The organism is Streptomyces sp. NPDC020299 (genome assembly GCF_044387825.1).
Classification (GTDB): domain Bacteria; phylum Actinomycetota; class Actinomycetes; order Streptomycetales; family Streptomycetaceae; genus Streptomyces.
This window is the reverse complement of the sequence record NZ_JBIRWL010000001.1, coordinates 57,672-115,342: the sequence shown is the minus strand read 5'-3', so window position 1 is coordinate 115,342 and position 57,671 is coordinate 57,672. Positions and strand designations below refer to the sequence as shown.

The 57,671-nt window shown below is 68.0% G+C and carries 44 protein-coding genes and 8 pseudogenes (2 of these 52 cut by a window edge); 38 read left to right on the top strand and 14 right to left on the bottom strand.

Features of this window, described 5'->3' with window-relative positions; genetic code table 11:
- Together ACH45E_RS00510 and ACH45E_RS00505 are read left to right on the top strand one after the other, a co-directional pair.
- Nucleotides 1-177: pseudogene (locus tag ACH45E_RS00510) on the top strand (ISAzo13 family transposase); its annotated part reaches 24 nt to the left of the window's first position; the annotation flags it as partial.
- A pseudogene (locus ACH45E_RS00505) lies at nt 141-425 on the top strand (transposase); the annotation flags it as partial. The pseudogenes ACH45E_RS00510 and ACH45E_RS00505, both read left to right, overlap by 37 nt.
- Nucleotides 426-434: 9 nt before the next feature.
- On the opposite strand, the gene ACH45E_RS00500 reads toward ACH45E_RS00505, so the two are convergent.
- Entirely contained in the window at nt 435-959 is a 525-nt protein-coding gene (locus tag ACH45E_RS00500) for a TetR/AcrR family transcriptional regulator (RefSeq protein WP_361457094.1), read from the bottom strand.
- 227 nt (nt 960-1,186) lie between these two features.
- Between ACH45E_RS00500 and ACH45E_RS00495 the strand changes: the two genes are divergently transcribed.
- The 5 genes and pseudogenes from ACH45E_RS00495 to ACH45E_RS00475 all read left to right on the top strand — a co-directional run.
- Nucleotides 1,187-2,428 carry an acyl-CoA dehydrogenase family protein gene (locus ACH45E_RS00495; protein ID WP_361457091.1) on the top strand — a complete coding sequence of 414 codons (1,242 nt, stop codon included), beginning with the start codon at nt 1,187-1,189 and terminating at the stop codon, nt 2,426-2,428.
- A 618-nt stretch (nt 2,429-3,046) separates the two neighbouring features.
- Complete coding sequence (locus ACH45E_RS00490; protein WP_361457088.1) at nt 3,047-4,855, top strand: protein kinase; 1,809 nt, start codon at nt 3,047-3,049, stop codon at nt 4,853-4,855.
- A 176-nt stretch (nt 4,856-5,031) separates the two neighbouring features.
- On the top strand, nt 5,032-6,966 hold the full coding sequence (locus ACH45E_RS00485) for an FHA domain-containing protein (RefSeq protein WP_361457085.1): 1,935 nt from the start codon (nt 5,032-5,034) through the stop codon (nt 6,964-6,966).
- A gap of 73 nt (nt 6,967-7,039) precedes the next feature.
- Nucleotides 7,040-7,839, top strand: a pseudogene (locus ACH45E_RS00480) (ISAzo13 family transposase); the annotation flags it as partial.
- Nucleotides 7,840-7,924: 85 nt separating this feature from the next.
- A pseudogene (locus tag ACH45E_RS00475) lies at nt 7,925-9,580 on the top strand (IS1182 family transposase); the annotation flags it as partial.
- Nucleotides 9,581-9,691: 111 nt separating this feature from the next.
- On the opposite strand, the pseudogene ACH45E_RS00470 reads toward ACH45E_RS00475, so the two are convergent.
- Nucleotides 9,692-9,745 (bottom strand): annotated as a pseudogene (locus ACH45E_RS00470) (hypothetical protein); the annotation flags it as partial.
- Between the two features lie 218 nt (nt 9,746-9,963).
- Here ACH45E_RS00470 and ACH45E_RS00465 point away from each other — a divergent pair.
- On the top strand, nt 9,964-10,122 hold the full coding sequence (locus tag ACH45E_RS00465; RefSeq protein WP_361457082.1) for a hypothetical protein: 159 nt from the start codon (nt 9,964-9,966) through the stop codon (nt 10,120-10,122).
- 5 nt (nt 10,123-10,127) lie between these two features.
- Here the strand turns inward: ACH45E_RS00465 and ACH45E_RS00460 are convergent, their stop codons facing one another.
- The 6 genes from ACH45E_RS00460 to ACH45E_RS00435 form a co-directional block, all read right to left on the bottom strand.
- Nucleotides 10,128-10,943, bottom strand: a complete 816-nt coding sequence (locus ACH45E_RS00460) for an NAD(P)-dependent oxidoreductase (protein ID WP_361457079.1) — start codon at nt 10,941-10,943, stop codon at nt 10,128-10,130.
- A complete protein-coding gene (locus tag ACH45E_RS00455) occupies nt 10,940-11,341 on the bottom strand; it encodes a MarR family transcriptional regulator (protein WP_361457076.1) in 402 nt (133 codons plus the stop codon). The genes ACH45E_RS00460 and ACH45E_RS00455 overlap by 4 nt, the downstream gene beginning before the upstream one ends.
- 170 nt (nt 11,342-11,511) lie before the next feature.
- Complete coding sequence (locus ACH45E_RS00450; protein ID WP_361457073.1) at nt 11,512-12,780, bottom strand: M24 family metallopeptidase; 1,269 nt, start codon at nt 12,778-12,780, stop codon at nt 11,512-11,514.
- A 31-nt stretch (nt 12,781-12,811) separates the two neighbouring features.
- Nucleotides 12,812-14,299, bottom strand: coding sequence for a benzaldehyde dehydrogenase (locus tag ACH45E_RS00445; RefSeq protein ID WP_361457070.1), 1,488 nt, complete (start codon nt 14,297-14,299; stop codon nt 12,812-12,814).
- A 125-nt stretch (nt 14,300-14,424) separates the two neighbouring features.
- Entirely contained in the window at nt 14,425-14,550 is a 126-nt protein-coding gene (locus ACH45E_RS00440) for a hypothetical protein (protein ID WP_361457152.1), read from the bottom strand.
- Between the two features lie 84 nt (nt 14,551-14,634).
- Nucleotides 14,635-15,330: a transposase gene (locus tag ACH45E_RS00435; RefSeq protein ID WP_399039677.1), complete on the bottom strand. Its 696-nt coding sequence runs from the start codon at nt 15,328-15,330 to the stop codon at nt 14,635-14,637.
- Nucleotides 15,331-15,390: 60 nt separating this feature from the next.
- Between ACH45E_RS00435 and ACH45E_RS00430 the strand changes: the two genes are divergently transcribed.
- On the top strand, nt 15,391-16,434 hold the full coding sequence (locus ACH45E_RS00430; protein WP_361458184.1) for a DUF4158 domain-containing protein: 1,044 nt from the start codon (nt 15,391-15,393) through the stop codon (nt 16,432-16,434).
- Entirely contained in the window at nt 16,431-18,608 is a 2,178-nt protein-coding gene (locus ACH45E_RS00425) for a transposase (RefSeq protein WP_361458187.1), read from the top strand. Before ACH45E_RS00430 ends, ACH45E_RS00425 begins: the two co-directional genes overlap by 4 nt.
- 169 nt (nt 18,609-18,777) lie before the next feature.
- Here ACH45E_RS00425 and ACH45E_RS00420 read toward each other — a convergent pair whose 3' ends face one another.
- Nucleotides 18,778-19,389, bottom strand: a complete 612-nt coding sequence (locus ACH45E_RS00420) for a TetR/AcrR family transcriptional regulator (protein WP_361458190.1) — start codon at nt 19,387-19,389, stop codon at nt 18,778-18,780.
- A 131-nt stretch (nt 19,390-19,520) separates the two neighbouring features.
- On the opposite strand from ACH45E_RS00420, the gene ACH45E_RS00415 reads away from it, so the two are divergent.
- The 3 genes from ACH45E_RS00415 (at nt 19,521) to ACH45E_RS00405 (ending at nt 22,569) form a co-directional block, all read left to right on the top strand.
- The gene (locus tag ACH45E_RS00415) at nt 19,521-20,453 is read left to right on the top strand and encodes a chlorophyllase (RefSeq protein ID WP_361458193.1); all 933 of its coding nucleotides are present in this window, start codon (nt 19,521-19,523) and stop codon (nt 20,451-20,453) included.
- A 41-nt stretch (nt 20,454-20,494) separates the two neighbouring features.
- Nucleotides 20,495-21,346 carry an LLM class flavin-dependent oxidoreductase gene (locus ACH45E_RS00410; protein WP_361458196.1) on the top strand — a complete coding sequence of 284 codons (852 nt, stop codon included), beginning with the start codon at nt 20,495-20,497 and terminating at the stop codon, nt 21,344-21,346.
- 368 nt (nt 21,347-21,714) lie between these two features.
- Nucleotides 21,715-22,569, top strand: coding sequence for a recombinase family protein (locus tag ACH45E_RS00405; RefSeq protein WP_361458199.1), 855 nt, complete (start codon nt 21,715-21,717; stop codon nt 22,567-22,569).
- Nucleotides 22,570-22,941: 372 nt separating this feature from the next.
- On the opposite strand, the gene ACH45E_RS00400 is transcribed toward ACH45E_RS00405, so the two are convergent.
- Nucleotides 22,942-23,961 carry an AraC family transcriptional regulator gene (locus ACH45E_RS00400; RefSeq protein ID WP_361458320.1) on the bottom strand — a complete coding sequence of 340 codons (1,020 nt, stop codon included), beginning with the start codon at nt 23,959-23,961 and terminating at the stop codon, nt 22,942-22,944.
- A gap of 157 nt (nt 23,962-24,118) precedes the next feature.
- Here ACH45E_RS00400 and ACH45E_RS00395 point away from each other — a divergent pair, with 157 nt between their 5' ends.
- The 6 genes and pseudogenes from ACH45E_RS00395 to ACH45E_RS00370 all read left to right on the top strand — a co-directional run bounded on the left by ACH45E_RS00395 (nt 24,119) and on the right by ACH45E_RS00370 (nt 27,008).
- Entirely contained in the window at nt 24,119-24,268 is a 150-nt protein-coding gene (locus ACH45E_RS00395) for a hypothetical protein (RefSeq protein ID WP_361458324.1), read from the top strand.
- Nucleotides 24,217-24,513, top strand: coding sequence for an ester cyclase (locus ACH45E_RS00390; RefSeq protein WP_399039927.1), 297 nt, complete (start codon nt 24,217-24,219; stop codon nt 24,511-24,513). The genes ACH45E_RS00395 and ACH45E_RS00390 overlap by 52 nt, the downstream gene beginning before the upstream one ends.
- Entirely contained in the window at nt 24,506-24,901 is a 396-nt protein-coding gene (locus tag ACH45E_RS00385) for a Gfo/Idh/MocA family oxidoreductase (protein WP_361458327.1), read from the top strand. The genes ACH45E_RS00390 and ACH45E_RS00385 overlap by 8 nt, the downstream gene beginning before the upstream one ends.
- 376 nt (nt 24,902-25,277) lie before the next feature.
- Nucleotides 25,278-26,025 (top strand): annotated as a pseudogene (locus tag ACH45E_RS00380) (SDR family NAD(P)-dependent oxidoreductase).
- 172 nt (nt 26,026-26,197) lie between these two features.
- On the top strand, nt 26,198-26,719 hold the full coding sequence (locus ACH45E_RS00375) for a hypothetical protein (RefSeq protein WP_361458121.1): 522 nt from the start codon (nt 26,198-26,200) through the stop codon (nt 26,717-26,719).
- Complete coding sequence (locus ACH45E_RS00370) at nt 26,700-27,008, top strand: hypothetical protein (RefSeq protein ID WP_361458124.1); 309 nt, start codon at nt 26,700-26,702, stop codon at nt 27,006-27,008. The genes ACH45E_RS00375 and ACH45E_RS00370 overlap by 20 nt, the downstream gene beginning before the upstream one ends.
- 426 nt (nt 27,009-27,434) lie before the next feature.
- On the opposite strand, the gene ACH45E_RS00365 is transcribed toward ACH45E_RS00370, so the two are convergent.
- A complete protein-coding gene (locus ACH45E_RS00365; RefSeq protein ID WP_399039925.1) occupies nt 27,435-27,725 on the bottom strand; it encodes a tyrosine-type recombinase/integrase in 291 nt (96 codons plus the stop codon).
- A gap of 358 nt (nt 27,726-28,083) precedes the next feature.
- Here ACH45E_RS00365 and ACH45E_RS00360 point away from each other — a divergent pair, with 358 nt between their 5' ends.
- Together ACH45E_RS00360 and ACH45E_RS00355 are read left to right on the top strand one after the other, a co-directional pair.
- The gene (locus tag ACH45E_RS00360) at nt 28,084-29,679 is read left to right on the top strand and encodes an MDR family MFS transporter (RefSeq protein WP_361458142.1); all 1,596 of its coding nucleotides are present in this window, start codon (nt 28,084-28,086) and stop codon (nt 29,677-29,679) included.
- A gap of 376 nt (nt 29,680-30,055) precedes the next feature.
- The gene (locus tag ACH45E_RS00355; RefSeq protein ID WP_361458130.1) at nt 30,056-30,715 is read left to right on the top strand and encodes a helix-turn-helix domain-containing protein; all 660 of its coding nucleotides are present in this window, start codon (nt 30,056-30,058) and stop codon (nt 30,713-30,715) included.
- 190 nt (nt 30,716-30,905) lie between these two features.
- On the opposite strand, the gene ACH45E_RS00350 is transcribed toward ACH45E_RS00355, so the two are convergent.
- Nucleotides 30,906-32,678 (bottom strand): CocE/NonD family hydrolase, encoded by a 1,773-nt coding sequence (locus ACH45E_RS00350; protein ID WP_361458133.1) that lies wholly within the window; start codon nt 32,676-32,678, stop codon nt 30,906-30,908.
- A 786-nt stretch (nt 32,679-33,464) separates the two neighbouring features.
- Here ACH45E_RS00350 and ACH45E_RS00345 point away from each other — a divergent pair.
- From ACH45E_RS00345 to ACH45E_RS00330, 4 genes and pseudogenes are all read left to right on the top strand, one after another.
- Nucleotides 33,465-35,354 (top strand): S9 family peptidase, encoded by a 1,890-nt coding sequence (locus tag ACH45E_RS00345; protein WP_361458136.1) that lies wholly within the window; start codon nt 33,465-33,467, stop codon nt 35,352-35,354.
- Between the two features lie 124 nt (nt 35,355-35,478).
- Nucleotides 35,479-36,132: a GPP34 family phosphoprotein gene (locus tag ACH45E_RS00340; protein WP_361458139.1), complete on the top strand. Its 654-nt coding sequence runs from the start codon at nt 35,479-35,481 to the stop codon at nt 36,130-36,132.
- Nucleotides 36,133-36,266: 134 nt separating this feature from the next.
- Nucleotides 36,267-36,437: pseudogene (locus ACH45E_RS00335) on the top strand (DDE endonuclease); the annotation flags it as partial.
- 224 nt (nt 36,438-36,661) lie between these two features.
- A complete protein-coding gene (locus ACH45E_RS00330; protein ID WP_399039670.1) occupies nt 36,662-37,450 on the top strand; it encodes an IS3 family transposase in 789 nt (262 codons plus the stop codon).
- Nucleotides 37,451-37,524: 74 nt separating this feature from the next.
- On the opposite strand, the gene ACH45E_RS00325 is transcribed toward ACH45E_RS00330, so the two are convergent.
- The gene (locus ACH45E_RS00325; RefSeq protein WP_361455905.1) at nt 37,525-37,689 is read right to left on the bottom strand and encodes a hypothetical protein; all 165 of its coding nucleotides are present in this window, start codon (nt 37,687-37,689) and stop codon (nt 37,525-37,527) included.
- A 364-nt stretch (nt 37,690-38,053) separates the two neighbouring features.
- Here ACH45E_RS00325 and ACH45E_RS00320 point away from each other — a divergent pair, with 364 nt between their 5' ends.
- From ACH45E_RS00320 to ACH45E_RS00265, 12 genes and pseudogenes are all read left to right on the top strand, one after another.
- The gene (locus ACH45E_RS00320; protein WP_399039668.1) at nt 38,054-39,097 is read left to right on the top strand and encodes a hypothetical protein; all 1,044 of its coding nucleotides are present in this window, start codon (nt 38,054-38,056) and stop codon (nt 39,095-39,097) included.
- 79 nt (nt 39,098-39,176) lie between these two features.
- Entirely contained in the window at nt 39,177-40,361 is a 1,185-nt protein-coding gene (locus ACH45E_RS00315) for a tyrosine-type recombinase/integrase (RefSeq protein ID WP_399039666.1), read from the top strand.
- On the top strand, nt 40,358-42,976 hold the full coding sequence (locus tag ACH45E_RS00310; RefSeq protein WP_361455896.1) for a site-specific integrase: 2,619 nt from the start codon (nt 40,358-40,360) through the stop codon (nt 42,974-42,976). The genes ACH45E_RS00315 and ACH45E_RS00310 overlap by 4 nt, the downstream gene beginning before the upstream one ends.
- Complete coding sequence (locus tag ACH45E_RS00305) at nt 42,973-43,548, top strand: hypothetical protein (RefSeq protein WP_361455893.1); 576 nt, start codon at nt 42,973-42,975, stop codon at nt 43,546-43,548. The genes ACH45E_RS00310 and ACH45E_RS00305 overlap by 4 nt, the downstream gene beginning before the upstream one ends.
- A gap of 529 nt (nt 43,549-44,077) precedes the next feature.
- Nucleotides 44,078-45,023, top strand: a pseudogene (locus tag ACH45E_RS00300) (AMP-binding protein); the annotation flags it as partial.
- Nucleotides 44,997-45,797, top strand: a complete 801-nt coding sequence (locus ACH45E_RS00295; RefSeq protein ID WP_361455920.1) for a non-ribosomal peptide synthetase — start codon at nt 44,997-44,999, stop codon at nt 45,795-45,797. The pseudogene ACH45E_RS00300 and the gene ACH45E_RS00295, both read left to right, overlap by 27 nt.
- Nucleotides 45,798-45,881: 84 nt before the next feature.
- Nucleotides 45,882-47,486, top strand: coding sequence for a condensation domain-containing protein (locus tag ACH45E_RS00290; protein WP_361455890.1), 1,605 nt, complete (start codon nt 45,882-45,884; stop codon nt 47,484-47,486).
- A gap of 6 nt (nt 47,487-47,492) precedes the next feature.
- Complete coding sequence (locus ACH45E_RS00285) at nt 47,493-52,070, top strand: amino acid adenylation domain-containing protein (RefSeq protein WP_361455887.1); 4,578 nt, start codon at nt 47,493-47,495, stop codon at nt 52,068-52,070.
- A complete protein-coding gene (locus ACH45E_RS00280) occupies nt 52,067-52,456 on the top strand; it encodes a RidA family protein (RefSeq protein ID WP_361455884.1) in 390 nt (129 codons plus the stop codon). Before ACH45E_RS00285 ends, ACH45E_RS00280 begins: the two co-directional genes overlap by 4 nt.
- A 70-nt stretch (nt 52,457-52,526) precedes the next feature.
- Entirely contained in the window at nt 52,527-53,417 is an 891-nt protein-coding gene (locus ACH45E_RS00275; protein WP_361455881.1) for an alpha/beta hydrolase, read from the top strand.
- 8 nt (nt 53,418-53,425) lie between these two features.
- Nucleotides 53,426-54,673 (top strand): MFS transporter, encoded by a 1,248-nt coding sequence (locus tag ACH45E_RS00270; protein ID WP_361455878.1) that lies wholly within the window; start codon nt 53,426-53,428, stop codon nt 54,671-54,673.
- The gene (locus tag ACH45E_RS00265; RefSeq protein ID WP_361455875.1) at nt 54,657-56,087 is read left to right on the top strand and encodes an amidase; all 1,431 of its coding nucleotides are present in this window, start codon (nt 54,657-54,659) and stop codon (nt 56,085-56,087) included. Before ACH45E_RS00270 ends, ACH45E_RS00265 begins: the two co-directional genes overlap by 17 nt.
- A gap of 624 nt (nt 56,088-56,711) precedes the next feature.
- Here ACH45E_RS00265 and ACH45E_RS00260 read toward each other — a convergent pair.
- Nucleotides 56,712-56,879, bottom strand: coding sequence for a hypothetical protein (locus ACH45E_RS00260; protein WP_361455872.1), 168 nt, complete (start codon nt 56,877-56,879; stop codon nt 56,712-56,714).
- A 30-nt stretch (nt 56,880-56,909) separates the two neighbouring features.
- On the opposite strand from ACH45E_RS00260, the gene ACH45E_RS00255 reads away from it, so the two are divergent.
- On the top strand, nt 56,910-57,671 hold the 5' portion of the coding sequence (locus ACH45E_RS00255) for a hypothetical protein (protein ID WP_361455869.1). The gene runs 723 nt beyond the window's last position; the window shows 762 of its 1,485 coding nt (coding positions 1-762); the start codon lies at nt 56,910-56,912; its stop codon lies off the right edge, out of view.

Here is a 57,671-nt window from a genome sequence, read left to right as displayed (position 1 = left end):
CAGAGCATCGCCGCGACCACCAACCGCACCGGGCTCACCGTCCACGCCGAACTGGACCCCGGCCGCTGTCCCACGGGGGTGAAGGTCAGCGACGCTGAACTGAACGCGGTGCCGCTGACCGGCCATGCCTTCCACGGGGAATGGAACTACACCGTGCATCCCCGGCCCACCCAGCCGACGGACAAATCACGAAGCCGCTGATCCTTCCGTCCAGGGTGCGGTCGCACGGCGGCGGAACACAGGACACACCTGATGAGGCCTTGTATGCGGCGATCGTCTACGTCCCGGTGAGCGCGTGTGCCTGGCACCACCTTCCGTCGTGCTTCGGGATATCGAAGTCGACGGCTCACCGCCGGTTCCTGATCTGGTCGAAGCCCGGAGTCTGGAGCCGACTGCAGGGGGCCGTGCTGTACCGACTGAAGGATTACGACGTGTCAGCCGACGGCAGCCATCGCACGGTGGAGGAGTGGCGTCAGTTGGTGTGTGCCATGGCCGGCGATCCAGACTTCGACGGCGGCTTCGAGGCAGGCGTAAGCGGACGCGATCAGAGCGTGGGGCCGGGGGTCGGTTGCGTCGTCCGGATCCGCGCCAAGGCGGCGGGCGACCTCGGGTGCCAGCAGCTGCTGCATTCTCTTCAGCTTGTGCTGATTGAGCGTCGCGAGTGCGGGAACGGTTCTGGCGATCTCGGCCAGTTGCCGCGCGCGTTCGGACTGGGCGGCGTAGTGCGCGATGAGCGGAACCATCGCATGGCCCAGTGCGGTCCACGGAGTCTCGTCGTCGGGCCGTTGCCGCAGGGCATCCAGTAGCTCCTCGGGGGCGGCCGAGGTGGTGCTCGCGAAGACGTCTTCCTTGGACGGGAAGGAGCGGAAGAAGGTGCTGCGCGAGATGCCGGCGACGGCGCAGATGTCATCAATCGTGGTCTGCTCGTAGCCGTTCTCCAGGAACAGGTCTAGTGCCATCTCGCGCACCTGTGCCTTCAGGGCTCGCCGTGCGAGCTCACGCGCCCCGGGCCGGTGCCCGTCCTGTACCGCTGGCCCATCCATATCCCAAAGGTACTACACTCCGTTCACGGAACTGGGTTCCAGAAACGGGATGCAGTTTCGAGATGCCGTCGTTCTGACGCCATCCGGACAGCTGTGCACAGAACATCGTCAGTAGAACGTCACCGTCACTGGAAGGGTTCACCATGGCCGACAGCACGCTCGGGCAAGGGGAGACGGCAGGTCGCTCCGCCGCCCTCAACGATCGGCTGGACCCGCTTGTCTTCGACCTCACGGCCGAGGAGGCGCAACTCGTCTCGGCGGCGGCGTCGCTGGTACCCGCCCTGAGCGCCAACGCGGAGAAGGCGGATGCCACAAGCAGGCTTCCCGAGGACAACATCGATGCCCTGCGCAATGCAGGTCTCCTGCGCCTCGCCACGCCCCAGGCTTACGGAGGCCACCAGGTGGGCGCGCGTGCGGCGACGGCCATCGCCGCGGAAGTGGGCCGAGGCTGCCCGTCGACCTCCTGGGTGCTGGTGGTGTCCTACAGCGCGGCCATTGCCCTGTGGCTTTACCCCGACGAGGTGCGGCACCGCGTCTGGAGCCAGGACCCCGACGCGATCGTGTGCGGCTCGTCCACCGGCGCCGCACCCGTGCGTGAGGCTGACGGCGGGTACGTGCTCACCGGTCGTTGGGGCTGGGCTTCGGGCGCGCACCATGCCACGTGGGCGATCCTCGACGTCGTAGCCCAGGCGGAGGGGCCCGCCCCGGACCGCGGTTTCGCGCTGGTCCCGATGAGTGAGCTGTCGGTTGAGGACACTTGGCACATGACGGGGATGCGCGGCACGGGTAGCGACACGATCCGTGCCGAGGAGGTCTTCGTACCCAAGGAACAGGTTGTGCTGATGTCCCAGGCCGCAGCCGCGGCCCGGGACGACACTCAGGCGCTGGCACCCGTGCCCAGGCCGCAGGGCCTGGCCGGCGCGCTGGCCGCACCGGTGCTGGGGATGGGCATGGCGGTGTACGACCACGTCGTGGCGAAACTGGCTGAGGGCAGGCCTCTGGCCTCTTCGGTGAAACTGCACGCGCGGGCGATCGACGCCCCGGGCGTTCAGGCGAACATCGCCGACGCCGCCCTGCTCATCGACAGCGCGGTCCTCCACGCGGCGCGGTCTGCCCGTGCCGTCGACCTGGCCACCCGCACGGGAGCGCAGATGAGCCCCCTCGCCGTCGCCCGCATCCGTATCGACGCCGGCATCGCCGCACGACACATCCGTCACGCCGTCGACAAACTGCTCGACGTCGGCGGCGCGAGCCGGTTCGCTGAATCCAGCCCGGCCCAGATGATCTGGCGCGATCTGGGCACGGCGACCCGCCACCCCACGTTCATCACAGAGATCGACCGTGAACAGTACGCCCGGATCCTTTTGGGGTTCAACGGGCAGTAGCAGTAGCCGGTTCGCAAGAGGACTCTCAGGCGCCTACGGCTCCCGAAAGGGGGTGCAGGCGCAAGGCGACGGCTCGTGCGCCCGCTGCGCGACCCGAACGCTTCTCAGGAATAGACCCGGGCAGCAGTCGGCTGGTATTCCAGCCGGACTTCTGTATTTCTCTTGGTCAACGGCCTGGCGGTGGGGAGTGTAGCGGGGGTTGGGCATGCGCGGGACGGGCTTGGACAGGTCGTCCCACCAACGTGTGTCCGCGCCGCATGTAGTGACTGCGCGACGAGCAGTCCGTTCTCGTGATCCACGACGTACCAACGAATGCTTGGGACCTGGAACTCGAAGAACTCTTCCTACGGACCGGAGCCCGCTTCTCCCGGGTGGAGTCCCGGCGACGGATGCGGGACTACGTCCGCGGACTGCTCGGCCCGGTCGGCCGTAAGTCTGCTGGGTGCGCCACGAGGCGCCATGTGGCCGAGTGGATGTGTGAAGACCTCCGCCGCCGGTTGCGATCCGGTGGATGGCCAGTGGTTCCGCCGACGGCGGTCGTGCACAGGAATCGATAGTCCAAGGGCGACATCCGCGCTCCGACGCGCCGCTTGCATGACGAGAGGAAGAATCGCCCCGATGACCAGTGAGGACACCGTGTCCGAAGAGTTGGGCCGCGCGCGTGTGATCGCCGACCGCTACACTCTCGTGTCGCCCCTCGGCGAGGGCGGAATGGGCACCGTGTGGCGCGCCCACGACAAGGTGTTGCACCGCGAGGTCGCCATCAAGGAGGTCCGGGCGCCTGCCGGGCTGGCCACGGCCGCCATCGAGCGGATGTACACGCGGCTGGAGCGTGAGGCGTGGGCTGCGGCCCGCGTGTCGCACCGGAACGTGGTGACCGTCTACGACGTGGCCATGGAAGAGGGCCGCCCGTGGATCGTCATGGAGCTGGTACAAGGTCAGTCGCTGGCCGACCTGCTCAAGGCCGAGGGCCCTCTCACCCCACAGCGCGCCGCGTCCATCGGTGGTGAGGTGCTCGCCGCGCTCCGCGCCGCCCACGAGGCCGGCGTGCTGCACCGCGACGTCAAGCCGGCCAACGTGCTGATAGCCAAGGACGGCCGGGTGGTACTCACCGATTTCGGTATCGCCGAGGTCGAGGGCAGCACAGCGCTCACCATGACCGGTGAAGTCGTCGGATCGCCCGAATTCCTGGCCCCGGAGCGTGCGTTGGGCAAGCGGCCCGGGCTCGCGTCGGACCTGTGGTCGCTCGGCGTGCTGCTGTACGCGGCGGTCGAGGGGATCTCGCCCTTCCGCCAGAACACAGCTCTCAGTACGCTGCGGGCCATCGTGGACGCGGAGTTGCCGCCACCTCGCCGGGCCGGCGCCCTCACCCCGGTCATCGAAGGACTGCTGCTCAAGGATCCGGACGAACGCCTCGGCGCCGAACCGGCGGCGCGGGAACTGGGGTTGGTCAGTGAGAGCGACACGCCCGACACGGGAACCGTGCGGCAGGCTCCCCACTCACCGACCGTCGTGGCAGAGCCCGAGACTGAGTTCACGACGCAGGTGTCTCCGGCCCAGGCGGAGACTCAGCACACCACACAGGAACCCCCCGCCCAGGCGGAGAACCAGCCTGCGGCCACGCATCCCTCGGCGCAGCTCACCGCCACGAGTTCCCCGGCGCAGCCAACCGTCGCTCTTCCCCCGGCAAAGCCGACCGCCACACAGCCCGCAGCGCAGCCAACCGTCACGCAACTCTCGGCGCAGCCGACGCCCGCGTATCCCTCGCCGCAGGATTCCACCGCTGTGGGAACGCCCACGTCCCCCCTCCCCCCGGCTCCCTCACGCCGCAACCGGCGCAACACTGCCCTCGTGGCGGCGGGCGCGGCCCTGTGCGCTCTGGCGCTGACCGGGACGGGCTATGCCCTCATGAACGCCGGGGACGACGGCGGAAAGCAGCGGAACACTGCCACCGCAGGCGCTGGTGCGGCCTCCCCGGATGCGAAGGACGCCTCACAGAACGCCGAGGAAACCGCCGCTCCCAGCACAGGGGCCGGCGGGCAGGACACCTCCACTTCCGAGGGGGTGGAGATGCAGGTGACGGGTTCGCAGACGACGTACTCGGGACCGTGCCCGCCCCCGAGCGGGGAGGCGCCCGTCTTCACGGCGTCGTTCACGGTGGACCGGCTCCCGGCGCAGTTCTCCTACCGGTGGGTGTCCAGGGACGGCTCGGTCACCGATGAGGAGTGGAGGACGCTGTCATTCCCGAATGGCGGAAGCCTCACCAAGCAGGTCAGCGTCAGTCTGACCACGTGGGCGAAGGCCGGAACGTTCGAGAGCGAAATCGGCGTGGAGCTCAATGCCCCTCTGACGGGCAAGTCCAACATGGTGCCTCTGTCGTTGACGTGCGAGGCGGGAACGACCGGAGGCGCATCGTCTGGTCAATGACGGCTCGTGAACGCGTGACCGAGTCCAGGCATGCTGCCCTCCGGCCGGTTGGGTCGCCGAAGAGTTGAACCGAACCGGGCCCGCCCACGTGTGAGTGACAATTCCGTCCTCATGCCGGGTCAGCCGCATCACGCGGCCTCTGTTTCCCTGTTGAGTATCATCCGCTAGGAGTAGCCGTGCCATCGGTCATCGTGGGGCAAACGGGTCCCTTCACTGGTCAGAGTGTCGTGCTGAGCGCCACTCCTCTGACGTTCGGCCGCAAGAGCGACAGCGGCGTCGTAATTGTCAGCGTCAGTGCCTCCCGTCTGCACGCCGAAATCGTGGAGGAGGACGCCGGCTTCGTCCTGTACGACCGCAGCCGCAACGGCACCTTCGTCAACGATCAGCGCGTCACACGGCATGTACTGCGTGCCGACGACCGCATCCGGATCGGTGAGGAGACCTTCCTTTTCGAGTCGCAGGACGCCATGGAGACGGTCATGGACCTCTCCCTCCTCGACATGCCCCGGGCCAAGGCATCCGCGGATCCCGGCCTGCTCCGCGTCACGATCACCGGCGGGGGGCCGGTCGGCCTCGCCTTCGCGCTGACGCTGGAGAACATGCTGCGCGGGCGGGTCGCCATCAAGATCTACGAAAGCCGATGGATCAAGAACGGCTCCTCTGTGGTCTGGAAGGACGAGACCCACGGAAACACCCGTCGTCAACAGGTCGTGACCATCCAGAGCCGGCAGTACCTCGCTCTGCCCGAGGAGATGCAGTCGGCACTGTTCGACTCAGGGGACTTCGCGGAGATGTGGCCCGTCGGACCGGACTCCCTGGAGGGCCGGCCTCCCCGCAACATCCGGATCGCCTACATCGAGGACCGCCTGCTGGAGCTGGCGAACAAGAGCACCGCGATCCGGCTGGTACCGGAACGCTTCGACCCGTCGGAGCACCAGGGCCGGCTCTCGCAGGAACACGTCCTGGTGGTCTGCGAGGGCGGACGGTCCCGTACGCGGGAGCACTACAGCGACTTCTTCGGCGCGGCCGACGCCTCGATCTACTCCCTCGAAGGCGACCATCTGCAGGACGTGGTGCTGGGGCTACGGGTGAAGTCCCCGCTGCCCGACCCGATGAGCGTTCTGCTGACCGTTTCGCAGAACAGGTTCCTTCTCAACTCGCTCCGCGGCGAAGGCTTCTTGAACATGCGCCTCACCCGCGAAGAGGCCAAGAACGTCGTCGGCCTCGACCCGGTCCGCCAGGTCTTCGAGGAGTGCATCGCCGCTCGTCCCTGTGTCATGAGCCGTGAGGAGGACAACGAGTTCCGCTGCCCCTCGCACGGAACCCTCTTCCTGCCCGCCCTGCTGCGCAGCTCGCCCCTGTGGAAGCGGATCCGGGAGGGCCTGAAGCTGTACGGCATGACCGAGGACGATCTCACCGCGGTCACGTCGTTCCGACTGGACATGGTGCAGCGCCCGCGGTTCACGGCGCAGCTGACCCGCCCGAGCCCGACGAGCCCCGGCACGTACGGCTTCCTGCTGGGCGACGCGGCCAACGCCATCCACTTCTGGCCGGGCCGCGGCCTCAACAGCGGTCTCGCCTCCGCCATTTCGCTCGCTCGCTCCCTCAGCCGCGCGTGGCAGGGAAAGCCGCTGCGTGACGCCGACTTCATCCGGCACGAGGCGGCGATGTCCATGCTTCAGTACCGGCACAAGAGCCGGGCCTGGAACGCCATGATCACCACCGACGAACAGGGCGCCACCCACGCCATCAAGGACATCATCGCCCGCAGTATGGAATCGGCTCCCGCCGACGGCTCCGAGTCTCAGCAGGCGCACCTCGACGCCCTGTTGGAGAGAATGAGTGCGATACGCGCGCGGCTCGCACCGCGCCTCCCCGGCTTGCCCACCGACGAGGAACTGCGCAGCCACCTCTCGGCCTTGGATCCCGCCACGCTGCGCACGCTCCAGGAAGGCGGTGCGTGGGACACCGTGGTCGTCGGCGGCGAGGAGGCCGACATCGATCTCTTCTACCAGTCGGATGCCCCCGTCTACGTTCCTTGCCCCGCCGACCTGCGAAACAGGCCGTCGGGTCTCGCACCGCAGGAAGCCGCATCCGTGAATCTGGCCTGAGGGTGGGTGCGCAGGGGGCTGTAGAAAAATAACTCCTCGGTTCCTGGCTTCCGTTGGCCCGTAGGATGCGAGGGTGACGGAGGGGACGGCGCCGGGGTTGGCGGAGACGTTGGGGGTGTTGTTGCCGCATCTGGATGAGAGGCAGCGGCGGCTGGTGCTTGGGGCTGCTGCCCGGGGCTACGGGCATGGCGGAATTCGGCTGATGGCCGGTGCCGCGGGCGCCGCGGAGTCGACGGTGGCTCGTGGGCTGCGGGAGCTGGAGCGGGGCGAGGAGAGTGACGGTCGGGTCCGGGCTGTCGGCGCAGGCCGCAAGCGGCTGCGGGATCTCCACCCGTAGTTGCTTCCGGATCTTCTGGCGCTGGTTGGGCCCGACGAGCGCGGCGACCCGGAGTCGCCGTTGCGCTGGACGGTGAAGTCGACCCGCGCGCTGGCTGCAGAACTGACGCAGCAGGGACGGCGGGTCGGACATACACCGTGGCCGCGCTCCTGAAGGCCGAGGGATTCTCCCTGCAGGCCCCTTCGCGCACCACCGAAGGGGCCCACCACCCTGACCGTGACGCCCAGTTCCGCTACATCAACGACCAGGTCACGGCATGCCTCGCGGACGGGCAGCCGGTCATCAGCGTGGATGCGAAGAAGAAGGAGACGCTGGGCCGGTACGCGGTCATCGGGCGGGAATGGCACCGGGCCGGAAACCCCGTCGAGGCCCGGGCGCACGACTTCCCCGAGAAGGGTGCTCTCAAGGCGGTCCCGTACGGGATCTACGACATCGGCGCGGACGCCGGCTGGGTGACCGTGGGCTGCGACGGCGACACCTCCGCGTTCGCCGTGGCCACTCTGCGCCGCTGGTGGAACGAGGAGGGAGTCCACCGCTAACCCGGTGCCTCCCGGCTGCTGATCACCGCCGACACAGCCTTCGTGGGCTCGACAGCCTCGGACTTGGACACGTTCTCACTGAGTGACTCTGTCGGGGATCTTGGAATTCTCAGGCGGAAGGGCACGGCGATCAGGCAGGCTCGGCTTGGTTTCGCAGGTCGTTCGTCTTCTTCGAGGTGAGCCGGTGTCCCTCCGTCCCCGCTGTGGTGAACAAGTGCCCTCCGCGACCGCGCGGGTGGCGCGGGCGAGTAATCCCCGTGGTACGGCGGCGATGTGGGTGCGGGACCGGCTGGACGGTCTGTGGCGCGACGAGGACTTCGACGCCTGGTACCCGCGAGACGGGCGCCCCGGGCTGTCGCCGGCCCAGCTCGCCACGGTGAGCGTGCTGCAGTTCCTGCTGAACCTCTCCGACCGACAGGCGGCCGAGGCAGTGCGCTGCCGGATCGACTTCAAGTACGCCCTCGCGCTGGATCTCGACGATCCCGGCTTCCACCACAGTGTGCTGTCCGACTTCCGAGACCGGCTGGCCCAGGACGACCGCGCCGATGCCCTTCTCGATCTGGCACTGGCCCGGTTGAAGGAAGCCGGGCTGGTCAAGGCGCGGGGCCGGCAGCGCACCGACTCCACCTATTTACGGGCCGCGGTACGCGAACTGACCCGGCTGGAAATGGTGTTGGAAGCAGTTCGCGCCGCTTTGGAGGAGTGCGCCCGCACCGCGCCGGAGATCCTTGACGGCCTGGTGACCGAGGACTGGGCAATGCGCTACGGGCGGCAGGTCCGCCTGGTCAGCCAGCCCAGCCATCCGGCCACCCGGCTCAAACAGGCCGGCGCCGACGCCGCCGACCTCCTCGACCGGATCCGCAGCCGTCGCCCGACAGCGGCTCCGCGGCCCGCGGCGGAGGCACTACGACAGATCATGATCCAGCACTTCCTCGTCGACACCCGGGGCCGACTGCGTCCGCGTGCGGAGAAAGACGGTCTGCCGCCCACCGGGCGCCGCCTTCAGTCCCCTTACGACCTTCAGGCCCGCTACGTCCGCCGCGGGCACCGCACCTGGACCGGCTACCTCGCCCACGTCACGGAAACCTGCGACGCGGAGGGCGTCAACATCATCACGGACGTGGCCACCACCGCCCCGACCGCCGACAGCACCGCTCTGCCCGGCATCCACGCCCGGCTCGAACAGCGCCGTCTGCTGCCTGCGCAGCACCTGGTCGACGGCGGCTACCCCTCCGTCGCGCTGATGGACACCGCCGCCCGCACCCACCGCATCGAGGTCATCGGACCGGTCTCACCCGACAACTCCTGGCAGCGCAAGGCCGGCACCGGCTTCACCCGGGAGGACTTCACCGTCGACTTCGACCGCCGCCAGGTCACCTGCCCGGACGGGAAGACCAGCGGAAACTGGTCCGAGCCGCCCGCCCAGGCGCCCTACGCACTCGTGGCGTTCGACGCCCGGCACTGCAGCCCGTGCCCCCACCGCAGCAGGTGCACCCGCTCGAAAGATCCACGCAAAGGACGCACGGTGAACTTCCTACCTCGCCGTCTCCACCAACTCCAGGCCCAGAACCGCGCCGATCAGCAAGATCCGCAATGGCGGCGTCTCTACGCCGTCCGCTCCGGCGTCGAGGGCACGGTCAACGAGCTGGCCAACGCCCATCAGATGCGCCGCTGTCGCTACCGGGGCACGGCCAAAGCACATGTCCAGCACGTGCTGACCGCGATCGCCGTCAACATCGAGCGTCTCAGCACCCAGGAACCAGACGACTCCGCCTACCGGCCTCGACCGCCGACGGCGTTCCAGCAGTACCTCGACGCCCACGAACTGCCCGACCCGGGACGGCAGCAGCCGCAGCCGCTTCTCACGCGACCCGGTCTCCTTGATCACCGTGTCCACCAGCATGAAGTCCACGATCTGGGTCAACTCGCCCAGGTGGCCGGGCGCGTACACACCCCCGGCCGCCTCGACCGTGCGCGTGATGACAGACTCCTCCTGCAACGGGACTCCCGACGATCTTCTTGCTCGACACAAGTTGATCTATCAGGACGTCCCGTTGCGTCATTCACCAGGGCTTGACCTGCGACTGAAGACTCAAACGCAACGGTATTGCCCCTGACACCTTGACGACCAAGATCGTCGAGCACAAGCCCGAGCACCAGGCCGTTCACGCCGGGCTCACCCCCGCGTCGCGGGAGCGGGCGATGACGGCGGCCACCGCCTGCTGCATCCGCAGCGCCTCCGCGCCGAGCGCTGCGGCTCCCTCCTGGATCAGGCGGTAGGCGTTTTACAGGGTCCCGGCGTCCGCGGACCGGTACATGCTCGGTACGGTCGGGGTGAAGCCGAGTTCACGAGCGAGTGAACCGTCGAGGTGGCCCTCCCAGGGGTTGGCCAGCGGTTCAGCCGACTCCTTGTACTCAACGCCGAGGAGACGCGCGATCTCCAGCACCGTCGCGGGGGCGTCATCGGTGATGTTCACCGTGCGGCCGTCCATCGCACCGGTGAGGGCGAGCTGCACGGCGACCGCGATGTCCTGGTGATGGACGAGGCTGAGGGTCTTGGCGGGGTGCCAGTTCCAGGAGCCCAGGAGCCGGGGGGCGGACTGCAGGTGGTCGTCGGCGTCGCCGTAGACGAACGCGAGGCGCAGGATGCTCCACGTCAGTCCGCTGTCGCGCAGCACCTGCTCCGCGACGATCTTGCTCGCCGGGTAGGGCTGCTTGGCGTTGGTGGCGTCGTCCTCGCGAGCGGGTCCGGAGAGGTCGGCGTCGTAGACGAGGCTGCTGCTGGCCATGATGACGCGCGCGTCGGGGGCATGGGCTCGGAGCGCCGCGACGAGGTTGCGGGTGCCGTCCACATTGACCCGCTGGATCTGGTCCGGGTCGGGGGTGCGCAGGACTGCCGCGAGGTGGATGACGGTAGTCACGCCCTGCACGGCCCGGGGCAGCGAGGCCGGGTCGAGCAGGTCGCCCTCGACAGTGGTCACGCCGTCTGGGACTTCCTTGCCGGCGCGCACCAGCGCCCGGCAGTCGAGGCCCGCTGCCACGAGGCGGCGCAGGAGGCGGGTTCCGACGAGTCCGGTACCGCCGGTGATCAGGATGGTCATGTTTCTCTTCTTTCTGAGAGCAGGTCGGTGAGTCGACCTGTGGCTATGCGGAGCACCCGCGTGGCCGTGTCGATGTCCGTCTGTGAGACACCGTCGAAAGCGACCTCGAGGATGCGGGCGATGGGGTCGGGCAGGTCTCGCCAGAGCGCGGCGCCGGCCGGGGTCAGGGACAGCACCTTCTGCCGCTGGTCGGCGGAATCGGGTGTCTGTTCCACCAAGCCTTTGCGGACCAGCGCGGCCACCACGCCGGTGAGCGTGGCGCGCTCGACCTGGAGCATGCGCACCAGGTCGCGCTGTGGCGTGGCCCCGGCGTTGGCGAGCTGGTGCAGGACGTACCACTGGGTTGGTCCGAGATCGTAAGGACGGAGCACGGACTCGATCACCAGGCGCGAGGCCATGTGGTACTTCTTCGCCCAGACACCGGGGGAATCAGGGTGGGGGTCAGGATGTTCGTTAGTCACCTGACGATTATCGTCGGGTATATAGCATGGACAAACGGCTGGCGAGGCGCGGACCGCTGCGGGTGGCGACGGCGGCGGTGCTGCCGTCGGCGCCGAGACTGACAGGGCTAGGCATACGTGGTCCGCATCCGGCAGGGGAGACTGTTGGTCTCCTCGTACCCCTTCTCTGTCACGATGACGGTGCCCCCGGAGACCACACGCGTACGCCCGATGCAGGCGTTGGGCTCGAACGCGAGGGTGGCACCGGCCGGCAGAACCAGGTCGTTGCCCATCAGCTGCGGCAGGTTCCGCGGCGGGGGGCCTGGGAGCGTGGCCACCGGGGCGGCATCCTGGTCGTTGACCTGCGTGAAGCCGAGGAACGCCTGGGGATTGAGGCTGTGTACCAGCGGGGTCAGGGCCCAGCAGCCGGACTCCTTCAGAGGCTGTTCCATCGCGTGGACGAGTTCACGGAAGGTGATGCCGGCGCGCAGGACCGACAGCCCCGCTTCGTAGGAGGCGCGGGCCACGGCCGCGCACTGGGCGACAGCCGCCTGGGGCTTGCCGATGGCGACCGACATCTGCACCTGGACCTCGGCGTTGCCGAACGTGGGGAAGATCTCGGCCATGGCCAGATCGCGGGTACCGATACGACGCACCGGTTCTGCCGTGGTGGTCCATCGGGGCGGCCCCCACGCGAGGCTGGGATAGCCCGAGTTGAGGATCAGCGTGGGATACCGCATCCCGCATCCGTGGCGCGCCAGTGTGGCGAGCACCTCGGCATAGATCTCGGTCTCCGGAACTCCCGGAGCGACCGTCTCCAGCATCGCCTGGCAGGCGGCCTCTGCCGCGCTCGCGGCCCGCCGGACCAACGCGAGCTCCTCGTCGCTCTTGGGCAGCATCATCTCGTTGAACTTCCACGAGATGTCGATGGTCTCCCGGCCGGCGAGGTTCTCGGTCAGATCGATCCAGAACCTTGCGGGAACGAAGCCACTGAACTCCCCCGCAGTCTGCGTCTCCAGACCGACGACTCCGATGCGGCCGCGCGGGCTCAGTTCCTTGATCAATCCGGCCACTGCGGCGCCGTCCAGGCCGGTGCAGTAGCGGTCAATCCAGCGCGCCGCGCCGCGAGCGAAGCTGTCTTCGGCCCGGAAGATGCGCGTGCCTCCCCAGGTCACCGTGACCGGCGCCTCGACGCGAGGAAAGAGCACGATGCCCTCGGTGTAGTCGTTGCTCAGGTAGTGCTCGTAGTGGTCGCGGCTGCGGAACCCGCCCAGCAGGATGAGATCGAGATCCAGTTCGTCCATCAGTGCGCGGGTCCGGGTCCAGCGGCGGTCGCGCTCGGCCAGTGACAGCGAGGGTGCCCCGTCGAACGCATCGGGCAGTGCGCCGTTCATCATGCGTCCTCCTCGGACGGACAGGTCCTACCGGTCAGAAGGGGTGGTCAGGGAGGTCGCCGCGCAGCGTCGTCCACTGCGTCTCGGTGAACGCCTCGATGTTGGCCAGGTGGCCGCCGTGACGCGACCCGGTGCCCGAGTTGCCGACACCACCGAAGGGGACCGGCGCCTCGTCGTTCACGGTCTGGTCGTTGATGTGCACGTTCCCGGACGGGATGCGGTCGGCGAGTTGCAGGCCACGCATCACGTCACGCGTGAGAATGCCGAGGGAGAGCCCGTACTCGGTGTCGCGCGCCAGCTCGACCGCCTCGTCGAGGGCGGAGAAGCGGACGACCGGAGCCACCGGACCGAAGATCTCCTCACGGAACGCGCGGTGATCGGGGGTGACGTGGTCCAGAACCGTGGGCCGGTAGAACAGGCCATGGTAGGAGCCTCCTGCACGCAGTGTCGCGCCGGCTGCGACCGAGTCGGTGACGATCGCATGGATGCTGTCGCGTTGCCCTTCATCGATGACGGGCCCGAGCTGGACCGGCTCCTCTCCGGCCGGGTCCCCGACGACCAGTGCCTCCGCGCGCTCGGTCAGCCTGGCCACGTACTCGTCCGCGATCGACTCGTGCACCAGCTGCCGACCAGTCGCCATGCAGATCTGTCCCTGATGGATGAAGGAGCCTGCCGCGCCCACGCTCGGAGCATGGTCAAGGTCCGCGTCGTGCATCACGATCAGCGCGTTGTTGCCGCCGAGTTCGAGATGGGCGCGCTTGAGATGGCGCGCTGCCAGCTCACCCACGCGCCTGCCCAGGCCGGTGGAGCCGGTGAACGCGATCACCCGTGTACGGGGGGTTGTGATCAGTCGCTCGCCCGTGGAGGCCCCACGGCCGGGCAGTACCTGGAGCAGACCCGGCGGCAGTCCGGCTGCCTCGAAGATGGCCGCAAGCGTGACACCGCCACTGATCGGCGTGCGGCTGTCCGGCTTGAGAAGGACCGCGTTGCCCAGCGCGAGGGCCGGCGCCACCGCACGGATCGACAGGACGATCGGGGCGTTGAACGGCGCGATCACTCCCACCACCCCTACCGGGAAGCGGCGACTGAGGCTGAGCCGGGGCTGGGTGGACCGCAAGACCTCGCCGTAGGGCACGGAGGCCAGGGCCGCGGCCTCGTAGCACTCCTGGGCCGCCGTCTGGACTTCAAACCAGGCCTTTGCGGCGGCGGAGCCGGACTCGGCTCTGAGCCACTGCGTGACCTCGTCGATATGGGCGTGCCAGAGATCCCCGGCGCGCCGCAGAACAGCGGCTCTCTCCTCGTAGCTGCGCGCGGCCCAATCATGCTGGGCCGCTGCGGCCGTCTCGGCGGCGGCGTCGACCTGATCGGGGGAGGCGAAGCCGATCGTCGCAAGGCGCATCCCTGTCGAGGGCGAGTGCACGGCGTGCTCGCCCTCGGCTCCGGACGTCCACTCGCCTGTCCAGATCTTGCCCGTCCATCGGGCCGGGTCCAGGAGCCTCGTCGCCGTTGTTGTTGTGCTCACGTGCTCACCTCTCGGCCGGGCGCGACAACGACCGGCCGAGATTCGCCGGCGGCGCCCTGTCAGACATCGCTAGGTACCTGACATAGTTTGCTAGGCGCCTAGCATGTTGTCAACCCGCTAGGTGCCTAGCGTTCTATGTTCTCCCCGCGCGTCAAGACCTTCTTGCCGGCCAGGGTGAGGCCGTGCCCGTGATGGGCGCTCTTGCCGACGTCCAGGTCGAGGGAGACGCCCACGTCGTCGATGTCGCCCAACCCATCCTCCCGAACGCGGTTCATGTGGTGTCGGCCAGGGCGTTGGCGTCGTATGTGCGCATCCACGTTACTGACTTCGGCTCTTCAAGGTGACGTTGGATTGTCGAGGGTGAGGCCGGTGCCCGTTATAAAGCCGTCGAGGGTGTTGGGCCGGTACTGGAGGCGTTTGAGCCGGTTGCGGACGAGGGCTTCGAGTCGGTCGAGAGCGACGACGGCGAGGTTGGCCAGGCTGCGTTTGACGTGTGCCCATACCCACCCGACCGGGTTTTGGTCGGGCGAGTAGGCAGGCAGTAGGAACACCGTCAGCCAGGCCCGCTGGGCGATCAGTTCACGCATGGCGTGGGAGACGTGGGTGTTCAGGCGGTCCCAGACCAGCACGATCGGCGCCTTGACGAGGTGGTGAGTGCCGTCGATCAGCGCGATGAAGTCGCGCTCGCCCATGCTGCGGCGCTTGCCCTTGCCCGCGGGGTGAGTGCGCAGGCGGTGGCACAGCCGGGTGCGGGAGCCAGGCCGCATGGCGATCAGTCCGGCCACCGACAGGCGCCCCGAGCGTCGCCCGCTCACCGTCACGACCGGGGTGCGGCCGCGCCGGCCCCAGGTCCGTCCTCTGGGCGGCCGGCGGGTAAAGCCTGCCTCGTCCTCGAAGCAGACGTAGCCTCCGCAGGCCGCCCGCGCTCTTTTACCTCCGCCCAGGTCGCCTCCTTCCAGGGGTCTGACCGAGATACGCGCCAAAGGGGCAACGAGATGATCTTGAAGCCCTGAGCGCCCGTCGGCCGTCACCCATTCGGCTCAGTGTCGTTGGTGGTGATGTTGAGCGTCGTCTGGGGCCTGGGGTGGGTTGTGACATCGATCGAGCGAACCGCGTATCCGCGGTTCAAGCGGCTGATCACCGCGCATGAGCTGCACCTGTTCTTCTCCCCGACTCGCGATGAGCTGGAGTGGGCGGCCGATGCCACGGACTGCGATGAGCATCTGCTGGCGCTGCTGCTGATGCTGAAGTCGTACCGGCGCATGGGGTGTTTCCCGGCGTTGGAGGATGTCCCGGAGATGGTGGTGGACTTCGTCCGGCGGGCGGTGGAGCTGCCGGATAGCACGCTGCCGGTGTACCGGGCGGAGCGGACCGCCAAGCATCACCGGGGCCTGGTCCGCAAGCAGGCCGGCGTGACGTACGACCAGGCCAGGGCCCGGGGGATCGTCGAGCAGTCGATCCGCAAGGAGGCCGCGGCGAAGAACCGCCCGGCGGATCTGATCAACATCGCGCTGGAGAAGGTGGTGGAGGCCGGGCTGGAACTGCCCGGGTTCTCGACCTTCGACAAGATGGCCTCGAAAATCCGCACCGAGGTGAACACCTCGATCTGCACGGGCATCCACGACCGCATGAGCGCCGCTCAGCGGGCGGGGCTCATGCGACTGCTGGAGGACCGCGACAGCGACGGGACGACGCTGTTCAACCGGCTGAAGAAGCCCGCCAAGGGCCCGACCTGGTCGCACTTCAAGAACCTGACCAAGCGTCTGGAATGGCTGGACGAGCTCGGTGACACCGACGTGTGGATGGACGGAGTCGCCGCGGGGAAGGTCACCGACTTCGCCGGGGAGGCGGACGCGGCGGATGCCTCGGAGCTGCGGGACTTCGCCCCGGTCAAGCGCATCGCGCTGGTCGCGGCCCTGACGCACAAGGCTCGGATGCGGGTGCGGGACGACCTGGCGACGATGTTCTGCAAGCGGGTGGCGACGAAGATCAAGAAGGCCAAGGCGGAGCTGGAGGAGATCCGGCTCGCCGAGCGGGAGATCGTAGAGTCCCTGATCGGGAACTACCGCACGGTGCTCAAGCACATCGACGAGGGCGGCCCGGCCAGGAGGCGCTCACGAAGGCCGCGGCCATGACCGCCGAGGTCCGCCAGGCCCTGGACGGTCTGGACGAGGAGGCGCCGGTGGACGAGGTCGCGACGCGGCTGGAGGGCAGGGTCTCCCCGGCGGTCCTCGCCTTGGTGAAGGCTCAGGTGGTGCAGGCCGGCGGGTTCGGCGCGGTCACCCGCGCGGTGGACGGCTTCGGCGGGTTCGCGAAGCAGTACGAGCAGATCGAGAAGGTCTCCGCCCATCACGGCAACTTCTGGGAAGTGCTGCTGTACGGGCAGATCGGCCGGGACCGGGCGGTGATGTTCGACCTTGCCGACAACGACAAGCTGAAGTTCACCGCGACCAGCGAGGACAGCCGGGTGCTGGACGCCCTCGCGCACGCCCAGCGTCACCAGGCGGCCCGCGGCGAGTACATCACCGCCTTCAATGAGGAGGGCAAGGAGGTCGACATCTCCTTCGCCACCCAGAACTGGCGCAAGGCAGTGGTCGACAAGACCCGGACCGGGCAGTTCGTCCGCAAGCACTTTGAGGCGATGGTCTTCACCGCGCTCGCCGAGGAACTGCGCACCGGCGACGTCGCGGTGGTCGGCTCGGAGGAGTACGCCGACTGGTCCGAAAAGCTGCTGGCCTGGGAGGTCGTCCAGGAGACGCTGGGGCCCTACCTGGTGGAGGTCGGACTCGCCGAGCCGGGCGAGAGCGCCGAGTTCGACGCAACGTTCTTCCGCCGGCAGCTGGAGGACAAGCTGCGCGGCGCCGCCGCCGCGGCGGACGCCGGGTACCCGGAGAACGACGGGCTGGTCATCGATCCGGAGACGGGCATCCCGTCACTGAAGGCGTTTAGGGCTGACGGTCAGCGGCCCTCGGCGAAGCGGCTGGAGCAGGAGATCAAGGCGAGGATGCCGGAGCGTTCCCTGATGGGGATCGTGGCCCGGACCGCGTACTGGGTGGAGTGGTGGCGCCGTTTCGGCCCGCCGTCGGGCAATGAGCCCAAGCTCACCGACCCCTTGGGCCGCTACGTCATCGTCACGTTCGTCAAGGGCACCAACATGGGTCCGTACGAGGCCGCCCGGCACATCCCCGGCGTGAGCGGGCACGAGCTGTCGTACGTCGCCAACAAGCACTTCTCGATCGTGCTGCTGAACGAGGCGGTCGCCGACCTGGTGAACGCGCACGCCCGCCTGGACATCTCGCAGGCGTGGGGCGACGGGACCGCCGTGGCGGCGGACGGCACCCACATGGACACCTATCTCGACAACCTGCTCTCCGAGACGAGCGTGCGGTACGGCAAGCCGGGCGGCATCGCCTACCACCACATCTCCGACACCTACATCGCGCTGTTCACGCACTTCATCCCGTGCGGGGTGTGGGAGGCCGTCTACATCATCGAGGGCCTGCTGAAGAACACGAGCGAGGTGAAGCCGACCACCGTGCACGCGGATACCCAAGGCCAGAGCTTCCCTGTCTTTGCTCTCGCCCACCTGCTGGGCTTCGATTTGATGCCCAGGATCAGGAACTGGAAGGAACTGACCTTCTACCGGCCCTCCAAGAGATCCGAGTACGTGCACATCCACCCCCTGTTCGGCGAGCCGGGCAAGAACATCATCGACTTCGACCTGATCGAGTCCCAGCTCCGCCACCTGATGCGCGTGGCCGTCTCCGTACGCGAGGGCGCCATCTCCTCCTCCACGCTGCTCAAGCGCCTGCGCTCCGGGTCGAGGAAGAACGCCACCTATGCCGCCTTCCGCGAGGTCGGCCGCGTGATCCGCACCGTGCAGCTGCTGCGCTACCTCTCCGACGCGCCGCTGCGGCGGCGGGTGACGGCGGCGACGAACAAGGTGGAGTCGTTCAACCGGTTCTCGCAGTGGATCGGCTTCGGAAACCGTGGCGTCATCGCTGACAACGATCCCATCGAGCAGGAGAAGGCGATGAAGTTCAACGCCCTGCTCACGAACGCGGTGTTCCACAATGCCCTGGACATCGCGGAGATCGTGCGGCAGCTGCTGGAGGAGGGGTGGGAGATTGATCCGCAGGACCTGGCGCACATCTCGCCGTATCTGACCGAGCACATCAACCGGTTCGGTGAGTACAGCACTCACGAAGTCGGCATCCAGCCCGAGGCGTACGACCCGACGCTCGACATCGACTTCACCCCGCTGCGTGAGCAGGACCTCACCACCGCCGGCCTCGGTCAGGCCGCCTGACTGCCCGACTTGCCGAAGGGCTTCGCCGGAGCCACCGAGCAGTTCGGTCTTCAGTGCCTCCGGGGCCTGTCGCCGCGCACGGTCCGTCGAGCAGCTCCCACTCCGGTGCCGGGGGCCCCGCCCGCGACCGGCTTAGGGGTCCTGGCACGGGCGTGCGAGAGCGCTGGCGCTATTTCGACTCGCCGTCTGTCGGTGCCGGGGCGGTCTGTGCCAGGCCGGCGAGCAGCAGGTCGATCATGCGGCGGGCCTGGTAGTCGGGGAAGGTTTCGACTCCGATGCACAGGTTGCCGATGGCGAGCATGAAGTCGTAGGCGCGGATGTCCGCGTGTGTGGAGCCGGCGGCGGCGGACGCTTTCAGCAGCTGGTCGAGCACGGGCAGCAGGCGTTCGACGAACTCGTTGTGCAGGCTCTCGAATCCGGCTTGGTCCGAGTGCAGTGCCTCGGCGAGGCCGTGCTTGGTGACCAGGAAATCGGCGAATTGGTGCACCCAAAGCCGCAGGACCTCGTACGGCGTATCGGCGGCGGGCGGCGTGTGCGCGGCAGTGGAGAGCGCGTCGACCTGGTGTCTGAAGACGGCGACCACCAGTTCCGCCCGGGTGGGGAAGTGGCGGTAGATGGTGCCCATGCCGAGGCCCGATTCGGCGGCGATCTCCCGCACGGGAGCGTCGACTCCCGCACGGACGAATACGGCCGCCGCGGCGTCCAGCAGTATCTGCTCGTTTCGGCGGACGTCGGATCGCTTGCGGCCGGCAGGGGGTGGCGGCGTGTTGGGCGTGGACATCGTGAGCACCTCCCACTTGTAAAACGGAGCAACGTTCCGTATCGTAATGCGGAGCGGGGCTCCGTATTTCAATCATGCCAGACGCCGCGCAGCACGGGCCACTTGGCCCCTCCGAGAAAGACATTCACCTCATGAGCGACACCACGTCCGCCGACGGCGGCAACGACTCCACCACCCCAGTCATATCTGTCAGGCCGATCGCACTGGCCGCCCCGGACCGCGGCCAGGACCTGCAGGTACGGGTCACAGCGCCGACGACCGGCCACAACCTGCCCGTCGTCGTCTTCTCGCACGGCATGGCCGTGACCATGGACGAATACGCACCGCTGGTCGGCTTCTGGGCCGCCCGCGGGTTCGTCGTCATCCAGCCCACCCATCTCGACTCGCTGGGCCTGCTCCCCGACGACCCGCGCACCCCGCTCATCTGGCGTATCCGCACCGCCGACCTGACCAGGATCCTCGACCAGCTCGGCACCATCGAAGCCGGCGTGCCCGGGCTGGCCGGCCGCATCGACCACGACCGCATCGCGGTCGCCGGACACTCGTGGGGCGCACAGACCGCCAGCATGCTCGCGGGCGCACGGGTCGTCGACGCCGACGGCACTCCCGGTGAGAGCGTGAGCGACTCGCGTGTGAAGGCGGCGGTACTGCTGTGCCTGCCCGGTACCGGCGGCGCCGACCTAAGCCCGCTCGCCGTCCAGTACTTCCCGTTCATGAGCCCTGATTTCGCCGAGCTGAAGACGCCGAGCCTCATGGTCGCCGGCGACCATGACCAGTCCCCGCTGACGGTGCGCGGTCCGGACTGGTTCACCGACGGCTATCGCCTCAGCTCGGGCGCCACCGATCTGCTGACCCTGTTCGGCGCGGAACACGTACTCGGCGGCATCCTGGGTTCCAACGACACGCGGACCACCGACGAAAGCCCCGAGCGTGTCGCGGTCGTCCAGCACGTCACCCTGGCGTATCTGCGTACCGCGCTGGGCCTCGACAACGACGCGTGGCCTACCGCCCGCCGGTCCCTGGCCGCGGCCGTCGACGCGCTGGGGAGGATCGACTCAAAGTGACCAACCCCCTCGCACCGGCCCGCAGGCCCAGTTTCGGAATCATGACCGCCCCAGCGCAGGTCGCCTACGACGACGTCCTGCGGGTCTGGCGTGAGGCGGACGGCATCCCGCAGATCGAGCACGCCTGGCTGTTCGACCACCTCATGCCGCTCGGCGGCGACCCGAACGGACCCACCTTCGAGGGCTGGACACTGCTGTCCGCCCTCGCAGCCCAAACCGAGCGGTTGCGGCTCGGGGTGATGGTCACCAGCAACAGGTTCCGCCCACCGGCCATGCTGGCCAAGATCGCCGCCACTGTCGATGTCATCTCCGGCGGCCGGCTCGAGTTCGGCATCGGCGCGGGCTCGCGGCCCGACGTGCCAATGGCCCGGCGTGAGTACGCCGCTCACGGCCTTCCCTTCCACAATGCCGCCCACGCGGTCAAAAGCCTCGCCGAGGCGTGCACGATCACCCGCAGTCTATGGACCGAAACCGCACCGTTCGACTTCCAGGGCGACCACCACCAGCTGACCGGCGCGTTCTGCAGCCCCAAACCCATCCAGCGACCCCACCCGCCGATCCTGATCGGCGGCCAGGCCACCCCGACGCTGCGCGTGGTGGCCGAGCACGCCGACCGCTGGAACATGCCCGGGGGCAGCATCGAGCAGGCGATCGCCCGCAGCGCGACGCTGGACCGGCTGTGCGCCGAGGTCGGCCGCAACCCCGCCGAGATCACCCGATCCATCATCCTGCCCGCCTCCTACGACCGACCCCAGGACACCCGCCACGTCGTCCGCGCGGCACTCGACGGCGGGTTCAGCCACATCGTCCTCGGACTCGACGCGCCCTACCCGGCCGAGGTCGCACGCCGGGTCGCCGACACCATCATCGCCCCCCTCTCCGACACGAACTGATACACCGAATCACGGTCCACAACGCGAGGGCGGCGCCACCGCTGCCCCTGAAACCGAGGAACCACCGATGACGAGGACCCACCCACCGTTCGATCGGGAGCTCACCGCAGTGGGGGTGGGACCGGAATGCGAGCGAAACGTGCCACACGCCAGCGGCCAAGTAGGTCACAGGCGCGAATCGGTGTCGTAGGCGGGCGGCGAGGACGTCCGCCGACTCGAAGAGGCGACAACGCGGACACTGAGGTTGTTTCATAGGTGTTCGCTCATGAAACACCCCGCCGCCCGAAGGCCCACCTGCGGCAATCATGTTTCATGAGTTGTTGCAAACGGCTGGACGTCTGAAACGCCCTCATGAAACGGTCTGGGGCGTGAGCGACGACTTCAAGCGCGTGGAATCGCACGCCTGCCCGATGTCCACCTGCGCCGCCCCGGCGGGCTCGCCGTGTCGCACCGGCAAGGGCGGGGTGGCGATCCAGTACCACACCGCCCGCTTCCGCCTCGTGCCCCAACTCGCCAAGGCGCTCAGCGTGCCGACCCCCGCCGTACGCAAGCCGGGCTCGGCCTGGACCGAGCTGCCCCGGCCCCCGAGCACCGGCGCCGAGCCGGTCGGACACGTACCCCTCGGGTACGCCCGCGCCTCGACCGCACGGCAGTCCCTGGACGCACAGCTCGACTCCCTCGCAGATGCCGGGGTAACCCGCATCTTCTCGGAGAAGATCTCCACCCGCGCCACCAAGCGCCCCGAGCTGGAGGCCGCGGTCAAACTCGCCGGGGAGATCCGCTCCTCCGGCGTGCGCGTCACCATCGTCGTCCACGAACACAAACGGCTCGGCCGCGGCATCGAACTCGCCATGCTCGCCGAGGAACTGAAGGCGAGCGACGTCGGCCTGGAGTTCCTCACCGGGGAACTGAAGGGCTCGCACGACCCGTCCGGCATCGTTTTCACCGTGCTGGCGGCCATGTCCGGTATGGAGCGCGAGTACATCCGCGACCGCACCCTGGAAGGCCACGAGAGCGCGCGGAAGCGCGGCAAGACCATCGGCGGCGCCAGCGTCGCAGACGAGTCCATGCTGTCCATGGCTCTGCACCTGCGAGAGCAGGAGATGAGCCTGCGCGACATCGCCAAGCGGCTCGTCATCACCACCGGCAAGAAGAAGGGCCAGCATCCGTCACCGGCGACCGTGATGCGGATGCTGCGCGAGCACGACGAGCAGACGGCCTAGGGACTCAAGATCATCTCCTTGCCCCTTTGACGCGTATCTCGGTCACACCCCTTACAGCGGGACATCCAACCGATAGCTGCACCCGCGCGTAGTCGAAGGGTCCGCAAAGCCACAGCTTTGCGGACCCTTCGACTACGCGCTCGGAAAGACGGGCGCCCGCTGGCCGGATCAGCTCAGCTGAGCCGAGAGTCCGCACTCACAAGGATTGTCACCGTCGGCCCCACGGGCGGCCCCTCGCCCACGTTCCATCGCCGCTTGTCGGCAGGTCTGTCAGCACCGCGCGGCGCCCGGACCCGCTGTTGTCATCGCGGCCGCGACGGCCCGCGCCCACGCCACCTCGTCCTGGCCCGGTGAGGAAACTGGCTGACTCTGCTATCGAACGGAGCCAGAGCCAGCGAGCAGGTCCTGGTCCGGCTCACTGCCGGCGGCGTGGTGCACGGTGTCACGGAATTGTTTGGGTGAGGTGCCGGTCACGCGGCGGAACGCGGTGCTGAACGCGCTCTCGGATTCGTAGCCGGTGGCGAAGGCGAGTTCGGAGATTGACCGGGTATTGCGGCGCAGGGCGTCGCGGGCCAGGCTCATTCGCCACTGGATCAGGTATTCCAGTGGTGCGGTTCCGGTCTGCTTCTTGAAGGAGGCGGCGAATGCCGAACGGGACATGCGGCTGATGTCGGCGAGCTCTTGCAGGGTCCATTTGTGTCCCAGATCGGCGTGCATGGCGCGCAGTGTGGCGCCGATGCCGTTGTCGTTGAGTGCTCCCAGCCAGCCGGTGGGCCGGTCGGTTTGCTCGGCGTGGGCGCGCAGCACCTGAACGAACAGGATCTGCGCGAGATGGTCCATGACCAGAGAGCGGCCGACGGCGTTGCTCTCCACCTCGCTGTTGAGCAGCTCGGTCACATGCGCGAGCAGCACGCTGCGCGGGTCGGTGGCCCGAACGTGGACGAGCCGCGGCAGGATATCGATCAGTATCGAGGCGTTGGGCTCGTCGAAGTAGAAGTACCCGCCGCACAGGTAGGTGTCTTCCTCGGCCTCGGAGCCGATGCGCGCCACCCCGTTCGTGGCGGTCTTCCACAATGTTTCCGCCGGCTGCGGTTGCGCGGTGAGGGTGCTGGCCATCCGGTAGGACGGCGGGTTGCCCAGGAGGTAGAAGTCGCCCTCGCGCAGGTGCACGGGCTCGCGCTCGTCCAGGGCCAGCCAGCATTCCCCGCGGACGACGCCGCCGATTTTGACGTGAGGGAAGGCATCGAACCGCAACGCCCACGGTTGTGTGGCGCGCAGGGCCGGGTCGACCACGGTGCGGGGCCGCAGCAGGCCGATGGCGCTGGCGATCGGGTCGCTGGGCCCGAGCGGAGCACCGGTCGTGGACGATGCGTAAGGAAGTTTGGACTTCACATTATGGATTGTAGCAATCCGCTCTCGCATTCTTGATCCAGCGGGCAAGCGGATTTTGCGTCGTCTGGCCCGTTACCAAAGGATTTCGTTCGAGCGTACCCGCGTAGGACGAATAAAAGGCATTGGGCTTCCGTTCCCGGGGGTCGAAAGAAGGGTCATGATGTCTGCCAACGACCTGCGCACGTTCTACCAGCGCTACATCGACATGCTCAACGCCCACGAACTGCACCGCGTGGACGAGTCAGCAGCGATGAAATCACCTACTACGGCGATCCGGCGACTCGTGCCCAGGCTCACGCCGCGCTGACCGGCGAGATCGAGGCGGTGCCGGACTTCCACTGGGAGCTTGAGGACCTCAAGGTCGACGGAGACACTATCGCCGCCCGGCTGACCAACACGGGCACGCCCGTGAAGGAGTATCTCGGCGTGGTTCCCACCGGCGCCTCGTTCGAAATCGTGGAGTACGCCATCTACCGGGTCCGCGACGGACGGTTCGTGCACATGACCAACCTGCACGACGCCGAGACGCTCAAGCAGCAGTTGCGTGCCTGACCTCCGCCGGCCGATCGGAGTCGGCATCGTCGGCCTGAGCGCGCGGGGAGGCTGGGCGGCCGGCGCCCACCTGCCCGCGCTGGCGGCCGTCAACGGAATGGAGCTGCGCGCGCTGGCGGTGAGCTCACCGGCTTCGGCGCATGCCGCTGGAGCGATGTACAACGTGCCTGCGTACACCTCGGTCGAGGAGCTCGCCGGCGACGACAGCGTCGACCTCGTCGTGGTCGCCGTCAAAGTGCCCCGGCATCGCGAGGTCGTGCTGCCCGCGCTCGAAGCGGGCGTGCCGGTGCTCACCGAATGGCCGCTCGCGGTCGACCTGGCCGAGGCCACGGCGCCGGGTCGCACAACAGGCGACCCGGCCCGCCACTCACGGCCAGCTCCTCCTTGAGCAGGGCCAGACAAGATATCCCCGCACAGCGCCATGCGCCTGCTTGAATGCCTCGGCCGAGACAGCAACGGGACACGCCACGCACCGCGGGCGGGACGCCCGTTCCTCCTAGGGCCTGTCTGACAATTCCCGTCGTCCGCCCGAAGGGCGGGCCCCGCGGCGTCTGGTGCGTGCGATCGCAAGGCGCCGGAGCGCCCTCGTGGCGGAGCCACGTGGGTGGTTCGGCAACGCGGCGAGCGTGCGTGCCAGGCGCCGCGGGGCAGGCGGGAATTGTCAGACAGGCCCTAGACCCCAACCGCCGCGGAGCGCAGCCGCGTTGGTGCGACAGAGCCCGTCGATGCAATCGCATCGTACAAAGAAGAAGATGGAGACCCCAGTGGGACAGCTCGACCACAAGACCGCCCTCATCGCCGGTGCCACCTCCGGCATCGGACTCGCGGCAGCTCGCGCGCTCGCCGCCGAAGGGGCATACGTCTTCTTGACCGGCCGACGCGAGGAACGGCTGGAGGAGGCCGTGGCGGAGTTACTGTAGGCGCGGACAGGGCGACGGGCATCGCCGCCGACGTCACCGTCCTCTCCGACCTTGACCGCGTCATGACCATCATCAAGGAGAGCGGTCGCGGACTCGACATCCTCTACGCCAACGCGGGCGTCGGCAGCGTCGGCTCCCTGGGCGAGATCACCTGGGAGGAGTTCATGTCCACGTTCAACACCAACGTCGGCGGCATGGTGTTCACCGTCCAAAAGGCGCTGCCGCTGCTCACGAAGGGTTCCTCGGTGATCCTTTGCGGCTCCGCCATCGATGTGAAGGCCGCCCCCGGCATGGGCGTCTATGCCGCAACCAAGGCCCCGTCCGATCCCTGGGCCGCACCTGGGCCGCGGAACTCGTCAACCTGGGTATCCGCGTCAACGTCCTCGCTCCTGGAGCCACCAACACGGCCGCTCTCGCCGAACTCACCGGCGACCCCGCAGCACTGATGGAGAGCCTGACCACGGCCACCCCCATGAACCGCATCGCCACACCCGAGGAGACCGCCAACGTCGTGGTCTTCCTCGCCTCGGACAACAGCAGCTTCATGACCGGATCAGAGATCTACGTCGACGGCGGCCACAGCCAGCTCTGAGTGGGCATTTGATGTTGATTCGCGCTGACCGTTTCATCAGGCTTCGCTAAGTACCTGACGCTGTCGGGGATCTTGACTTCCGCTCTGTACGTGCAGTGCGCGTAGTGGGAAGTTAGAGGGCCTGCGGCAGTCGGGCTGGTCCTCGGCCCAGGCGTTCTAGGGAGGATCGACCGTGCCCTCCGATGACGACATGCTGTGGCGTCGCTGCGCGCACCTGGGCCGTGTCCTGCTGCCTGTGGTGGACCAGGAGGCGTGGCGCCAGGCCCGCCGCCACGAGCACCTGGGAGCCAGGGGTATCAACATCGTGGACGGCGAGCGGCTGATCGAGGTCTTCGCGGCCCTGGCTGCTCATGCCGTCGCGGTCGACACTTCCGTGTCTGCCGCAGAACTGGACATCCTGCCTCTGAGTGCGGTGGCTGACGCGGCGACCGGTAAACGCGATTTCGAACTGCTCGCCGGGCTCCCGTACACCTTCGCCGACGGCCGCGACGAACTGGCCGTCAAGGTCTTCCGGCTGTACACCTACAAGGGCGGGCAGTACAGCCACCGACTTTTCCAGCTGAGCACAGAACTGCGCCATGCGCTGATCGTCCTCGCCGAACGCTCGCGAATGCCGTCTCCCATGTGCGGGCACGTCTTCTTCTGGGCGGCTGCAGCTGGCCTGCCCAGCGGTCATGGAGAACAGACGAGCTGATGTGACGCTGCACCTGGAGCACCTCACGATCACCCGCAAGACCGTCACCGGCCTCGCCGACCGGCTCCCGGCCGTCGCGCCGGACCTGCCCGAGCACCCGGACTATCCCCGCATCCTCGCCGCCTTCAACCACGCGACCGGTCCACTACGGGCCAAGGACGTCTGCGCAGCCCTCGGCCGCGAACTGCTGCCGAAGAACGTCGAAGGCACCCGCGCCAAGCTGAAACGCCTGGTCAAACTCGGGATTCTCACCGAGGCCGACACGGGCAGCTTCGCCAGGAAGCTATAGCTGACACAACCTCCACCAGCGTCCTTGCTCCCACCTCAGTCAGAAACGGACATCACCTTACGAACCGCCCTCTGAGTTGGGACGGTAGGGCTTGTCGAAGGCCCTGTTCGTCGCCAGGGGAGAAGCGCTCCCCGGGTCCAGGGCGCCGGGCAGAGCCAGGCGCCACCGGAGCTGTTGGTGCTTCACCTGCCGAAGGAAGATCGCCAGTGCGGCGGCCTCGCCGTTGACGCCCGCAGCCTTGACGGCCCAGCTTGCCTGGGCCCGGCAGAGCCGGCAGTGGCCGTCGTGGACGGGAACCTCGCGACGGCAGACAGCACATGTGCCAGGCGCCGTAGGTACAGCAGGCCCAGCAGAACCGGCCGGGCAGCTGCCCCCAGGCAAAGCAGCCCACGCAGGAGACCGCAGGCTTGTTGTCACGGATCTTGCTCATCGAGGCGGCGTCAGGCCGGCGGGAGGGATCGGCCGTCCCGGCGCTTGTGGATCACCGCCGGTGTGACAGTCCCCGCGCCGACTGCCGCTCGTCCGTCTCCGCCTGCCCCGGGCGTCCTCGACCCGGGTCTGCTGGACGTGGACGCATCGCATCGTGGCGGCGATCCACGAGTGTCCCAAAACCTCCTGGATCGCGAGTAAGTCCAGCCCGCTTCCGTAGAGTTGGGACGCGCAGAAATGTCGCAGGACATGCGGTGTCAGCTTCTTGCCCCACCCGGGCAGGTGCACTTTGGCCGCGCCCTTGGGCCCATTGCGCAGGGCATCGTCGCCCACCCGACGTGAGGAACCGTCGGCGTTCTTGCGCTCGGAGGGAATCAGCGGGGCGCCGGGGCGGGTGTGGTCGTCGTCGAACTGGCCCCAGAGGCTTCGGATCGGCAGAAAAACTTGCCATCCTTGTCACTTAATGACAGTGTCATTAAGTGACAAGAATGGCGTCCTCGTCTGACCGGGCCGCCCCCGCTCCCGATCCCTCGGCGCATCGCTGTCAGGTGGCGCTCGGCGCCCATGAGTACGCCGCTGCCGTCCTTGATTGGAAGACTCAGTGACTACCGAAGTTTCCCCTGTGAAGAAGCCGGAAGCGGTGACGATGCCGCCCCGGCAGGTGTTTCAGACCGTTTCCGGGCTGGTGGCCGGCTTGTTCGTCGCCATCCTCGCCGGAACCGTGGTGGCCAACGCGCTCCCCCGGATCACCGCCGAACTGGGGGCGAGTCAGGCCACGTACACCTGGGTGATCATCGCGGAGCTGCTGGCCATGACGGCCACCGTTCCGTTGTGGGGCAAGCTGTCCGACCTCTACAGCAAGAAGCTGCTCCTCCAGATGTCGCTGGGCCTGTTCGTGGTCGGCTCGCTCGTCGCCGGGTTCTCCCAGGGTGTCGGCACGCTGATCTTCAGCCGGGTGGTGCAGGGCGTGGGAGCAGGCGGACTCACGGCACTCACGCAGGTCGTGATGGCGGCCGTCATCCCCCCGCGGAAACTGGGCAGGTACTCCGGCGTCTTCGGTGCCATCTTCTCCGGCGCCACCGTGGCAGGCCCGCTGATCGGCGGTCTCCTGGTGGACACCTCCTGGCTCGGCTGGCGGTGGTGCTTCTTCATCGGCGTGCCCTTCGCGCTCCTTGCCATCGCGCTGCTGCAGCGCACACTGCACCTTCCGCACGTCCGCCGCGAGGTGAAGATCGACTGGCTCGGTGCCCTCCTGATCGTCGCCGGTGTCAGCGCGCTGCTCATCTGGGTCTCGATGGCGGGCAGCACGTTCGACTGGTACTCCTGGCAGACGGCCGCCCTGGCCGGTGGCGGAACGCTGCTGCTGGCGGCGGCCGTCCTGGTCGAGTCCCGGGCCGCCGAGCCGATCATCCCGCTGAGCATCTTCCGCAACCGCACCGTGGCGCTGACCACCCTGGCTTCCCTGCTGGTTGGTGTCGGCCTCTTCGGCGGCACCGTCTTCCTCTCGCAGTTCTTCCAGGTGGCCATGGGCAAGTCCCCCACGACCGCCGGTCTGATGAGCCTGCCGCTGATCCTGGGATCGCTCGCCGCCTCAACGATCGCCGGACACCGGATCAGCGCGACCGGCAGGTGGAAGCGCTACCTCGTGGCGGGCACCATCCTCATGACGGTCGGCCTCGCCCTGCTGTCCACCATCGGATCCCACACGCCTTTCGTCCTGCTGAGCATCTACATGGCCACCCTGGGGGCCGGCGTCGGCATGCTGATGCAGAACCTGGTCCTCGCCGCGCAGAACGACGTCCCCGCCGACACTCTGGGCAGCGCGACCTCCGTCCTGTCCTTCTCGCGCAGCATGGGCGGGACCATCGGCACCAGCGTCCTCGGGGCGGTACTCGCCCACCGTGTCGCCCCCGCACTGGCCGCCAGCCGCACGTCGGGAGGTGACACGCCGGGAGGCGGAACCGGGCACGCTGTCCCCGACACGACGACCCTGCCCGAGTCCGTACGCGCGTTCGTGGAAAACGCCTACGGCATCGCCACCGCCGAACTCTTCTTCTGGGCCACCCCGTTCGCTCTGCTGGCGCTGATTGCTGTCCTGTTCATCGAGGAGAAGCCGCTCAAGACGACCACCAGCACGGAGCGACTCGCCGAGGAGATCGCCATCACCGCCGCCGGCCGCGCCCTCCCGCCGACCGCGGACACACCCCGCGCCGACCTGGCTGCCGGGCGGCGGCGGCCGTGACGACGAGGCCGGAACAGCAGGGTGCCCGGGACGGTGGATCGTCCCGGGTACTTTTCGTGATCGGCTGGCTGGACGGGCTGTCGATGACGCCCCGCGCAGGCCAGTTCAGCGCAGTTGCCGACGGGCCGTACAGGCAATCTGCGGATCTCCGCCGGGCCCTCGGGTTCGCTGTTGGCCGTCAGGACAACGATGGGGGAGCGCCCCTCGTGGTCGGTCCCGTACTTGCCGCCCGCAGTTTCGCGGCCCCCGGTCGGCCCCTCCCCTGCCATGACAAACCGGGCCGTCGAGGGGACCGGCGCTGGGATGCTCGCTGGCTGGTCTTTGGCGTCACTAAATGTCATTCTGGCACCTACAGTCGGGAGCAGGGAGTAGTGGGATGACCGGTACGGCCTCGACCAAGGGGCGGGGCGGCATGAGTGATCAGCGGCGCCACCGCCTGCGTCTGGATGTCTCACGGGAGGCGTCCCGGCTCTTCTGGGCGCAAGGCGTCGACGCGACCAGCGGCGACCAGATCGCCGAGGCCGTGGGCCTGTCGACGCGCACCATCTGGCGCCACTTCCGCAGCAAGGAGAGCTGCGCCGAGCCCATCGTGATGCGGGGCGTGGAGTGGGAGATGTCCACGCTGCGCAGCTGGCCTCCGCAGCTCTCGCTGGAGGTGCACTTCGCCGCGGAGAGCCACCGGTTCGGCCGTGAGGCCAGTGACGTGGAGCGGCTGGACACCGCGCTGGCGATGAAGATGATCCGGCTGGCCGACACGGAGCCGGCCATCCGTACGGCCTGGCTGATGGCCTGCGACCAGGTGGAACGTGAGATGGCCGAGATCATCGCGGGGCGACTCGGGCTTCCGGCCGAGGACCTCGACGTACGCCTGCACGCCGCCGCCGCCTCGGCCGCCCTGCGGGTCCTCAACGAGGACATCGGCGCCGCCATCCTTGAGGGCGCCGACCCCCGGGACTTCGCGGACGCGCCTGCCCGGATCGCGCAAGCGGTACGCAGGGCCACCGGCGGAGCCGTGGGGGATCCCGTCACCACCTGAGCGACGACAACACGCCGGGGAACGGGACGACGGGTCCAGGACAACGGTTCTTGACCGCAGCAGCCCTGGCGACGGCGCTGCGCCCTGTCCGGTGCCCCCCGGTGTCTCCACGACGCGAGCCGGTCTCACCTGCCCTTTTGGAGGGCGGCGAGACCGGCTCGTGGTGCCGGTACCTCTCGGTGAAGGCGGATCAGCGCTGCTCGCGGGCCGGGGGCACGGTGATCGTGGCCGGGCCGGGCTTGAGCTTCGACGTGTGCGCCTGCAGATAGAGGTCCAGGTAGGGAGAGCGGTTGCCGTTGGTGACGACGTCATCGGCCGGGTCGTCCAGGGCCAGTTCGAGGCGTGCGTCCGTGATCTGGATCTGCTGCTGGGACGGTGTGTCGAGCCATTCACCGCTCTGGACGGAGCCGATCTCCACGGCCAGGGTGTGTCCGGCCTTCAGGGTCCAGTCGGTCGGCTTGAGGTCCAGGGACAGCTGGTCGGCGTCCAGCCGGGAGACCTGCTCGTCGAACATGACCGCAGTACCGTCCTTGGCCACGTCGTACAGCTTGACCATGACGTTGCCCTCACCCCGGGCCGTCATGGAGACCTTGGGGGTGCCGATGATCCGCGTGGACTTCGCGATGGGCTCGGACCACACGAAGAAGCCGGCCCCGTCGCTGCCAGCTGTCTGAGCCGTGCCCTTCGCCGCGGTCGTCGAACCGCCGCCGGTGTCCGTGTACGAGCCGTCGCCGAGCCGCACGGTGGTGGAGCGGTCCGCGGCCGGCCACGACTTCTCGGCCCGCCAGGTACCGGTGCTGTCCTGGACGGCGTAGTCCGGGTACGTGACCTTCGGCTCGACGCCCTTGAGGTGCTCGTCGAAGAAGGAGAGCGTCTCCTTGTACCAGCCCTCGCGGCCCATGGCGAGCTGCCCGTCCTGGGTGCGCTTGTCGCCGCGCACGTGATCCCACTGGCCGAGCCACCCGCGTTCGGGCCCCTCATGGTTGTCGAGGAACTCCTCCATTCCCTCTCCCTTGGTGTTGGGCTCGATGAAGCCCTGGGTGAAGAACAGTGGGGAGTCCGTGCCCTTGGCCCTCTTCGCCGGACTGCGGTCGGCCCAGTACGGGTCGTCCGGGTCGCCGACGGACGCGTTCAGAGAGTTGAGCGCCGCGCACTCCGGGTGCTTCTTCTCGTAGTCGGCGTTGGCCCGGTAGCGCTTGTCGTCGTCCGGCAACTGCGGGAGGGACGCGATGGTGTTGTAGGTGTTGGACGCGATGGGGGAGGTCCAACGGAACAGGCCGTTGGCCTGGAAATGCTTGTACGCGTCCCACACGGGCTCCTGGGCGACGACAGCCTTGAGCGCGTCCTGCTTCAGGTTGTTGCCGATGAGGCCGGTGTACGCGTCGAACGACATGCCGTACATGCCCACAGAGCCGGTGGACCACGACTGCTGTGCGCTCCAGTTGATCGCGGCCTTCACATCGGCCTGCTCACCGGGTCCGCCGAAGTCCAGGCAGCCGGTAGAACCTCCGAAGCCGCGCGTGTCCACCGCCACGAAGGCGTAGCCCTGGTCGAACAGATCGGTGCCCTTCATGAAGTCCTGGAAGCGCTTGGACGGCCCGGTGTGCTTCCAGCCTTCGGGCCCGAGCTCCCCGGAGTGCCCGAAGTACGAGCTCGCCGACAGGATGACCGGCACCTTCTTGCCCTTGGGCAGCTTTTCCGGAAGCAGGACGTCGGCGTGCAGTTCGGTTTCGGAGCCGTCCGAGGACGGGAAGTAGTGCTGCGTCCACCGCGCACCCTTCGGCACGCGCTTGTTCTCTGTGTGGGTGACGAAGTCGCCGGCGGTGGCGACGGCCGCCTTCTGTTTCTGCCCGGTGGCCCCGGAATCGGACCCCGCGCCCGCCTCGGCTGCGACCGTGCTGGTCAGCGTAAAGGCGGCCACCAGTACTGCAGCGGCATAGGTGGCCGCGGCGCGTTGCCTCATTCATGTCTCCCGAGCTTGCCTGTGAACGGATGTAGATCTGAGCGATGGGGCATGGCGCGAATCTCAACGCCCGCCACCGTGTCACTTAATGACAATGTCATTAAGTGACAGATCAGGCAAGCAGTGCCCGCCGAACCCCTGGTCGCGCCGGTCAGGGCTGCCCCGTTTGAGGTCCTGCGCCCGCGGCGGTCGCTGACGTGCCGCAAAGGCCGTCGGCGTCATCCGCTGTGAGCCCACGGCCGGGGGTCCGTACGGCACCTGCGGCGGGAGAGCCGTACCCAAGCGCCGAGCCCTGCCCTTCACCCCCACCCCGTGCTCCGCGCGGAACTCGACGCCCACACCCCCTGGGGCCGCGGATCAGGCCGGGCATGGAGGTCGAGCCTGCAGATCGAGAGTGGGCCAGGCCCGCCGGGCGCACCGATCCGGAAGTCCGCCGGCGGCCCAGGAGTGCCGCCGCGCCAACTACCGGCCGAATGGACCGCGGGGTGAGCGAACCGCCCCGCCCGACCGTGGACCGAAGGCTGCCGCCGGGACGCCGCCTGCTCCGCTTGCATGGGTGGCGCGCACCACAAGCGACGTGCGTTCGGCCAGCCATCCCCGAGCGAGCACTCGCACCTCTCCCACTCCGGACCGCGGACCCAAGGTGCGGCACCGGTCCGACAGTCGGAAGCTTCACGAGTGCACGCTTGCAGTCTTTGTCATTTAGTGACACTGTCATTAAGTGACAGGCGAGTCCTTGACCTCGCCTGCTTGCGACACCGGGCGCTGACCACAGGAAGGATCGACATGGCACTGCGGGAGACCCTCTCCGTCGAGGATTTCTTCGGGCCACCGACTCGCGCGAAGGCCACCCTCTCGCCGGACGGCAGGAAACTGGCGTACCTGGCGCTGTGGAAGAACCGCATGAACGTCTGGATCGAGAGCGTCGACGCGCCGGGGGACGCGCGGCGCGTGACCGCCGAGGACCGCGGAGTGGTGAGCTACCACTGGACCCGTGACGCGCGGTGGCTGCTCTACACCCGGGACCAGGGCGGCGACGAGAACCTGCACCTGTACCGCGTCGACCTGGCGGACCCGGACGCCCCCGCGGTGAACCTCACGCCCTACCCCGGGGTGCGGACCGTGGGCCTGGACCTGCCCGCCGGGCGGCCCGGCAAGGTGATCACCCAGCTGAACCTGCGCGACCGGGCCGAGTTCGACCTGGTCGAACTGGACATCGCCACCGGCGACCTCGCGACCCTCGCCCGGAGCCCCGGGGGCAATGTCGACGGGTGGCTGTACAGCGAGCGCGAGCTGTTCGCGGTGGCGACGACGGCGGAGGGCGATGTCGAGCTGTCCCGGTGGGACGGGGCAACGGGTGCGCCGGCCCCGGTGGCGTGGTTCGAGGGCGGCGACGCTCCGCTGGGGATCTACCCCATGGAGGTCACGCCGGACGGCGCCGGGGTGTGGCTGGGCTCGAACCGGGGGAGCGACCGTCTCCGCCTGGCCCGGCTCGACCTGGCCACCGGCGAGGAGGAAGAGGTCGACTCCCACCCCCAGTACGACCTGGACACCCGGGCACGGGTCTTTCCCGCCCTGCCCTCCCCCCTGATCCGCAGCCGGCGCACAGGGGAACTGCTCGGAGTCCGCTATCTCGGGGAGCGGCAGGTGATCCACGCGCTGGACCCGCACTTCGCCGCCGTACTGGAGAACCTGGAGAAGCTGTCCGACGGTGATCTCGCCGGGCTGTCCTCCGACGAGAGCGGACAGCGCTGGGTGGCCGGCTTCACCCACGACCGCGACCCCGGGGCCACCTACCTCTACGACCACACCACCGGCGAGAGCCGCCTGCTCCACCGGGCGAAGCCGCACCTCGACCCCGAGTCGCTGGCGCCGATGCGACCGGTGTCGGTCACCTCCCGTGACGGTCTGACGCTGCCCTCGTACCTGACGCTGCCGGTCGGTGTCCAGCCGTCCCGGCTGCCGCTGGTGCTGTTCGTCCACGGCGGTCCCTGGGACCGGGACAGCTGGGGGTACAACCCCGCCGTACAGCTCTTCGCCAACCGCGGCTGTGCGGTGCTGCAGGTCAACTTCCGGGGCTCCACCGGCTACGGCAAGGCCTTCACCAGGGCCGCCATCGGGGAGTTCGCCGGCACGATGCACGACGACCTCATCGACGGCGTGCGGTGGGCGGTCGACCAGGGATACGCCGACCCGGACCGCGTGGCGATCATGGGCGGCTCCTACGGCGGTTACGCGGCACTGGTCGGTGTCACCTTCACCCCGGACGTCTTCGCCGCCGCCGTCGACGTCGTAGGGGTCTCGGACCTGGCCAACTTCCTGCGCAGCCAGCCCGACTTCGTCAAACCGATGCTCGCCCACAACTGGTTCACGTACGTCGGTGACCCGGCCGACCCGGAGCAGGAGGCCGACATGCTGGCCCGCTCCCCGATCAGCCGCGTCGACCAGATCCGCACACCGCTGATGGTGGTGCACGGCGCCAACGACGCCCGCGTCGCCCTCGCCGAGTCCGACCAGCTAGTCGAGGCCCTCCGCGCACGAGACGTCCCCGTCGAGTACATCGTCATGGAGGACGAGGGCCACGCCATCGAGAACCCGGAGAACGTGATCGCCCTCTACACCGCGGCGGAACGCTTCCTGGCCGAACACCTGGGCTTCGAGGCCCACACGGCATGAGAACCCTCGGCTTCACGCCGTATGCCACCTGAAACCGAGCCGTCAACAGGGTGGTGCTTCAGGGCGCACCGCGCCCTGAAGCACCACCATCCCGCCGCCCCTCATCCTCTTCATGGGAGACAACATGACCCAGACGCTGCCGCAGCAGCTGTACCTGCTCTGCTACACCGTGGACAAGGCCAAGTTCCAGCTCGACAACCTGCAAGGCCGCGGCCAGCTGCTGCGTGCTGGAGCCCTGACCGAGCTGGCCCGCGACGGACTGCTCAGCGCCAGGGGCGGGAAAGTGGTCCGAAAGCCCGGGAAGGCGCCGGACGACTCCTTCACCGCCGCGGTGTGGGGCGACCTGCCCGACAGCAAGCCGAAAGGCTGGCTCCAGTTCGTGCACAACAAGGCCCACACCGCGGAGACACCGGTCCGCGACCAGCTCTCCGCCGCAGGAGAGGTCACCGTCTCCCGCGGCAAGGTGATAGCGCTCTTCCCCGCAAACCGTGTCACCGTCGCCCACCCGGACAAGGTGCGCGTCCTCCAGGAGCAGGTACGCGCCACCGTGCTCAACGGAGCCGACCCGGCGTCGATACCGCTTGACGAGCTGGCCATGGCCGTGTTCGCAGCCGAGCTCGAGGTGACCTGCGTGTGGAGCCGCGGAGAACTCCGCACCCACAAGCAGGCGCTCAAGGCGCTCGCCGCACGGTTCGACGAAATCGTCCCCGGCCTGCGCAAGGCGCTGCGCAACTCCTACCTGTCGAGCCGGGCGGTCGGTGGCGGCTGGAGCGCCTGATCGCCCGGCCGACACCGGCAGGACCCCGATTCGGTGAATCAGCAGGTGGTTACCGGTAGTTCGTTAAATCCGGCAGTGGTGCGGCTTGACGGCAGGTCGGGTTGGTCGTAGGCCGGTGATAGGAGTCAACTGCCCTGGCCTGCTACAAGACCGGCGAGCCCTCACGGCTGATCTACCGGCCCTGCCCAGACGCCCGGCCCGACTGGCGCAAAAGCTTCTCCTGGAAGGACTACCGCGACCTGATCCAGACCGCCCACCAGCAGCTCGGTGGCCCGATGGTGCTCGTCTGGGACATCTGTGAGACTTGTGGGGCGCCGTCTGGGGCCAGGGTCTGATGGAGTGACCCCCGAAATTCCGACACCTGGACGCTGGATGCTTCGTCATCCCAGGGCTGTTTCAAAGTCCGAGTGATGCTGCGAAGTCGCAGGTCACGGCGGCATGACGACTGTCGGTCAACCCGTCTCGTACACAACGAAGCTCCGGTTGGAGCGGGTGACCTCTCAAGTCGCCCTGCCGAACCGGAGCTTCGATGTGCCGTCAGTCTGCCAGCGTCTGCCTGATCAAGTCGCCCTCGCGTCAGCACCGCGCACTGCCGGGACTGCCGCAGCGGCTGGCCACGCTGGCCGATCCGCGGCACCGGCGCGGGAAGCGTCACCCGTTCGTGAGCGTGCTGCTGATCGCGTGCTCGGCCGTGCTGAGCGGAGCGCGTTCGTTCGCCGCGATCGGCCAGTGGGCCAAGAATGCCCCGCAGGAAGCCCTCGCCCGGCTCGGTGCCCGCACCACCAGCGTGTTCGCCGTCCGCGTCGCGCCCAGCACGGCGACCGTCCGCCGGATCATCAACCGCACCTGTCCCGGCGGGGCCGAGGGGTGGCTGTACCTGGCGACGGTAGTCGATCTGTGTACACGGGAGGTCGTGGGCTGGTCGATGGCCGACCACATGCGCGCGGAACTCGTCGCAGACGCAATCCGGATGGCCCATGCGGGCGGACACACGGCAGGCAACGCGATCTTCCACTCCGATCGCGGATCGCAATACACCTCTCGCCGATTTCAGGAGGTCTTGGCCGAGTTGGATATCCGGCGAAGCGTCGGTCGTACCGGTTCGTGCTTCGATAACGCCGCCGCGGAGAGTTTCTTCGCCGTCCTGAAAACGGAGATCGGCACCACGGTCTGGGAGTCCCGGGCGCAGGCTCGACAGGACGTGTTCCGCTGGATCGCGGAACATTACAACCGGGAGCGGATCCACTCGACCATCGGCTACATCACGCCGTACCAGGCCAGGACCCGCTGTCACCAACGACTGGACCTCGCGGCATAAATCGGAAGTGTCGGGAGCCGAGGGGGCACTTCACAGCCCGTCTGGCCCCTCCCGGTTCTGCACGCACGGCCGGGTTACGACTTCCTGAGCTCCTTGAGCCGGGCGGCGTAAAGCGCCGCGATCCGCTCGGTCTCCTGCCGGCCGGCGGTGCCAAGCCGCCGCTGGTCCTCGAGCGCGGCCTGTCGGCCGGCGTTCAGTTCCTCGATCCGGTCCTCGTCGGGCACCGGGGCCCTGCGCATCGGCGATCTGGGTGCTGTACCCAGGTCACCACGTCCCGGACGACGTCTGCTGCATCTTGCTCATCGCCGTCCTCCAGGCCAGAGAAATCAGAGCTGGGAGTGTCGGACACGGCCCTACCACCTTCGTGTTGATCTTGATTCGAAACGACCATTGTCTCCCCGTCCGAAACCAGTGGCCCAGCGCCGTGACACGTGACGAGCAGGGGCAGAGCTCCTTCGCACTCCGCTGCCTGCGGGCGATGCTCTCCAAGGGCTTTGCTGCGGGCATAGGTTGGGGCCCAGGTGATCACCGTTTCGGGGGTGGGACGTGGCAGGTCGGGATCTGCGTGCACTGTTCAGCACGAACGACCGGGGTTTTCAGGCTGTGGAGGCTTTCACGAACCGGCAGATGCAGTGGGAGCTGGTCGCGGCCGCGCTGGGCGACCACCTGCGGCAGATCACCGGGGCCGCCTTCGATGTCGAGGACCTGGAGCGCCCGCGTCACAACGTGATGGTGTTCCACGGGGTCGGCGGGATCGGCAAGACGACCCTGTCCCGCAAGCTGGAGGCCGCGCTCGCGGGGGCCGACCAGCGGCCTGCCCAGTGGGGCGAGCCCGCCTGGTCCGGGAAGCGGATCCTGCCCGTGCGCATCGACCTCGCCCGTTCCGCCGGCACGTCCTTCGAGGACGTCGTCCTCACGATCCGTGCCGCGCTCGCTGAACTGGGCCGTCCTCTGCCCGCCTTCGACATCGCCCTGCGCCGCTACTGGGAGAGCCAGCACCCCGGCGAAAGCCTGGAGGAGTACCTGCGGCGCGGGGGACTGGGCGCCCGGTTCGGCAAGGCCATGCCGCAGCAGATGCAGTCTGCTCTCGCGGACGTCGCCCAGGCGCTCCTCCTGCCGGGCACCGTGGGTACGGCAGTCGGTGCACTGGTCGGCTCCCTCACGAGGGCGCTGCGCGAGCACCGGCAGACCGTGCGTGCACTGGCTGGGTGCGCGCGGCTGGCCGATCTGCTGGAGGCCGAGGCGGACCTGGAGGCGCTGAGCTTCTACCCGCACCTGCTCGCGTGGGAGCTCGCCCAGCTACCGGCGGACAAGCACGTCATGCCGGTGATCCTGCTGGACACCTTCGAGGACGTCGGCGACCGAACCCACCGCGACCTGGAGCGCCTCATTCAGCGGGTGGTGTGGCTGATGCCGAACTGCTTCTTCGTCATCACCGGCCGCTCGCGCCTGCAGTGGGCGGATGCTGCCCTACCGGGGCAGCTCGACTACACCGGCCCGACCGCCTGGCCGGGCCTGGCCCTCCCCGCAGCCGTTCCGGCGGCCCGCGCTGCCCAGCCGCCCTACGGCCGCGTGCGGCAGGTCCTCATCGGCGACTTTACCGACTGTGCTGTGAGTGTCGGGGTCACTCGTCGGGGTGGTCCATAGGGCTTTCGCGTTCTCGTTTACCGATCTCGGCAAGGCTGTTCGTCGCGTCGGGATGGGGCGGGAGGGGCATGTGCGGAGCGTGATTGTCCTGGATGACATTCGTGTCCAGGAGATGGTCCGACGGGACGGGAGCCGGGCGTACACGATCGTGTGGCCGGACCTGACCGTGGACGAGGAGGCGGACTGCTTCCTCTGTCAGTACGAGGGCTCGGGGACGCAGAAGACGTACGCGTACACCCTTGTCGATCATCTGCGGTGGCGGGTGCGTGAGGGGCTGACGACGGCGAAGGTCTCGCTGTCGGATCTGCAGCGGTACATGGGGGCGGTCGGGGCACGGGTGCCGATGCCGTTCGGAGAGCCGTGGCGGATGCCGCCGAAACGTCCGTACGGCTCCGACGCCCTCAAGGTCACGGCCGCCTGTCTGAAGGGCTTCTACCTGCACCAATGTGCCCGGCAGGGGGTGAACCCGGAGCTGAAGGCGGCCTTGGACGTCCGACGGCTGCCGACTCAGCCGGACCGGGACCGAGTTCTGCTGGGGCACGTGGTGACCTCGATGTCGGCCAACCCTCTGACACCGCCTGGCCGTTCGCGCCGTCGGCACCCCAAGATGCTCCCGGACGGGGCGAGGCCCGAGCTTCTGAGCGAGGTCAACACGGCCCGGGACGCGATGGTGGTGACCTGGCTGTCCGACACGACCCTGCGGATCGGCGGGCTGACCGGGCTGCACCTGGTCGACCTGCACTTGCGGGAGAACGCGGCCTGCGGCGAGTGCAAGAGTCCGCACGTTCACGTGTGTCACCGCGGGGCCAATCCGAACGGGGCGGCGGCGAAGAGGAAGCCCGAGTGGCAGCTGCAGGACGGTGTGATCACCGGCGGGGAGGTCTATCGGGTGAGCCCGGCGGTGATCAGCACCTACTTCGCCTACATGACCACCGAGTACACGAAGCACGCCACCGGACACGGGATGCTGCTGATCCAGCTGCACGGGTCGAACATGGGTGATCCGTGGACGGCCGACGCGGCCCGCGGCATGCTGCGGCGGGCCGGGAAACGGGCCGGTCTGCCCGGCCGCATCAAGCCGCACCAGTTCCGGCACAGCACGATGGGCAAGATCCTCGACGCGTCGGGCAACGACCCGCTGGTGGCCAAGGAGGCGGGCAACTGGGCCTCGATGAAGATGGTCGACGAGGTCTATGGCCATCCCGATCAGCACTCGCCGGGGTTCGTGGCCGCCCTGAAGGCCGTCTGGGGTGAGGAGGAGTGAGTGCTCCCGCCCGGCGGCTGCTCCCCGTGCTGTCGCCGTCCACGGTTCCGAGCCGCACCACCGGCGACCGACTGGAGTTGCTGACCGCCCTGCTCAACGCGCCGACGTTCGACGCCGCCTTCCGCACGGACGTGATCGACCTGCCCGGCGACCACCCCGTCTACGCCTGGGAGTGCGGCGTCCCGCGGTGCGAGCGGCCTCTGAACCCGGGCACCGAGTTCTGCCACATCCACCTACGCGACTGGGGCCGACAACGCCGGGAAGGCGTCAGCGTCGCCGAGTTCCTGCGCACCGCCCACCCGCTGAAACAGGCATCCTGGAAGACGCCTCTGCCCTGCCGGATCTGTCGCCATACCCCGTCCTGGAGTGCGGACCGGCTGTGCCACATGCATGCAACCCGATGGCGCCGAGCTCAATATCCGCACCTCAAAGGGGGTGCTGTCCCGGACTTCGATGAGTGGGCCGCCAGCCAGCCGGTGCTGCCCTCGTTCGGGCAGTGCCAGGTGGTGCCGTGCCCCGAGGCCGCAGTGCATGCGCTGGGGCTATGTCGGCGCCACCGGCTCCTCTATAACCGTGCCGGGTGTCCCGGTGGTGCCCGACTTCCTCATCACTGGGGTCGGCTGGCCAACGAAGGACACACGTCCGGTCTCGTCAGTTACCAGGACGAGGCCGCCTTCCGGCGATGGTGCTGGGAGACCGCGCCGATCATGCGCTCTCACGGCAAGGTGTCACTGTTGGGCCTGAAACCTCTGGTCAAGGCCGAGATCCAATGGGCGATGTTCCACCACACCCAGACTCCGACCCAGGGCACGAACTGGGCACTTCCCTGGATCCAGCACCTTGCCGAGATCTGCCGGACCACCAAGGCGGACTCTCTGGCCGACCTCGACCTGGACACGTGCAACCGCCTCGTCCGCCAGGTTGGCACGGCGATGCTCGGCTACCTGCGACTGGTCTACTTCACCCGCGAGGACACCAAGGACGCCGGGTTCATCGAGACCGAACACTTCGGCGTCCGCTTCCCCCATGCCGGCAGCAGAATCGACCTGAGCCGAGTCACACAGCGCTGGCTGCGGGACCTGCTTTGGGACTTCCTGGCCGCCCGGCTGAAGACGAACCCGCCCCGCAGCCGAACCAGTTTCGATCAACTCCGCAGGGGATGGGTGGAGTTGAGCGCCTACCTCGAAGGCTTCGTGCCGGGCGGAGGCCACGACCCCACAGCGCTGGCCGAGTCCCATACGACCGACTTCGTCGCCGATCAGCGGCACCGAGCCCGGCATGGCCTGAAGTCGCTCGGCGTCCACCATCATCAGGGCGATCGTCGGTCTCGACATGCCGGTGAGCCCTCGATCGCCACCGCTGGAACCCTCTCGACCGTCTTGATGAGTGTTCGCCGCGTCCTGCGCGAAGCACTGGAGACCGGTGCTTCTGACAAGATCGGACTGGACCGCAGCTTCATCGTCGCGATGCCGAGGGCCACGGCCCCAACGGGGCGCCGATCGCCGTTCCCCGACGACGTCGCCAGGGCCCTGGCCCACCCGACCAACCTGGCGAACCTCGAAACGTTCGACGTCAACAACCGCGGGCTCCGGGACGCCTGGGAAACGCTCGTCCTGGTCGGCCGCCGCTGCGGCGAGGTCCTCAACGTCCGCCTCGAATGCATCGGCCGGCTCAACGGACTCCCGATGTTCTGGCACGACCAGACTAAAGTCGGCAACTACGACGAGGCCATCCGCATCCCCGAACGGCTCTATCAGCGGATCGAACGCCGCCAGGCAGTGACCATCGCCCGCTTCACCCAGCGCTACGGGCAGCCCCCAACACCGCCTGAGCGCCTGCAGATTGCCCTGTTCCCCCGGCAGTACAGCAACCGCAACCTGCTCAAGGGCGCCAGCTACGGGTGGTTCCACAAGCTGTTCCGCGACTGGGTCGACACGCTCGACATCGCCCACTGCGTCCCCCACCAAAGCCGGCACACGCTGGCGACGAACCTCCTGCGCAACGGCGCCGACCTCATCCACGTCAAGCGCTACCTCGGACAGGTCTCCGAGCGGATGGCCGAGCACTACGTCCACCTCGCCAACACCGATCCCCGCCTCGAGCAGGCCCTGCAGACCATCTGGGTCACCGGCCCCGGATCGGACGAGCCCGGACTGATCCTCTCCGGCAGCGAGCCCATGTCCAAGGAAGAGGCCGAGGCCCTCGCCATCGACCTGACCCGCCGGTCCACCCCGGCCGACGGAGGCTTCTGCACCTTCCAGCACGTCGTCGACGGCGCGGCCTGCCCCTTCAACCTCAACTGCCACAGCTGCGAGAACTTCGTGATGTCGGGCGCAGACCTCGTCTACTGGCACCGCAAGCGCGAGCAATGGCGCATGCTCGCCGAACGCGCGCCCGACAGTGCGACCGCCGACTACCTCCACGAGGTCTTCGAGCCCACCGCCCGCGCGATCACCGGCCTGGAACGTGCGCTGGAAGCCGTCGGTCTCCTGGACGAGGCCCTCGCGCTCGACCTCCGCCGCCCCCAGGACTACTTCGGCCGCGTCTGGTCCACCGCTTTCCGAACCGCGGACCTCACCGAGCCACCGGAGACCGCAGACGGTGATGCCGCATGACATCCACTGCTGACGCCCCAGCGGCCGCGATCGCCGCTCGCCGCCGCCAGACCCGCAACAAACTGACCCAGCTCGAGAAGGCCATCACGCAGCTTCGCCGCGAACGCAGACGGCTCAACGTCCGAGCCCTCGCCGAGCGAGCGGGAGTGTCAGCCACCTTCTGCTACGAGAACACGGACGCACGAGCCCTGGTCCAAGCAGCCGTCGCCGACGCCCGACAACGGCGTGACCAAGGAGCCCAGCAGGAACACGAACGCATCGAAGCCTCCTGGCGCGAGCGCGCACTCAACGCCGAGGAGGCCCTCACCCGCACCCAGGAGACCGTCTTCGCTCAGCGCAAGCGAATCGGTGAACTGATGGGCCAACTGCGGGACGCCAAGCAGACGGCCCCTGCGAACTCCGCCCCGGCCCTCCGCACGGAGAATGCCTCCCTCAAGCGCCGTCTGGACCAGATGATGCAAGAACACCGCTCACTCCAAGAACGGCTCGAAGGCGCCCGCTCCAACCTGCGGTTCGCCGAGAAACGGATCGCCGACCTCGAAGTCCAACTTTTCGAACGGGAACAGACATGACCGCCCCGGCCGGCTCTGACCCGGTCCGCCTGGACCGTGAACAGGTGGCCTCCCTCGCACGACTGTTGCGGCAAGTCGAGCAATTCCTCGACGAGTGCGACGACAGCGTCGAAGAGGCCCTGGCAGCCCCCTTCGGCCTCCGCATCGCCAGCTCGAGGCATTCAGTGAGCAGTGTGCATCGTGAAAACTGCAGGTTGGGCGGGCTGGTGTGCGCAGGTTTCGGGGTGCTCGGGCTGGTCGGCGGCGGGTGTCCACGGTGAAGGTCTGACGGGCTGGCCGGGACGGTTCTCTGTTCCGAACAGCCGGGGCACAGGCGGCGGGGCGGGGTGGATGCATGACGGTGCTCAGTACGGAAGACGTCACTCTGCAGGGCGACTCTACTTCCGACCTGGGCGTATTCATCGACATTTTTACGACATCGTCGTCAGGGTTCAAAACCAGCCAGTCCGCATAATCCATTTGCATCCGCGATCAAGGTGCCTCTAATCTTTGATCGATCGAAAATGTGAGTGATGAAATTAAGTACGGCATGCTGATTCGGGGGATGGAGACATGCACTCAGGGCGGGATTTACCCGGTGTTATCGAACTGTACCTACGGTGAACTAGCGCGGGACTCCCGAGCGCTCGCCGTTTTACTGCGTGATCGCGGTGTTCGCCGCGGAGACCTCGTCGCAGTGCGGACGGACCGCCCGCTCAACCTCCTGGTGGCCCTTCTGGGAGTCATCAGATCAGGTGCGGCCTATGTTCCGCTCGATCCCGACACGCCTGCGGCGCGCCGTGACCTCGTTCTGCGGCAATGCCAAGCCAAGATCATAATTTCCGACGCTGACGTGAAACAGGCCCGCAGAGAAGCGACGGGGGATGGGTTCACCGAAGTACTCGAGCGACCCGTTCAGCTCGGCGACACGATATACGCGCTGTTCACTTCTGGGTCGACAGGAATTCCGAAGGGAGTGACTGGAGCATCGAGGAATTTCCAACATGCTCACCTGGATGGCCCGTGAGTACTGCTTCACCGAGCGAGATCGAGTGCTGCAGAAAACACCTTCCACTTTCGATGCATCGGTATGGGAATTATTTCTCCCGCTGATTGTCGGTGGGACGGTGGTCATGGCTGAACGGGGAGGGCACCGCGATCCCCAGTATCTGGTCGACGCGGTCCGCACCCACGGCGTGACGACGCTTCAGCTCGTACCATCGATGCTGCGTCATCTCCTCGACCATCCAGACTTCGCGAACTGTTCGAGCCTGCGCCACGTTTTCTGCGGCGGTGAGCCTCTCCCGCGTGACCTGCAACGGCGCTTCCACGACACCCTGCCCGTGCCTTTGGTCAATCTGTACGGCCCCACCGAGACGTCCGTGCAGATCCTTGCCTGGACCTGCTCTCCCAGTGACTCATACGCGTCCGTGCCGATCGGCCGTCCCGTCGACAACGTCATCCTGCACGTGCTCGACGACGCTCTCGCCCCCGTGCCGGACGGGACGGTCGGTGAACTCTTCGTGGGTGGGCCGGCGCTTGCCCGCGGGTACCTCGGCGATCCCCAGCACACGGCACGATCCTTCGTGCCGGATCCGTTCCGTGCCGATCAGGCACGGCTCTACCGGACGGGAGACCTGGTCCGCCGGAACTCCGACGGCGTCTTCGAGTACGCAGGCCGCCAGGACGAACAAGTGAAGATCAATGGGCAGCGAGTCGAACTCGGCGACATCGAGTCCACCTTGCGCCACTACCCCGGCGTCGAGGACGCCGCGGTAGTGGTCTGCCCCGCAGACCACGCGTCGACCACACTGGTCGCCTACCTGCGACTCGGCCAGGAGCCGGACGCCGCAGCCGACAAGCCTCCGCTCGACCTTGCCGACCTGCGCCGGCACCTCGCCGAACGACTGCCTTCCTATATGATCCCGCAGCAATTCCGGCTGACGGCCGTCTTCCCCCACTCCGCGCACGGCAAGCTCGATAAGTCGGCCCTGGCCAAGGGAGTATCGACGCTCCTGACGGGGCTATCACCCCAGCCGGGAGCGGGCCGAGCCGTCGCCGGCGAGAGCGAGCTGGAGCGCAAGCTGACCGAGATCTGGCAGCGAACACTGTCCGAGGAAGTCGGCCCCCACGACGACTTCTTCGAGCTCGGCGGCACTTCCATGGCCGGACTCGTCATGATCGCCCATGCCCGAGAGCAGGGCATCGTGATCACCCCCAAGGAACTGTTCCGGCTACGCACTATCGCCGCCATTGCGGCCGCGCGCTGACCCACCCGGAACCACATCCCGCATCTTCGTTGGCCTGCGCCTGAGCGGCGCAGCGCTGACACGTGCTTTGAGGAGCCTCCCTCCATGAGCGAAGCGCTCGCCCCCCTGTCGTACATCCAAGAGAGCCTCTGGCTGATCGAGCAGGTCTCCGACCGCTCCGAGCCGGTCTACAACGAGTCGCTCGCTTTCACGATCAACGGCGCGTTGGACGCCGGTCGGCTGCGCGACGCGTTCTGTCGTGTCGTCGCCCGGCACGAGGCGCTTCGTACGGTCTTCACCGAGACCCCTGATGGTCTGCGCGCCGTGGTGCGTGACGACGCCCCGGCGACGGAAGCAGTCGTAGAAGTCCTCGATCTGACCAGTGCGACCGACGTCGACGCGGCTCGGCTGCAGGCGGCCAAGGCCGTGCACGATGCGTACCAGCGGCCGTTCGACCTGGCACGCGGCCCGCTCGTGCGCGGGCTGATCGCACGTGTCACTCCGCAGGAGACGCTGTTTGGGCTGACGGCTCATCACATAGTCGTGGACGGATGGAGTCTCGGCCTCCTCCTCGATGAGATCAGCTCTCAGTACGCCGAAGGGCATGAGCCGGAGCCGTCCGTGGAGCCGGCCCCTTCATACACGGCCTACGCGCGCCGACAGCGCCAGCGCTTCGCCCAAGGTGCCTACGACGAACAGATCGCGACGCTACGCGCGTCGTTGGACGGCCGGACCCAACTGCTGAAGCTGCCCGCGGACCGCCCTCGGCCCGCGGAGCAGACATACCGGGGCGCGACGCGCCGGCTCGTGGTCCCGCGGCATACCCTCCAGCCGCTGTTCGATCGCTGCGCCAACGAGTGCGACAGCACCGACTTCTCCGTGTTGATGGCCGTACACGCCTTGCTGATGTCACGCCTCAGCGACCAGCGGGAGGTGACGATCGGCACCACCGTCCTGAACCGGCCCGAGGTGCGGGACCTGAGCACCGTCGGCTGCTTCGTCAACACCGTCGCCGTACCCTTCTCCGTCGAACCCGGCCTGTCCTTCCGGCAGCTGGTCACCCATTCCGCGGACAGCCTGCTGCACTCGCTGGAACTGCAGGAGGCGCCTTACCCCAAGGTGCTCGACGCGCTCAACGTCTCCCGAGACCCCAGCCACAACCCGGTGTTCCAGACCATGCTGACTCTGCTCGGCGAGCGGAAGGAACTGCGGCTCGGCTCGGGTCTCACCGCGCGCCCGCACCACCTGGAGCGTGTCGCCAGCAAGTTCGACCTGATGCTCTACGTCACACAGGACAGCGACGACCTCGAGATCGAGGCCGAGTTCAATACCGACCTGTTCGACCCGAGCAGCATCGAGCGCTATCTGCGCCGCTTCGTACACACGGCACAGAACCTCATCGACCTAGAGACCAAGGTCGACCAGGTGTCTGTCTTGCCGGACGACGAGCGGGACGTGATCCTGCGCGAGTGGAACGACACCGCCACGCAGTACGACGGGACCACGGTCATTGATGCCATCGAGGATCAAGTCGCGCGCACTCCGGACGCCGTCGCCGTCGAGTTCGGCGACCGCACGCTGACCTACGCCGAACTGGACGCCGCGGCCGAGAAGGTGGCCCGCTCCCTGGGTCCGTTGACGAACGGCAGGACCGACGGGGAGGGCGACAAGGCTTCCGCACGGTTCGTCGGCGTGTTCATGGAGCGCTAGCTGGACATGGTGATCGCGCTCCTGTCCGTCGTGAAGGCGGGGCTCGCCTATGTGCCCATCGACCCGGACTACCCCGCTGATCGCGTCCGGTACATGGTCGAGGACAGCGCGGCGCCCCTGATCCTCACGCAGGACAAGTTCCGTCCCACGCTCGACGGCATCGGGGCCCGCTCCGCCACTCTCGGTGAACTCACCAGCATCACCGAGCCCTCGGACGGACCCGTGCGCCCCGCGTTGCTCCCGGACGACCGGGTCTACATGATCTACACCTCCGGATCCACGGGCCGGCCCAAGGGTGTGATCAACCGGCACGTGTCCCTGTACAACCGGCTCTCTTGGATGCAGGAGCAGTACCCACTGACCTCCGACGACCGAGTCCTGCAGAAGACGCCCTTCAGCTTCGACGTGTCGGTCTGGGAGTTCTTCTGGCCGCTGATGACCGGCGCCCGCATCGTCGTCGCCGAACCCGGCGGCCACCGCGACCCGCAGTACCTCGCGGAGCTGATCGCTGAACGCCGGGTCACCACACTGCACTTCGTGCCCTCCATGCTCACACTCTTCCTGGAGCAGGAGGACGTGCTGCGCCGCACGTGCGGGAGTCTGCGCAGGGTGTTCTGGAGTGGAGAGGCGCTGCCGCACACTTCGGTGGCCGCCTTCGCCGCCGTACTCGACTGCGAACTGCACAACCTCTACGGGCCCACTGAGGCCGCTATCGACGTGTCCTACTGGGCGGCCGACCCTGAATACCCGGGCCGGGTCGTCCCGATCGGCAAGCCGATCGCCAACACCCATCTCTACGTCGTCGACGAGCGACTGCGCCTGCAGCCGGTTGGCGTCCCCGGCGAACTGTGCATCGGCGGCGTCAACCTCGCTGAGGGCTACCACAACCGGCCCGACCTGACCTCCCGCGCCTTCGTCGAAGGGCCCTTCGAGGACGTACCGGACCAGCGCCTCTACCGGACCGGTGACCTGGCCCGCTTCCTACCCGACGGCAACATCGAATACCTCGGACGCATCGACAACCAGGTCAAGCTGCATGGCCTGCGCATCGAACTCGGCGAGATCGAGGCGGCACTGCGCCAGTTGCCGGGCGTCCGCGGCGCCGCAGTCGTCCTGCACGAGAAGCAGGGGACGCAGGCCCTGGTGGCCTATGTCGCCGCCTCCCGCTTCGACTCCCAGCAGGCCGTCAAGGCGCTCAGGGAACAGCTCCCGGACTTCATGGTGCCCCAGTGGTACATCGAGATCCCCGAGATTCCGCTGAGCGCCAACGGCAAGCTCGACCGCAAGGCTCTGCCGGACCCGAGCCAGGCCCCCGGCGCGATGGAACGGTTGGCGTCGGCCGAGGGCAGCAACTGGCCCTCCACCCCGCACGAGCGGTCCGTGGCCGCCGTCTGGGCGGACGTGCTGGAGGTCGAGAACTTCGGTGTCGACGCCAACTTCTTCCAGCTCGGCGGCGATTCCATCCAGGGAATCCGAATCGCCTCCGGCCTGCGGGCGGCCGGTCACCGCATCGCGGTGAAGGACATCTTCAGCCATCCCACCGTCCGTACCCTGGCGTCCTACCTCGACGCGACGAGCGGCAGCGACGGCCAGGACGGCGACGCCAAGGCCGCCGCCAACTCCCGGATCCCGTTCTGCACGCTCACGTCCTCCGACCGGAACGCGCTTCCGGCCGAAGCGCAGGACGCCTGGCCACTGACGCGTCTGCAGGCCGGCATGGTTTACCACTCCATGCGGCACGAAGGCTCGTCCGTCTACCACGACATCTTCTCCTACGACATCCGAGCGAGGCTGCACCCCGAAACCCTGCGTTCGGCCGTCGCCACGGTCGCCGCGCGGCACGGACAGCTCCGTTCCCACGTCGACCTTGCAGGATACAGCCAGCCGCTGCAGGTCGTGCTCTCCACGCTCGCGCCACACGTCCAGATCACCGACCTCGACGGCCTGCCTCCGGCCGAACAGGACAGGGAGCTCGCCACCTGGACAGAACAGGAGAAGACCCGCGACTTCGACCTGGAGAAGGGCCCCCTCGTCCGGTTCCGGGCCACCCGTCGGTCCGAGGACAACTTCACCCTGACGATCAGCTTCCACCACGCCGTGCTCGACGGCTGGAGTGTGTCTCTGGTCATCGAGCAGATCCGGTCGGCTTACGCCGATCTGCTGGAGCAGGGCCGTACGGCCGAAGCCGCCGCTCCAGACCCGCTGCCCTACAGCGCCTATGTGCTGCTCGAGCAGCAGGCACTCGCAGATACCACGCACCGGACGTTCTGGTCCCGGACATTGGCCGGACACATTCCCACGCTCCTCGCGGGCACCATCTCCGCGCCGCACACGACGCGCCCCGCCTCGCAGTCCCGGATCGTTCCCGAGCCACACGCGGCGGCGCTGCGTCGCACGGCGGACGGACTCGGCGTACCGGTGAAGAGCGGATACCTCGCCGTTCACCTTGACACGCTCGCGCGGCTGACGGGACGCGGCGACGCGCTCACAGGCATGGTTGTCAATGGCCGCCCCGAGGCGGAGGGCGGCGAACAGACCGTCGGCCTGTTCCTCAACACGCTGCCCGTCGCGGCCCGGAGCGCGGCAGGGGACTGGGCCGATGCCTTCCGCTCCGCCTTCGCGGCCGAGCAGGCCGCCCTGCCGCACCGCCGGTACCCGCTCTCCGAGATTATCCGGAACGCCCGCGAGGACGGCATCGCCGGTGAACTATTCGACACGGTGTTCAACTTCACCGACTTCCGCATCTACGGCACCACCGGTGCCACGAACACACACACTCCCGCGGTCTCGATCACCGGGGCGTCCTACTTCGAGCAGACGAACTTCCCCTTTGTCGTCCACGCCGCCCGCGACCCCTTCACGGGGGCCATGACCCTCACCGTCAACTACGACTCGGCAGCCGTGCCCGACGTGCTGGTCACCCGCTACCTGGATGCGTTTCTAGACGCGGCGCAGCACACCGCCGCTCCCGACACCCCTCGAGGCGCGGAGGCCATCGACGCCCCATCCCAGCTGATAAATGACATCTGCTCGGTCGTCGGCGAAGCGCTCCGCCTGGAACGGGTGGGCGAGCACGAGGAGTTCACCCGCCTCGGCTTGGACTCGATCAGCGCGATCCGCGTCGTGGCCAAGATCCGTCGCCTCGGTGTCAAGGTGTCGCTCTCCGACCTGTACGCGCACCCGAGCGCCTCCGCCCTGGCCGCGCACCTGGAAGGCGTCGGCACAGGCGACAACGGTCCCGTGCAGCCGGTCCGCACCGAGGCCTTCGGCCTCGCGGGCAGCCCCCGGAGCGGCTTCCCTGCCCATATCGTGGACGCTTACCCGGCCACCGCCATCCAGACAGTCATGATCCGGCGCTTCGAGGCGGATCCCGGTCAGGCCCTCTACCACGATGTCTTCGGTTACAGGTTCGGCCTTCGGCTCGATGCCGAGGCCCTCCGGACGTGCCTGCAGCGCCTGATCGACCGGCACGATGCCCTTCGTACCGAATTCGACCTCGATGCCAGGCCCGAGCCCCTGCAATTGGTGCACGAGCGGGTCGAGGCCGACGTCCGTGTCGTGGACCTGAGCGCGCAGAACGCCACCGAACGACAGGCCTCCTACGACGCGTGGTTCGAAGCGGAGAAGGCGACCGGCTTCGAATGGCGGCGGCCCCCGCTGATGCGTTTCACCGCGCACCGGCTCATGCAGGACGAGTTCATCCTCTCGCTGAGCTTCCATCACGCGATCATCGACGGCTGGAGCCTGTCACTGCTGATCCGGGAGTTTGTGGAGCTCTACACCTCCGCCCTGCACCGGGGATCCGAGAGCGGCGTCCGGCCGACCGCCCTGCCCTACCGCCACTTCGTCGCCCAGGAGCGCGCGGACCGTGCCTCAACCGAAGCCCGGCGCTTCTGGTCCGGCTACCTGGACGGCGTCACGTACGAGCCTCTGCCCATCGCACCGCCGACAGGGCCGGGGCAGCCCGCGCGGTGGAGCGAGACCAAGCTGACCGTCGCGCCCGCCACGCACGAGGCGCTTCGGAAGCTGGCACAGCGAGAGGGCATCCCGCTCAAGCACGTCCTGCTCGCTGCCCACTTGGGCGTGCTGTGTGAACTGAACGCCCAGGAGACCGTCACCACCCATGTGTTCACCGGCGGCAGGCTCGAGGACGAGGGCAGCGACGAGACGCTGGGCCTGTTCCTGAACTTCACCCCGGTACGGGTCGACACCACCGGCCTGCCCTGGCCGGCCCTCGCCGCCGAGACCTTCGCACACGAGCGCCGCGCCCTGCCCCACCGGCGCTACCCTCTGCCCGACATCGAACGTGATCTCGGCCTGAGCCGCATCGCTCCGACCGCGTTCAACTACACGCAGTTCGACTCGTACGCGGAAGTGGCTCGGCACGGTGCATTGCGCGGCGTGCAATGGTTCGAGCACACCCAGTTCACGGTGCTGGCGAACGTCGGGCACGACATCCACCAGGAGCGCATCATCCTCACCCTCAACGCCGACGGACGGCAGGTCGGCGAGGACGATCTGGTCCAACTGGCCGAGCGGTACCGCGCTGTGCTCGACCACATAGCGAAGACGGAGACCGAATGATCAGCCGCAATCCACAGGACGTCCACGCTCCGGTCGCGGAGTACACGCATCAGATCGAAGTGAGCGGCCCCGGCCGCTGGCTCGTGCTCTCAGGGCAGATCGGCATGCGGCAAAACGGCAGCGTGCCATCGGACCCCATCGAGCAGATCGGCGTCGCCCTGGAGAACCTTCGGAGCAACCTCGACGCCGCCGGCATGGTGGTGAGCGACCTAGTGAAGCTGACCTTCTACCTGGTCGGCGACGTGGACCCGGCGGCACGCCGCACCGCGGTCGCCGAGTTCTTCGGAGACCACCTGCCCACCACCACGCTCCTGTATGTCAGCGCCCTGGCCGCCCCGACACTGCGCGTCGAGATCGATGCGTGGGCGTTCCAACAGACGGCCTGACCCCCTCATCGAGACCTCCAGCCGCGGCCTCCGGGCCGCAGCTGCCCACGAACCCCTTCGGAAGGACGCCATGAGCACAACCCTGCTGCCCCCGGAAGACGCGGTCGACGTCTTCCAGCAGTCCGACGGCTACCTCACTCATGCCCGGCGCTGGGGAAAGCCACAGGGCGGCGACGTCATCCTGTTGTTGCACGGCGGAGTCAGCCACTCCCTGTGGCAGGCCCCTCTGGCCGATGCCGTACGGCAACTGGCACCGGAACTCACCTTCGTGGCCGTTGACCGCCGCGGCTCGGGCCTCAACCGGGACACCCGCGGTCACCTTCCGTCGAAGGAACGGGAGATCGCCGACGTCACCGCACTGATCAGGCATCTCGCGGACTCCTACGAGCGGGTCCACCTGGCCGGCTGGTGCTTTGGGGCCCAGGTTGCCTGCATTGCCGCAGCCGAGTTGCTGCCGGAGAACAAGATCGAGAGCCTGCTCATGGTCTCGCCGGGTTTCGTGTTCGGCGAGCGCTACGCGGACGTCCTACGGATGAGCACCGCGGCGGTTCGCGGAACCGTGGCCGAGCTGGGGATCTCTCCCGATCCGGAGCATGCTTACGTACCCGTTCCACTCCAGCCCTCCGACTTCACCACCGACGAGAAGTGGCTGTCCTTCGCGACCGAGGACGAGCTCACCCTGCGTCGGGTGACAGACAGCACAGTGACCGTCTGGGGCGAACTTGCCGCCTGGTCGTGGGAGGCCCTGGACAGGCTGGAAGCCCTTCCAACCCTTGCCGTCCTCGGCACCGAGGACCGTCTCGTCGACCACATCGCCGTCGCCGACCTCCTTCGGGAGCGCCTCACAGAGGCCCCTCCGGTCATCGAGTTCATCGACGCCCCGCACGCCGTGCAGTTCGCCGAGCCGGAGCTGCTCGCCCAGCACATGGTCTCGTTCGTCAGCACGTTGACGGCGAGGTAGCCCACACCATGAAGATCCGGGCCGGACTGCGCGAGCTGACACTGATGTCGGCGAGCTCTATCACCATCATCGGAACCACAGCGATCGCGGCGAGCCTGCCTGAGATGCTCAGACGGTTCGCACACACTCCCCACGCCCAGTTCCTGGTCAGCCTCACGCTGACGCTGCCAGCGCTGGCCGCAGGAGTGTGTGCTCCCGTCATGGGCGCCATCGTCGACCGCTCCGGCCGCAAGCGGCTCTTCCTCATCGCTCTGGCTTGCTACGGAACGGCCGGCTGCGCCGGCGCCTTCCTGGAGAACCTGTACGCGATCATGGTGTCGCGGTTTCTTCTCGGTATCGCCGTTTCGGGCGTCGCGACCTGCGCCACTGTCCTCATCTCGGACTACGCCAAGCAGGGCGGCCTGGGCAAGTTGATGGGGCGCCAGTCACTGTTCATGGCGCTGGGCAACGTCCTTTTCGTCTTCACCGGCGGGCTGCTGGCACTCGCGGGCTGGCACTGGCCGTTCATGATCTACAGCATCGGTCTGCTGCTGATCCCCGCTGTCGCTCTGCTCATCGACGAACCGCGTACTGCCCGGGCCAGCGCCGCACCGGCGTCCGCCGCCGAGCCCGTCCAGAGGACGCGGCCCGGCCCCGTGCGCTGGAGCGCCATGGGCTGGGTCTACTTCCTGCTCTTCCTCAACATGGTCATCTACTTCATGGTGCCGGTCCACCTGCCGTTCTACCTGGAGCAGCTCACCCGTGGGGGAAGCGCCCAAGCCGGCGCCCTGCTCTCCCTGGTCGGCTTGTCCTGGGCCGCTGCCTCCACGGTCTACGGACGGCTCGAACGGCGACTGAGCCACGAGCAGATCTTCGTACTCACCTTCACAGGCTCCGCCGTGGCCAACGTCGTTCTGGGCCTTGCCTCCGGATACTCCCTGGTCGTCCCTGCTCTGGTGCTTCTGGGCGCGTCCCTCGGTCTGTCCATCACCAACCTGAACACCTGGCTGTTCGTCCTGGCGCCAGCCCAAGCCAAGGGACGTGTCATCGGCACCAGGGTCTTCTTCACCTTCATCGGCCAGTTCTTCTCCCCAGTGCTCACCAGCCCGCTCACGTCCACCCTGGGCTTCGGCCCCGGATACGTGGTCGCTGGCTGCGTACTGGCCGCCCTGGTGATCGGCACCCAGATCCACCTGCTCACTCGGCGAGCGCCCAGGCAGCCGAAGGCGCGGACAACGACGACCAACGACCGGAGCCGTCATGTCGGAACTCCATGACCTCAGCGGGCTGCGCCAGGCGGAGCTGATCGCGGACGGGCAGTTGTCCGCCGTCGAACTGGCCGAGCACTACCTGCGACGCGTCGAAACCCACAACAAACAGATCGGCGCGTACGTCACGGTCACCGGGGAACTCGCCCTTGAGCAGGCCGCACAGGCACAACGACAGGCGGATCGTGCCCGGCGCGGCGACGGCGTACTCGGGCCCCTGCACGGTGTACCGATCGCGGTGAAGGACTCCTGCCACGTGGCCGGGGTACCGACGTCATTCGGCTCACCCTGCTTCGCCGCGCACCCGGCTCCCCACGACGACTACGACGCCGAGCGGCTGCGTCACGCCGGAACCGTCCTTCTGGGCAAGACGAACCTGTCGGAGTTCGAGCTGTCCGGCCACTCGGAGAACCGTCTCGTCCCGCCCGCCCGTTCCCCGTGGGACCTGCGACACTCGGCCGGCGGTTCGAGCGGCGGATCCGCCGCAGCGGTGGCGGCGGGGCTGGCCTCGATCGCCCACGGCAGCGACTCGGCAGGCTCGGTCCGCGGCCCCGCCTCGGCATGTGGCCTGGTGGGTTTCAAACCCAGCCGTGGTCTCCTCCACGCCGGGCCCACGGCACACGACGTCAGTGGACTCACCACCAGCGGAGCGCTCGCCCGGACCGTCGAGGATGCCGCGGCTCTGCTCGACGTAGTCGCCACGCCGCGTCCCCGTGAACGGCGGCCCTCGCGGCGGCATTCGCAGAGGCGGAGTTTCCGTGCGCACAGTCGAGAAGTGCCACACTCCCTGCGGGTGGCCCTCATCGATACGCCCGCGGTGCCGGGAGTCACGATCGCCCCCGACTGCCAGGCAGCGCTCGAGTCAGCGGCAGTTCTGTTGGACGGCCTCGGCCACGTCGTCGTACCCGCCCAGCTCATCGCCGATGGGGCGCTGGGCCGTGCCTTCCCGGTCGTATGGTCCGTGCTCGCCGCCAGCCGTACGGTGCCCCGGGAACAGGAACAGGAACTCCTTCCGCTGACCCGGCACCTGCGCGCCCAGGGCTCCGCGCACAGCGGCGCGGACTTTGTCCGTGCCCTCCAGGAATTCCGGGCCATCGCCGAGCGCACAGTGGCGCACTTCGGCGAATTCGACATCGTGCTGACGCCTACGCTCGCGGCGCCACCACTGCCGGTGGGAGGCTTGCGGGACGACACAAACCCGGCGGCGGAGTCCGCGGCCATGGTCGCTCACTCCCCGTTTACCTGCCTCTACAACGTGACCGGCCAGCCGGCGGTGAGCCTTCCGCTTCACTGGACACACGACGGTCTGCCGGTCGGTGTCATGCTGGCGGCCCATCGAGGTGAAGACGCCCTGCTCTTGTCCGTTGCCGCCCAACTGGAATCGGTCTGCTCGTGGCAACTGAGACAGCCACCGATTTGGTGAAGCGAACCGACGCATGCGGGAGAGGCACGGCCTGGCGTGCGGACGCGAACATGCGAGAAGGACAGCCCGCGAGGACTGGTCGAGGGGGAAAATCGCCTGCCTCGTGCCGACGGTGCTGCACTGTGACCAGGGGCTCGGCGGTCTGGCCAGCGGGAACGAGGTGCACCGCACCACTGTGAGCCGGTGCGTGCGGGAGGTCGTCGGCCTGCTCGCCGCCCGCACGCCGAGCCTGGACCGGGCCCTGAAGAAGATCGCCCGAAAGGGCGGCGGGGTGGTGCTGTTGGATGGCTCCTTGATATGCACCCGGGCCAAGAACCGCAAGAACTACTCGGGCAAGAGTAAATGCCACGGTCTGCTCGTGATCGCGCTCACCGACGACCGGGACCGGCTTGTATGGGGTTCCGCAGTCAGCCCGGGCGGACCTCGGAGATCACCGCCTGTCGTCACGACAAACTCACGGGACGGGCTGCGGTCAGCCACTGTGGCCAGCACCGTCAAACTCCACCTTCGCCAGACGGATATTGACGGCCGCCACCACCCGTTACTCGAACGCGTCACGAGTCATCGGGCCAACATAAGGCGACGGTCTGACATCGGGATCGCGCCGGACGACGTCCCGGACACTCACGCGACGCCCCGGCGCAGGTCAAAGACAATCCGAACGTCACGAAGGTCGGTAAAGGCGACTTCTCCCCCGAGGACTGCGACGACCACCTCGCCCGCCGCCTCACCCGCGACGGCGAACCGCTCATCAGCGAGGAGATCCGCCAGGTCATCACCGACCGCTCCCACGGCCTGCCGCTCTACCTCGACCTGTCGGTGATGCGGTTCCTCGAAATCCGCCGCACCGGCCGTCACCCCGCCCCGGCCGACTTCGACCACGACTTCCCCGCCCTGATCGCCCGCACCCTCTCCGACCTCACCGCGCCCGAGCGGCACGTGCTGCGCTCCGTGTCCCTGCTCGACGCCTTCGACCTGCCGCTCGCCGCGCGAGCCGCCGGCCTGACCCACGAGGCGCCGGCACTACGCCTGATCGAACGCCCCTTCGTCCGGCAGGACCCCTTCGGCCTGTGGCCCTACCACCTGCATGGGCTGATCCGCTCCACCCTCCGGGACGCCGACGATCACGCCGACGACCGCTGGTCTCCACGCGACTGGCACCAGGCCGCCCAGCGGACCCTCACCGCGCTGGGCGAGCAGTGGACCGCCGGCAGCAGCCGCGACCGCCGGCTCCTCGTGGGCTGCCTGCGACAGGGTCTCGCCATCGCCCGGGACCACAACCTCGACCTCGACTGGCTCACTGACGCCGCCTGGACCTACGTCGGCGATTCCGTCTGGGAGCCGGTCACCCCACCCGCCCCCGGCACCCCGATGCCCGGCACGCCCGCCGACGCCCTCGTGGAACTCCTCAGCACCCTCACCCGCCGCCAGCACGAGCACCGCGCTCGCACCGTCAGCCGACTCACCGCCGTCCTCGAGGCCGACCTGCTGCCCGCCGACCTGCAGGAGATGGCGCTCTACTACCGGGCCAAGTCCCTGCGCGACACCGGCCAAGCCGCCCAATCCCGCCGCGACTACCAGCAG

What these genes read in the sequence shown, in the direction of transcription:
- ACH45E_RS00495 (WP_361457091.1), top strand. Translation starts at nt 1,187, where the DNA reads ATGGCCGACAGCACGCTCGGGCAAGGGGAGACGGCAGGTCGCTCCGCC.
- ACH45E_RS00395 (WP_361458324.1), top strand. Translation starts at nt 24,119, where the DNA reads ATGATGTCTGCCAACGACCTGCGCACGTTCTACCAGCGCTACATCGAC.
- ACH45E_RS00425 (WP_361458187.1), top strand. Translation starts at nt 16,431, where the DNA reads ATGACCGCCGAGGTCCGCCAGGCCCTGGACGGTCTGGACGAGGAGGCG.
- ACH45E_RS00305 (WP_361455893.1), top strand. Translation starts at nt 42,973, where the DNA reads ATGACATCCACTGCTGACGCCCCAGCGGCCGCGATCGCCGCTCGCCGC.
- ACH45E_RS00460 (WP_361457079.1), bottom strand. Translation starts at nt 10,943, where the DNA reads ATGACCATCCTGATCACCGGCGGTACCGGACTCGTCGGAACCCGCCTC.
- ACH45E_RS00370 (WP_361458124.1), top strand. Translation starts at nt 26,700, where the DNA reads ATGGAGAACAGACGAGCTGATGTGACGCTGCACCTGGAGCACCTCACG.
- ACH45E_RS00330 (WP_399039670.1), top strand. Translation starts at nt 36,662, where the DNA reads ATGTGCCGTCAGTCTGCCAGCGTCTGCCTGATCAAGTCGCCCTCGCGT.
- ACH45E_RS00360 (WP_361458142.1), top strand. Translation starts at nt 28,084, where the DNA reads ATGCCGCCCCGGCAGGTGTTTCAGACCGTTTCCGGGCTGGTGGCCGGC.
- ACH45E_RS00455 (WP_361457076.1), bottom strand. Translation starts at nt 11,341, where the DNA reads ATGGCCTCGCGCCTGGTGATCGAGTCCGTGCTCCGTCCTTACGATCTC.
- ACH45E_RS00285 (WP_361455887.1), top strand. Translation starts at nt 47,493, where the DNA reads ATGGTGATCGCGCTCCTGTCCGTCGTGAAGGCGGGGCTCGCCTATGTG.
- ACH45E_RS00350 (WP_361458133.1), bottom strand. Translation starts at nt 32,678, where the DNA reads ATGAGGCAACGCGCCGCGGCCACCTATGCCGCTGCAGTACTGGTGGCC.
- ACH45E_RS00420 (WP_361458190.1), bottom strand. Translation starts at nt 19,389, where the DNA reads ATGTCCACGCCCAACACGCCGCCACCCCCTGCCGGCCGCAAGCGATCC.
- ACH45E_RS00325 (WP_361455905.1), bottom strand. Translation starts at nt 37,689, where the DNA reads ATGCGCAGGGCCCCGGTGCCCGACGAGGACCGGATCGAGGAACTGAAC.
- ACH45E_RS00415 (WP_361458193.1), top strand. Translation starts at nt 19,521, where the DNA reads ATGAGCGACACCACGTCCGCCGACGGCGGCAACGACTCCACCACCCCA.
- ACH45E_RS00280 (WP_361455884.1), top strand. Translation starts at nt 52,067, where the DNA reads ATGATCAGCCGCAATCCACAGGACGTCCACGCTCCGGTCGCGGAGTAC.
- ACH45E_RS00275 (WP_361455881.1), top strand. Translation starts at nt 52,527, where the DNA reads ATGAGCACAACCCTGCTGCCCCCGGAAGACGCGGTCGACGTCTTCCAG.
- ACH45E_RS00490 (WP_361457088.1), top strand. Translation starts at nt 3,047, where the DNA reads ATGACCAGTGAGGACACCGTGTCCGAAGAGTTGGGCCGCGCGCGTGTG.
- ACH45E_RS00410 (WP_361458196.1), top strand. Translation starts at nt 20,495, where the DNA reads ATGACCGCCCCAGCGCAGGTCGCCTACGACGACGTCCTGCGGGTCTGG.
- ACH45E_RS00500 (WP_361457094.1), bottom strand. Translation starts at nt 959, where the DNA reads ATGGCACTAGACCTGTTCCTGGAGAACGGCTACGAGCAGACCACGATT.
- ACH45E_RS00450 (WP_361457073.1), bottom strand. Translation starts at nt 12,780, where the DNA reads ATGATGAACGGCGCACTGCCCGATGCGTTCGACGGGGCACCCTCGCTG.
- ACH45E_RS00355 (WP_361458130.1), top strand. Translation starts at nt 30,056, where the DNA reads ATGACCGGTACGGCCTCGACCAAGGGGCGGGGCGGCATGAGTGATCAG.
- ACH45E_RS00270 (WP_361455878.1), top strand. Translation starts at nt 53,426, where the DNA reads ATGAAGATCCGGGCCGGACTGCGCGAGCTGACACTGATGTCGGCGAGC.
- ACH45E_RS00290 (WP_361455890.1), top strand. Translation starts at nt 45,882, where the DNA reads ATGAGCGAAGCGCTCGCCCCCCTGTCGTACATCCAAGAGAGCCTCTGG.
- ACH45E_RS00340 (WP_361458139.1), top strand. Translation starts at nt 35,479, where the DNA reads ATGACCCAGACGCTGCCGCAGCAGCTGTACCTGCTCTGCTACACCGTG.
- ACH45E_RS00265 (WP_361455875.1), top strand. Translation starts at nt 54,657, where the DNA reads ATGTCGGAACTCCATGACCTCAGCGGGCTGCGCCAGGCGGAGCTGATC.
- ACH45E_RS00345 (WP_361458136.1), top strand. Translation starts at nt 33,465, where the DNA reads ATGGCACTGCGGGAGACCCTCTCCGTCGAGGATTTCTTCGGGCCACCG.